The following is a 54,716-nucleotide window of genomic DNA, read 5'->3' as shown; positions in this document are numbered from 1 at the left end:
AAGGGTGACCTTGTGGGAGAGTAGGACACCGCCGGACAACCATTACACGGATGGCCACCCCCACAGGGGGTGGCCATCCGCAGTTAACCCACCATGTTAAGCGGCGGTCGTCACACCGAGGCCGCACCCGACGCGTTGCGGTGGGAGCCGTGGATGTCGATCCCTCTCGCCTCCGCGATCGCGTCGGCTGCTCGCACCAGGGCGAGGTGGGAGAGCGCCTGCGGCGTGTTGCCGGCCTGCCGGTCGTTGCCGACGTCGTACTCCTCCGAGAGCAGGCCGACGTCGTTGGCGAACCCGACGAGGCGATCCATAAGCGCTGTCGCGTCATCCACTCGCCCGGAGCGGGCATACTGCTCGACCATCCAGAAGGAGCAGGCGAGGAACGGATTCTCTCCGGGCGGCAGCCCGTCGACGCCCGATTCGGTGCGGTAGCGCATAACGAGGCCGTCCTGCAGCAGATCCTGCTCGATGGCGGCGACGGTCGCGAGCATCCGCGGGTCGTCGGGGGCACAGTAGCCGACCTGCGCGAGCTGCAGGAGCGAGGCATCCACCTCTGTCGTGCCGTAGTGCTGCACGTAGCAGCCGCGCACGGGATCGACCCCCTGGCTCTCGATCTCGTCTCGCACCTGGTCGCGCAGCTGAGCCCAGCGCTCGACGGGGCCCTCGAAGCCGTGCTCGGTGACCGCCCGTACGGCCCGGTCGAGCGCCGCCCAGATCATGGCGCGCGAGTGCGTGAAGTGCTGCACGTCGCCACGGATCTCCCAGATGCCGTGGTCGGGCAGCATCCAGGTGGCCTCGAGCTGGCCCATGAGCGCGCGTTGCAGCGGCCAGGAGAACTGGGACTCCTCGACGCCGGTCTGTCGCGCGGTGTGCAGGGCGACCATGACCTCGCCGATCACATCGCCCTGGAACTGCTGGAAGGCGCCGTTGCCGATCCGCACGGGCGAGGCGCCCTGGTATCCGGGCAGGCTCGGGAGCTCGCGCTCGGCGAGATACCTCTCGCCGGAGAGGCCGTACATGATCTGCACGTCGCCGGGGTCGCCGGCGATCGCGCGCAGCAGCCAGGCGCGCCAGTCGTTGGCCTCGCGCTCGAAGCCGTGCCCGAGCAGCACCTCGAGGGTCAGCGCCGCATCGCGCAGCCAGACGTAGCGGTAGTCCCAGTTGCGGTTGCCGCCGAAGGTCTCGGGCAGGGAGGTGGTGGCGGCCGCGACGATTCCGCCGGTCTTCTCGTGGGTGAGCGCGCGGAGCACGAGGAGGGAACGGATGACCTCGTCGTGGTACGGGCCGTCGTGCGAGCAGTTGCGCGCCCAGTCCTGCCACCAGCGCTCGGTGTGCGCCTGCACCCGATCCGCCTCGATCGGCGCCGGAACCGAGCGGTGCGAGCGGAACCAGGTGAGCACGAGATCGATCGTCTCGCCCTCGCGCACCTCGAAGTCGGCGGTGTGCCTGTGGTCGTCGGGGGAGAGCTCGGGGCCGCGGAGCACAACGGCGTCGGGCCCGGCGATCGCGACGAGGGACGACCCGCCGGGTTCGGCGACCTGCCTGACCCAGGGGACGGCGGTGGCGTAGCCGAACCGCAGGGTGAGGGCCTCGTGCATAACGACCGTGCCGCGGATGCCGCGTACCCGGCGCACGAGGTCGGCGCGTCCGTCGCCGTGCGGCATGAAGTCGACGACCTCGACCTCGCCGTCGTCGGTGGCCCAGCGGGTGGACAGCACGAAGGTGTCGCCGCGGTAGCCGCGGGTGGCGACGGCGGACGGGTCGGCGGGTGCGAGCAGCCACCGACCGTGGCTCTCGTCGCCCAGAAGAGCGGCGAAGATCGAGGAGGAATCGTAACGGGGGAGGCAGAGCCAGTCGACGCTTCCGTCTGCGCCGACGAGTGCCGCGGTGTGGCAGTCGCTGATAAGTGCGTAGTCCTCGATAGTGAGTGCCATTCACTCATCCTGACAGCTACTCTGAGAATCATGGCCTCGACTGTTGCGACTCTGCTCATCTTCGGAGCGAGCGGAGATCTCTCGTCCCGTCTGCTCCTGCCGGCCCTGGGCCAGCTCCTCACCCGCAATCCCGATCGGCGTGTTGCGCTCATGGGCTCGGGTGCCGAGGATTGGGACGCCGACACCTGGGCCGAGACGGTGCGCACCTCCTTTGCGACGGTCGATGCATCCGGCCCCGCCGTCGACGCCGTTCTCGCGTCGACGAGCTACCACAAGGCCGACGTCACCTCGCCCGAGGAGCTCACCGAGCTCTTCGCCCTGGTCGAGGGCGCCCCGGCGATCTACTTCGCGCTTCCGCCCGCGGTCACGGCGATGTCGTGCGCGGCGATGCTCACGATCGATCTTCCCGCCGGCACGACGCTGTGCCTCGAGAAGCCGTTCGGCACCGATCAGCGCAGCGCCGAGAAGCTCAACGGCGTGCTCGCCAAGCTCGTTCCCGAGGACCGCATCCACCGGGTCGATCACTTCCTGGGCCGCTCGACGGTCTTCAACCTCGTGGGCCTCCGATTCGCGAACCGGATCTTCGAGCCCCTGTGGAACAGCGAGCACATCGAGCGGATCGACATCGTCTACGACGAGCAGCTGGGCCTCGAGGACCGCGCGCGCTACTACGACGGCGCCGGCGCGCTCGTAGACATGATCCAGAGCCACCTGCTGCAGGTCATGGCCGTTCTCGCGATGGAGCCGCCGTCGACCCTGGATGCCGCGGACCTCCGCGACGCGAAGGGCATGATGCTGCGCGCCACGAGGGTGTGGCGCGGCAGCCCGGTGAAGTCGAGCCGGCGCGGGCGCTACACGAAGGGCACGGTCGACGGCCGGTCGCTCAAGTCGTACGTGGCCGAGAAGGGCGTGGACCCGGCGAGGGAGACCGAGACCCTGGCCGAGGTCACCTTCGAGGTCAACACCTGGCGCTGGGCCGGCGTGCCGTTCACACTCCGCTCGGGCAAGGCGCTCGGGGAGCGGCGTCGTGAGATCGTCGTGACCTTCAAACCGGTGCCGCACCTGCCCACGGGCCTGTGGGGCGTCGAGGCGCCCACGAAGCTGCGCATCATGCTCGCGCCCGACGAGATGTCGCTCGAGCTCAACATCAACGGCCCCGGCGACCCGAAGGAGCTGGAGAGGGTGAGTCTCGGCGCGACCTTCGGCGAGGGCCAGCTGCTGGCCTACGCCGAGGTGCTCGAGGGCATCCTGGCCGGCGACCCGTCGCTCTCGGTGCGCGGGGACACGGCGGAGGACTGCTGGCGGATCGTGGCCCCGGTGATCAAGGCGTGGCGCAAGGACAAGGTTCCGCTCGACGACTATCCCGCCGGCTCGAGCGGACCCGCATGGTGGATGCCGCTCGGCTAGACCGGGGGCTCCTGCGGCTCGGCGGACGGGGTTCTGGCGGGACGGCTCAGGCGACGAGCTTCGTGCTCCTCGCGGGGTGCTCGTCGGCGCTCTCGCTGCTCGTGCTGCCCTCTCGGATCTCGGCGCTCTCGCTGCCCTCCCGAGCGTCGGAGCGGGCGGGCTCGACCTCGGTCCAGCGGGCGATGGGCTCGGGGCTCCAGCCGAAGGCCGCGGGCTCCTGCTCCGACGGGGCGGTGACGGGCGTGGTCGCGACGGGGCCGGTCTCGACGCGCGAGAGGCCGGGGGCGGCATCCTGCCCCGTGAGCGCTTCACGTGCAGTGCTGAGCGCCTCGGTGAGCTGCACCGAGACGGATCTCGCGAGCAGGCTGTGGAAGATCCCGTCACCCGATTCCGCGGTGCGGCGCTCCACGATCCACGATCCGCGTTCGCCGATGAGCGCGGCGATCTGCGTGTGGACGATGTCGAAGATCTGCTCGTCGCTCAACGCGGGGGATGGCGCAGGCTCGATCCGGCGAGACCGTCGTCGTAAACCGAACATCTCGAAACCCCTTCCCTGCGGCATACGGTGTTCGATGCGTGTGCTGTGCGGTGTTCGATACCGACTTCAGTGTGCGCTACAATCGCCGGCCGGGTCGCCGGACACGCCGGAGAGCCGCAACCGTAATACCCAGGTGGGCGCAGGAAAGCGGGGCTAACGCCGGTCGTCTGACTCGGCTTCGAGCTCTCTGGACTCCTCGACGACGGTGCCGATGGCGACCGCGAGCGAGATGCCCGCGCCGATGATCGTGAGCACGAGCCGCCAGTCGCGCGGCCCCTTCCGGGCAGCCATGACGGTCGTGACGACGCCGATCAGCGCCCCCCAGATGTGCGCGTTCAGAACGTATTTCCTCATCGTGACCCTCCGCTCCCTTCCAACGCTATCGTGTGACTCTCAGCCCGTCACGATCCGCCCGCGAAAGGATGCCGATGCGATCAGCCCTGGTCGGCGCCATCCTGCTCGTGCTGGGGGTGATCGCTATCCCTCTGGGCGTCCTCTCGCCGTCGGATGCGGCAGAGCTCGTCGACCGGGTCTGGCCGATCCTCGTCTTCGTCGTGGCCATCACGGTCGTCGCCGAGCTGGCGTCGGAGGCCGGGGTGTTCCGCTGGCTCGCCGAGAAGGCGGCCCTCGCGGGGCGGGGGCGTGTGCTCTGGCTCTGGCTGCTCGTGGTCGCCCTGGCGACGGCGAGCACTGTCTTCCTCTCGCTCGACACGACGGCCGTTCTGCTGACGCCCGTGGTGGTCGTGCTGGCGCGACACAGCGGGATCAGCCCGATCCCGTTCGCGCTCACGACCGTGTGGCTCGCGAACACCGCGAGCCTCCTGCTGCCGGTCTCGAACCTCACGAACCTGCTCGCCGAGCACGCGCTCGGCGGCGTCGGGCCGGGGGACTTCGCACGCTTGACCTGGGCGCCGGCGATCGTCGCGGTCGTCGTTCCCGTCGCGGTCGTCGCCGTCCTCTTCCGCCGACAGCTGCGCGAGAGCTACTCCGCCCGGCCCGCCGGCCGGATCGAGGATCCGGTGCGCTTCGGCTGGAGCTGCGGTGTGCTGATCGCCCTGCTGCCCGCGCTCGTGAGCGGGATGCCGGTGTGGATCCCGGCATCGGCCGCTGCGGTGCTGCTCGTCGTCGTCGCGATCGTGCGCACGCGCGAGCTGCCGTCGTGGACCCTCGTCCCGTGGTCGCTCGTGCTCTTGGCCGCCGGGCTGTTCCTCTTCCTCGAGGCCGCCCACGCGCTCGGCCTCGGGGTGCTGCTCTCGGCCGTCTCGGGGCGCGGCGACGGGCTGGGCTCGCTGCTGCAGCTCTCGGGTGTGGGCGCGGTCGGGGCGAATGCGATCAACAACCTCCCGGCGTATCTCGCGCTGGAACCCGTCGCCGACTCGCCCGCCCGGCTCGTCGCGCTGCTGATCGGGGTGAACGCCGGGCCGCTCATCACTCCCTGGGCGTCGCTCGCGACCCTGCTCTGGCACGAGCGGCTCGTCGCCCTGGGGGTTCGGATCCCGTGGCGGCGCTACGTTCTGCTCGGCCTCGTCGTCGCACCGGTGACGGTCGTCGCCGCCACGATCGCCCTGTGGATCCTGGTGCTCGTTCCGCTCTGAGCGGTGCCGCGGTCGAGGGTCTCGACCTCGCGCAGGCTCAGGATGCGTTTGCGGGCGACCGCGATGTACGAGAGCGCGAGACCGAGGAGCGCCCAGAGCACGAGCGCACCGAGCCCCAGCCAGACGCCCGAGGTGCCGTCGACGACGCCCTGCATGGCGGTGAGCGCCGACGACATCGGCAGCCAGGAGAGCACGGTGTCGAAGATCGGCGGGACGGTGGAGATGATGCTCGCGGCGAGCGTCACGACGATGAGGATCATCGAGACGAAGCGGCCGACGCCTCCGAAGAGCGCGACGAGGCCCTGGTTGACGGCGGCGAAGGCCGCGCCCGCGAAGGCCGCGACACCCGCGTAGGCGAGCCAGTGCGCGACATCGAGCTCGAGGGCGAACTGCATAAGACCGGCGACGAGCACACCCTGCACGAGCCCGAGCACGAGCCCCGGCAGGTAGCTGCGCAGTGCGATCCGCGCCGAGGACTGGGTGGTCAGGAGCGCGCGCCGGGAGACCGCCTGCAGCACGAGATAGCTCGCGAAGGCACCCAGCCAGAGGGCGAGCACGGCGAAGAGCGGGATGCTCGAGGTGCCGAAGAGCTCGGTCGAGGCGCCCGTCGTCGTGACCGGCTCCGACACCACCGAGGCGAGGTTCTCGCGCTCGGAGTCGGTGTAGCTCGGCAGTTGGGCGACGGCCTGGTCGAGGCCCGTGGCGAGCTGGGCGGCGCCGGTGTCGAGCTGTGTCGCACCGCTGGACAGGCTCGCCGCGCCATCCGCGAGCTGGTTCGCCCCGTCGGAGGTCTGACTCACGCCGGCGGCGAGCTGCTGCGCCCCGGAGGCGGATTGCGCGATGCCGTCGGTGAGCGCGGGCATGCCGGCTGCGAGCCGGCTCGTGCCGTCGGCGAGCCCGCTGAGCCCGGTGGTGAAGTCGGAGGCCTGCGCTCCGATCGCGGCGAACTGGGCTTGGATGCCCTTCGCCGTGTCGCACGCCGGGCCGGGCGTGGCGCAGGCGTTGTCGACGACGGGCTGGAACTGGGCGGCGGCGGTCGTGAGGCCCGCGAAGGCCTGGTTCGCGCCGCTCGAGAGGGCATTCGCCCCCGCCGCGAGCTGCGCCGTCTGATCGGGCAGCCCGGCCGTCTGCTCGGAGAGCTGCGAGAGACCGGATGCGAGGCCGTCGGCCCCTGTGGAGAGCTCGCCGATGCCCGAGGCGAGCGAGGTGGTGCCCGTCGAGAGCCCGGTCGCGCCGGTGGCGAGGTTCGCCGTGCCGTCGGCCAGCTGCTGGGCGCCGGTCGCGGCCGTGCCGATCTGATCGTGCAGGCTGTTGAAGCCGAGGTAGACGTTGTCGAGGTAGGTCGTCGTGAGCTGCTGGTTGAGGATCGTGGTCGCCGTGCTCGTGATCGTCTGGCTGATCGCGTTGTCGACGAGCTTCGACGTGCCGCTCGTGGCGACGTCGATCGTCGCCTGCGTGGCGTCGGCCGCATCGCCCGAGTAGGAGGTCGCGGCGGCCGAGAAGTTCTGCGGGATCGTGACCACGGTCACGTACTCCCCGCTCGCGAGGCCGGCCTTCGCGTCATCCGCGTCGGTGAGCACCCAGTTGTAGTTCTCGCTCGCGGGCAGGGAGCTCGTGCCGGACGAGGAGTCTGCCGCGCCGCTCGATCCGCCGGCGCCGCTCGTGTCGTCGACGCCGTCGATGAGCGCTCCGGCGAGCTGGCGGCCGAGCGGCACGGTCTGACCGTTGAGGGTCACCGGCTCGTCGTCGTTGACGACCGCGGCCGTCACCTGGTCGAGCCTCTCGGTCGGATCCCACAGCGCCCAGACGAGCAGGCCGCCGATCACGAGGGGAACCAGGAGCAGGCCCGCGAGCGAGACCCAGGTCACGCGCCTGTCGGAGCGAGCGCGTTCGAAACCAAAGAGCGACATCAGAGCGCCACCTCCTGCAGGGTGAGATCGGGGTTCGCCGTCTCGGGGATCATGGTCACGACGACCGTCTCCGTGCCCGCGGGCAGGATGTCGTCGATGGTGGTCAGATCGGCGCAGCTCGCGACGATCGTGAGAGTGCACCCGGTCGCGTGCGCCGTCATGAGGGCGCCCTCGATCTCGTCGCGCACCGCCCGGCGCACGTCCGGGTCGCCGAGCCGGTCGACGTCGTCGAGCACGAGCACGGCGGGGGAGTTCGCGAGTGCGGTGCGGATGTCGCCGACGGGATCGGTCGCGAAGGCGAGCCGCACCATGGCGACGCGAGCCCGCACGGCCGCAGCCCGGGTCGGGAGCACGTAGCCGGCGACCTTGAGCACGCCGGAGTCGGATTTGACCCGGCCGGCGAGGGTCAGCAGCAGCGCCGACTTGCCGCTGCGGTGCGGACCGTGCACGACGAGCGCGCCGTCGGCGGGAACCCGCACGGTCACCGGCGGGTAGACCGGCCGGCCCTTCTTCGTGAGGCCCGCCTCGTCGGCGGCGATCGCGTACCGACCGCCGGGCTCCGGCCAGTCGGCGAGCTGGAGCTCCTTCTGCAGCCCGTCGCCCTCCACGTCGAAGGAGGGCAGCACGCGATCGAGCCAGCGCGGCATCCACCAGGCCTTGTCGCCGAGCAGGGCGAGCACGGCGGGCACGAGCGTCATGCGCACGATGAAGGCGTCGACGAAGACGCCCACCGCGAGGCCGAGCGCGATCGGCTTGATCGAGCTGTCCCCTTCGGGGATGAAGGCTGCGAAGACCGAGATCATGATGATCGCCGCAGCGGTCACGACCTTGGCCGAGCCGACGAAGCCGCTGTCGATCGCGCGCCGGGCGTTGCCGCCGTGCACGTAGTCCTCTCTCATGCGGCTGACGAGGAAGACCTCGTAGTCCATGGCGAGTCCGAAGAGCACGCCCATGAGGATGATGGGCATGAAGCTGATCACGGGGCCGAGCGTCGCGACGTTGAGGGCGTCGGCGAAAACCCCGTTCTCGAAGACGAGGGTGACCGCCCCGAAGGCCGCGCCGACCGAGAGCAGATAGCCGAGCGCCGCCTTGATGGGGACGGCGATCGAGCGGAAGACCATCGTGAGCAGCACGAGCGAGAGTCCCACGACGAGGATGCCGAAGGGCAGCAGTGCTGCCCCCAGGCGGTCGGAGATGTCGATGCCCGCCGCGGTGTAGCCGGTGACCGAGAGGTCGACCCCGAACTCCTTCTCGAAGTGGTCGTGCAGGGAGCGGATCTCGGCGACGAGGGCCTTCGTCTCCTCGGAGTTCGGGCCGCCCTCCGGGATCACCTGGATGATGCCGGTGTCGGCCGTCTCGTTGGGGGTGGCGAGCGGAATGGAGGCGACGCCGTCGAGCCCGCCGATCTCGGCTCCCAGCTCGTCCATGAGGCCCACGGGGTCGGTGCTCGAGATGATCGAGCCGGTGACGATGAGGGGTCCGTTGAAGCCGGGCCCGAAGTTGTCGGAGATGAGGTCGTAGGTCACGCGGGCCGAGTCGTGGACCGGCAGCGATCCGGCGTCCGGCAGGCCGAGCCGCAGCTGCGAGGCCGGCACGAAGGCGAGGCCGAGCACCCCGATGACGGCGATGACCGTCACGATCGGCCACTTGGTCGCCGCGCGCACCCAGCCGAGGAAGAAGCCCCGCGGGATGGCGGCGGTGGCCGAGTGGGCGAGCGAGGGGGCGGATGCCGGTGACTGAGCGTGCGCGCCGGCCCCGGCCTGCTCGCCCTCGCGGCCGTCCTCGTGACCGCCCTCGTGACCGCCCTCGTGTCCGCTTGCGCTCGCGGGCACGGGGGCCGCCGCGTGCTTGTGCGCCGTCTGCGCGCGGAGCTTGCGGGGGAGCAGGCGGTTGCCCGCGAAGCCGAGCAGGGCCGGGGTGAGCGTCACCGAGATGAGCACGGCGATCGCGACAGCGGCCGCCGCGGCGATGCCCATCGTCGTGAGGAAGGGGATCTGCGCGACGGCGAGGCCGAGCAGGGCGATGATGACGGTGAGCCCCGCGAAGACGACGGCCGAGCCCGCGGTCGCGACCGAGCGGGCCGCCGACTCCTCCGGATCGATGCCGTGCCTCAGCTGCCCCTGATGCCTCGAGATGATGAAGAGGGAGTAGTCGATGCCGACGGCGAGTCCCAGCATCAGCGCGAGCAGCGGCGTCGTCGAGGAGATCGAGCCGAACAGGGTGGCGATGAAGATGAGGCCGATCGACAGGCCCACTCCGAGGAGGGCCGTGAGCAGAGGCATCCCGGCCGCCAGGAAGGAGCCGAAGGTGAGGATGAGCACAACGAGGGCGATGAGCACGCCGATGAGCTCGGTGATGCTCACGGTCGGCAGGCTCTGCGAGAACAGCTGACCGCCGACGGCGGTCTGCGAGCCGGCGGGCAGGGCGTCGCCGAGCTCCGTGCCCGCGGCCTGGATCGCCTCCGACGTCGTCGCGGTGATCTCGCTCTGCTCGCCGTCGAGCTGCACGCCGATGATGGCGGCCCGGCCGTCGTCGCTGATGGAGCCGGTGACCATCTCGTCGTACGGGGAGGTGACCGCGGCCACCTGGTCGAGGGAGCCGAGATCGTCGATCGTGCTCTCGACGGCCGACTGGACGTCGGCGTCGCGCACGCTCTCGCCGTCGGGCGCGACGACGACGATCTGAGCGGAGGCGCCGCTGACCTGCGGGAAGGTGCGGCTGAGCGTGTCGAGGGCCTCCTGCGACTCGGTTCCCGGGATCGAGAAGGCGTTGTCGGTACCCTGGTTCAGGAGCACCGCGCCGCCGCCGACGGCGGCGAGGATCACGAGCCAGAGCACGAGCACAAGACGTCGGCTACGGTAGGCCCAACGCCCGAGCGAATAGAGCACGGAGGACACGCGTTCTCCCTTGGTGTAGAGATAAAAACAGTTTTCGATACAACGCCGTATCCGGATACTCGAATGTATCGAATACACTTGTGTATCGACAAGCCAGTTCAGGAAGGTTTCAGCTTGGATTCGTCAGCACTCAACGACGACGCCCCCGCAGACTCCGCACGTCGCCGCAGAACCCGCGACAGGCTCGTGGATGCCGCGTACGAGGTGTTCGCCGAATACGGGGTCCACGCGGCATCCGTCGAGATGATCTGCGAGCACGCGGGGTTCACCCGCGGCGCCTTCTACTCCAACTTCCAGGCGAAGGAGGAGCTCTTCTTCGCGCTCATGGAGCGGGAGAACACGATCCGCATCGGGCGCCTGCAGCAGGGCATCGCGTCGTTCCTCGACCCGATCGCCGGCGACCACCCGAGCTTCGGCGAAGAGGTGGTCGAGACGATCATCCGGCAGTTCCTCGAGCTGCAGGCCGACGACCGCCGCTGGTGCCTCGTGCAGAGCGAGTTCGCCCTGCTGGCCATGCGCGATCCCTCGGTCGCGGGGTCGTATCGGACGTTCCAGGCCGAGTTCCTCGATCAGCTCACCGCGATCATCGTTCAGGCCATCGACACCGTGGGCCTGCGCTTCTCGATCGACGCGCGCTCGGCGACCCGGCTCATCGTCGGCAGCTACGAGGACGCGATGGTCGACTCGATCCTCGACCCGGGAGGACCCGGCGCCTCCGAACGGGCGCTCGGGGAGCTGACGGCCGTCATCCTCGCGCTCACGAGCCCCAGCGAGCAGGGCCCGAAGGCGCTCGGGAAGACCGAGCCGGTCGCGGGCGTGCTCAGCAGCTGAGCGGTGTCAGCAGCTGAGCGGGATTGAGCGGCGTCAGCGGCTGAGCAGGGTTCCGAGCGCCTTGCGCGAGCGGGCGAACCGCTGCTTGCGCACGGGCTGGGCGGTGTGCGTGCGCGCGTAGGCGAGCGTCTCGACGAGGAGCTCGAGGCGCTCCTGCTCCGTGCGGGCCTTGCGGGTGTTGACCTCGGCGACCACGTGGCCGCTCCACCCGGAGGCGACGAGCATGCCGAGCACCTCGCCGATCGGCTGACTGCCGCGGCCCGGCAGCAGGTGCTCGTCGAAGACCTTGCCCTCGTCGAGCGAGCCGGAGCCGTCGCAGAGGTGGATGTGGCGCAGGCGCGTTCCGAGAGCGGTGGCCATCTCGAGGCCGTCGCGGCCCGAGAGCGCGGCGTGCGAGAAGTCGAGGGTGACCGCGTCCGCGTCCATGACCGTCGGATCCCAGCCGGGGGAGTATGCCTTGAGGCTGCGGCCGCCGACCTTCCACGGGAACATGTTCTCGACGGCGATCTCGGTGCCGTACGCGGCGCTCGTCTCGCGGACGATCTGCAGGAAGTCCTCGGCGTAACCCGACTGCCAGCGGAACGGCGGGTGCACGACGACCGTGGAGGCGCCGACATCCCGGGCCAGTGCCGCGGACCTCTCGAGCTTGACTTTCGGGTCGCGGCCCCAGACGAAGTGGGTGAGCAGCAGCACGGGTGCGTGGATCGAGAGGATCGGCATCGAGTACTTCTCGGAGAGAGCCCGCAGGGCGTCGGCGCTCTGCGTGGTCTCGTCGCGGGTGACCATCACCTCGATGCCGTCGTACCCCGCGAGCGAGGCCAGGCGGAAGGCGTGCTCGGGGGAGAGCGGGAAGACGCACGAGGTGCTCATGCCGATGGTGATCATCGCGTCGATTCTACCGTCGGGGCCTGTGAATACGGGGTGTCGATCGTGTGTCGGGGTCATGTCGGGAACGCATCCATACAGCGACGAATCCGCACACGCCGCCTGCTGATACGCTGAGGACGATCCCCATGAGGTATCGAGCCGGAGGAGTTGACAGGCGATTTCGAACACGACTGCGAAGGCAACGGAGGGGGCGGAGAACGAGGTCTACGGACTCGTCATCGTCTCCAACCGACTACCCGTCGACCACCAGACCGACGACGACGGCACCACGAGCTGGCGCACCTCGCCGGGCGGGCTCGTGACCGCGCTCGAGCCGGTCATGCGCGAGAACGACGGGGCCTGGGTCGGCTGGCCCGGTGTCGCCGACCAGGACATCGAGCCCTTCGACAACGACGGCATCCGCATCATCCCCGTGCGCCTGAGCGCGCAGGAGCTCGAGGAGTACTACGAGGGCTTCTCCAACGACACGCTGTGGCCGCTGTACCACGACGTCATCGCGCCGCCGACCTACCACCGCGAATGGTGGGAGAGCTACGTCGACGTCAACCGCCGGTTCGCCGCGGCCGCCGCCGAGATCGCGAGCCCCGGCGGAGTCGTCTGGGTGCAGGACTACCAGCTGCAGCTCGTCCCGAGGCTCCTGCGCGAGCTGCGCCCCGACCTCGTGATCGGCTTCTTCAACCACATCCCGTTCCCCGCCTACGGCATCTACTCCCAGCTGCCGTGGCGCACTCAGATCATCCAGGGGCTGCTCGGCGCCGACGTCATCGGATTCCAGAGACCAGCGGATGCCGGCAACTTCTCCCGCGCCGTGCGCAGGCTGCTCGGCTACAACACCCACGGCACCTTCATCGACGTGCCGGTCTCGAGCGACGGGCCGGACACACTGCCCTCGGGGGTCGCGGCCCGCGTCATGACGACACGACGCGGAGACGTCGTGCGCTCCGTGGTCGCCAAGCACTTCCCGATCTCGATCGACTCGCAGAGCTATGAGGAGATGGCGCGCCGCCCCGACATCCAGGCGCGCGCCCGTCAGATCCGCGAAGACCTCGGCAACCCGAAGACGATCATGCTCGGCGTCGACCGCCTCGACTACACGAAGGGCATCGGGCACCGGCTCAAGGCCTTCGGCGAGCTGCTCGCCGAGGACAGGATCTCGGTCGAGGACGTGACGCTCGTGCAGGTCGCGAGCCCCAGCCGGGAGCGGGTGGAGACCTACCGGCTGCTGCGCGACGAGATCGAGCTCACGGTCGGCCGCATCAACGGCGACTTCAGCACGATCAGCCACCAGGCGATCAACTACCTGCACCACGGCTATCCGCGCGAGGAGATGGTCGCGCTGTACCTCGCGGCCGACGTGATGCTCGTGACCGCACTGCGCGACGGCATGAACCTCGTCGCGAAGGAGTACGTGGCCGTGCGCTACGACAACGACGGGGTGCTCATCCTGAGCGAGTTCGCGGGCGCCTCCGACGAGCTCAAGCAGGCGCTGCTCATCAACCCGCACGACATCGACGGGCTCAAGGACACGATCATGCGGGCCGTCGAGATGCCGCGCGCCGAGCGTGTGCGCCGAATGCGCGCCCTGCGCAAACGGGTGCTCGAGAACGACGTCGCGAAATGGTCGGAGAGCTTCCTCGACACGCTCGTCAACGGCTCGGCGCGGTTCACGAGCTCGAACGTGCATCCCGCGACGCGCACGGCCCGTGGGGACGGCAGCTGAGGTGGGCGACAGCGCGATCCCGGCAGCACTGCGCGACGCCCTCACCGAGCTGGGCGGTGCAGAGCACGTGCTCGTGGCGCTCGACTTCGACGGCACGCTCGCGCCCGAGGTCGACACCCCCGACGAGGCCCGGGCGCTCCCGGCGAGCGCGGCAGCGCTCCGCGCGCTCGAGGCGCTTCCGCGAACATCGGTGGCGCTCGTCTCGGGGCGGTCGCTCGAGAGTCTCGAACGGGTCGCTGAGGCCCCGGCATCCGTCTTGCTCGTCGGCTCGCACGGCGTCGAGCTGAGGCTCGGCGACGCCGACCGGCACCCTCCGCTCTCCGGAGAGGAGGAAGCGACGGCCGTGCGGCTCGAGCAGACGCTCCGCGATGTCGCCGACGGCTTCGACGGGGCCTGGGTCGAGCGCAAGCCCGCGGGCTATGCGCTGCACACCCGGCTCTCCTCCGCGGACGACGCACGCGCAGCGCAGGAGCTCGCGCGCATCCGGGTCGAGGCCGCCTTCAGGGGGCTCACGCCGCGCGTCGGCAAGAACGTTCTCGAGTTCGCCGTGCGCTCGGCCACGAAAGGCGACGGGATCGCGGCGCTGCGCGAGTTCACGGGCGCGACCGCCGTGCTCTACGCGGGTGACGACGTGACCGACGAAGACGGCTTCCGGGCGCTCGGCGCGGGGGATGTCGGCATCAAGGTGGGCGAGGGCGAGACCGCCGCCGCCTTCCGCGTGACCGGCCCCGAGGCGATGGCCGAGGTGCTGCGGCTGCTCGCCGAAAGCCGCGCCCGCCTCGTGCTCCCGCGGTGAGCCCGCGACCCCTCCCGCGCTGAGCGAAGAGGGCTGTTCGAGGTTCTAGACTCGTAACATGCCGGAAATCGATCTGAAGCCACGCAGTCGCGTCGTCACCGACGGTATCGAAGCCACGACCTCACGCGGAATGCTCCGTGCGGTCGGCATGGGCGATGCCGATTGGGACAAGCCCCAAATCGGAATCGCGAGCTCGTGGAACGAGATCACCCCGTGCAACCTCTCGCTCGACCGCCTCGCGCAGGCGTCGAAGGAGGGCGTGCACTCGGGTGGCGGCTACCCCCTGCAGTTCGGCACCATCTCGGTCTCCGACGGCATCTCGATGGGGCACGAGGGCATGCACTTCTCGCTCGTCTCGCGCGAGGTCATCGCCGACTCGGTCGAGACCGTCATGATGGCCGAGCGCCTCGACGGATCCATTCTCCTCGCGGGATGCGACAAGTCGCTGCCCGGGATGCTCATGGCCGCCGCGCGCCTCGACCTCGCCTCCGTCTTCCTCTACGCGGGCTCGATCGCGCCGGGCTGGGTCAAGCTCAGCGACGGCACCGAGAAAGACGTCACGATCATCGACTCCTTCGAGGCGGTCGGCGCCGTCAAGGCCGGCCGGATGTCGACGGAGGACGCGAAGCGCATCGAGTGCGCCTTCGCCCCCGGCGAAGGTGCCTGCGGAGGCATGTACACGGCCAACACCATGGCGAGCGTCGCCGAGGCCCTGGGCATGAGCCTGCCGGGCTCGGCCTCGCCGGCGGCGGCCGACCGCCGCCGCGACTACTTCGCGCACCGCAGCGGCGAGGCCGTCGTCAACCTGCTGCGTCTCGGCATCACGACCCGCGACATCCTCACCAAGAAGGCCTTCGAGAACGCCATCGCCGTCGCGATGGCCTTCGGCGGCTCGACCAACGTCGTGCTGCACCTGCTCGCGATCGCGAACGAGGCCGAGGTCGAGCTCACCCTCGACGACTTCAACCGCATCGGCGACAAGGTTCCGCACATCGGCGACCTCAAGCCCTTCGGCAAGTACGTCATGAACGACGTCGACCGCCACGGCGGCGTGCCGGCCGTGATGAAGGCGCTGCTCGACGCGGGCCTGCTGCACGGCGACGCGCTCACCGTCACGGGCAAGACCGTCGCCGAGAACCTCGCCGAGATGACGATCGACCCGCTCGACGGCGAGGTCATCCGAACGCTCGACAACCCCATCCACAAGACCGGCGGCCTCACGATCCTCAGCGGGTCGTTCGCTCCGGACGGCGCCGTCGTGAAGACCGCGGGCTTCGACCTCGAGACCTTCACGGGCCCGGCGCGCGTCTTCGAGCGCGAGCGCGCGGCGATGGACGCCCTCACCGAGGGCGCGATCAACAAGGGCGACGTCGTCGTCATCCGCTACGAGGGCCCCAAGGGCGGCCCCGGCATGCGCGAGATGCTCGCCATCACCGCGGCCATCAAGGGCGCGGGCCTCGGCAAGGATGTACTATTATTGACCGACGGTCGATTCTCAGGCGGCACAACCGGACTGTGCATCGGCCACATAGCACCCGAAGCAGTGGACGCAGGTCCCATTGCCTTCGTGCGCGATGGTGATCTAATACGGGTCGATATCGCAGCTCGCTCGCTCGACCTACTGGTCGACCCCGCTGAGCTAGCAGCTCGCCGAGAAGGCTGGGCTCCTCTCCCACCGCGCTATACCCGTGGCGTTCTCGCAAAGTACTCGAAGCTCGTGCATTCCGCAGCGGAAGGCGCGGTCACCGGGTAGCTCTGCGCCTCCATCCACCATCACCACGTCTCAAGGGAACTCGATGTCCACGGAATCATTACCCGTGCCTCCATCCACGAAGCCCGGCCGCCCCGCGTCCGAGCCTGAAATCCTCACCGGAGCCGAGGCGGTCGTCCGCACGCTCGAGCTCCTCGGGGTCACCGACGTCTTCGGTCTCCCCGGCGGTGCGATCCTCCCCGTCTACGATCCGCTCATGGACAGCACGAAGATCCGCCACATCCTGGTGCGCCACGAGCAGGGCGCCGGTCACGCGGCCGAGGGCTACGCGGCATCCAGCGGCCGGGTCGGCGTGTGCATCGCGACCTCCGGACCCGGCGCCACCAACCTCGTCACGGCGATCGCGGACGCCTACATGGACTCCGTGCCCATGCTCGCCATCACCGGCCAGGTCTTCTCGACCCTGATGGGTACGGACGCCTTCCAGGAGGCCGACATCGTGGGCATCACGATGCCGATCACGAAGCACAGCTTCCTCGTGACCCGGCCGGAGGACATCCCGCAGGCGATCGCCGAGGCGTACCACATCGCCGGCAGCGGTCGCCCCGGCCCCGTGCTCGTCGACATCACCAAAGACGCGCAGCAGGATTCGGCGCCGTTCAACTTCAGCGTCTGGCCGCCCAAGTTCGACCTGCCCGGCTACCGGCCGGTCACGAAGGCGCACGGCAAGCAGATCCAGGCGGCGGCCCAGCTGCTCGTCGACGCGAAGAAGCCGGTGCTCTACGTGGGCGGCGGCGTCGTGCGGGCCCGGGCCTCGCAGGAGCTGCTGGAGCTCGCGAACGAGATCGGTGCGCCCGTCGTCACGACGCTCATGGCTCGCGGCGCGTTCCCCGACTCGCACGAGCTCAACCTGGGAATGCCGGGTATGCACGGCACCGTTCCCGCGGTGCTCGCCCTGCAGGAGTCCGACCTCATCGTCTCGCTCGGCGCGCGCTTCGACGACCGGGTCACCGGCAAGGCCTCGCTCTTCGCCCCCAAGGCCAAGGTCGTGCACGTCGACGTCGACCCGGCCGAGATCGGCAAGATCCGGCAGGCCGACGTGCCCATCGTGGGCGACGCGAAAGACGTCATCGCCGACCTCGTGGTGGCCTACCGCGAGACGAAGGCGCTGAGCGCCCCCGACTTCACCGAGTGGTGGGCCTACCTCGACGGGCTGCGCTCCGAGTTCCCCCTGGGCTACTCCGAGCCGAGCGACGGCCACATGGCGCCGCAGTACGTCATCCAGCGGATCGGCGAGCTCACCGGCCCCGAGGGCGTCTTCGCCGCGGGCGTCGGCCAGCACCAGATGTGGTCGGCGCAGTTCATCAAGTACGAGCGCCCCAACGCCTGGCTCAACTCGGGCGGTGCGGGAACGATGGGCTACTCGGTCCCCGCGGCCATGGGCGCGAAGGTCGCCCAGCCCGAGCGCGACGTCTGGGCGATCGACGGCGACGGATGCTTCCAGATGACCAATCAGGAGCTCGCGACCTGCACGATCAACAACATCCCGATCAAGGTCGCGATCATCAACAACTCCTCGCTCGGCATGGTGCGCCAGTGGCAGACGCTGTTCTACAACGGCCGCTACTCGAACACCGACCTCAACACGGGGCACGACACCATCCGGGTGCCCGACTTCGTCAAGCTCGCCGAGGCCTACGGAGCCCTCGGCATCCGCGTGACGAAGCCGGACGAGGTGGATGCCGCGATCAAGCTCGCCCTCGAGACGAACGACCGCCCCGTGGTGATCGACTTCGTCGTGAGCGCCGACGCCATGGTCTGGCCGATGGTGCCGCAGGGCGTGAGCAACAACTACATCCAGTACGCCATCGATCACAGCCCCGCCTGGGATGAGGAGTAGACCATGAGCCACGTTCTCTCCCTCCTCGTCGAGGACAAGCCGGGCATCCTGACCCGTGTCGCCGGGCTCTTCGCCCGTCGCGGCTTCAACATCGAGTCGCTCGCCGTGGGCACGAGCGAGATCGAGGGCCTCTCGCGCATCACCGTCGTCGTCGACGTCGAGGAGCTGCCGCTCGAGCAGGTCACCAAGCAGCTCAACAAGCTCATCAACGTGATCAAGATCGTCGAGCTCGACCCGACCCAGTCGGTGCAGCGCGAGCACCTGCTCATCAAGGTGCGCGTCGACAACACGACCAGGTCGCAGGTGCTCGAGGCCGTCAACCTGTTCCGCGCTCGGGTCGTGGATGTCGCGACCGACGCCCTCGTCATCGAGGTCACGGGCGACTCCGGCAAGACCAACGCGCTGCTCAAGGTCTTGGAGCCGTACGGCATCAAGGAGCTCGCGCAGTCCGGCCTGCTCGCGATCGGCCGCGGCTCGAAGTCGATCACCGAGCGCGTCTACAAGAACTGAGCGCCTGACACCAGACGCGCACCGCACCACCCACATCGTCGGTCCTTCGACCAGGTTCATGGACCGGAACACATAAGGAGAGAAACTAACGTGACCGAGATCTTTTACGACAGCGATGCAGACCTCGCCCTGATCCAGGGCAAGAAGGTCGCCGTCATCGGCTATGGCTCGCAGGGCCACGCGCACGCGCTCAACCTGCGTGACTCGGGCGTCGAGGTCGTCGTCGGGCTCAAGGACGACTCGAAGTCGAAGCCGAAGGCCGAGGAGCAGGGCTTCACCGTGCTGCCCGTCGCCGAGGCGTCCGCATGGGCCGACGTCATCGTCATCCTCACGCCCGACCAGGTTCAGCGTCACGTCTACGCCGACGACATCAAGCCGAACCTCGCCGAGGGCAAGGCGCTCGTCTTCGGCCACGGCTTCAACATCCGCTTCGGCTACATCGAGGCCCCCGAGGGCGTCGACGTCGTTCTCGTCGCCCCCAAGGGCCCGGGCCACACCGTGCGCCGCGAGTACGAGGCCGGCCGTGGCGTCCCCGTGATCGTGGCCGTCGAGGTCGACGCCTCGGGCTCGGCCTGGGAGCTCGCCTGGTCGTACGCGAAGGGCATCGGCGGGCTGCGCGCCGGCGGCATCAAGACGACCTTCACCGAGGAGACCGAGACCGACCTGTTCGGCGAGCAGGCCGTGCTCTGCGGCGGCACCTCGCAGCTCGTGCAGTACGGCTTCGAGGTTCTCACCGAGGCCGGCTACCAGCCGCAGATCGCCTACTTCGAGGTGCTCCACGAGCTCAAGCTCATCGTCGACCTCATGTGGGAGGGCGGCATCGCCAAGCAGCGCTGGAGCATCTCCGACACGGCCGAGTACGGCGACTACGTCTCGGGCCCGCGTGTCATCGACCCGCACGTGAAGGAGAACATGCAGGCCGTTCTCGCCGACATCCAGTCGGGTGCCTTCGCCGAGCGCTTCATCGCCGACCAGGATGCGGGAGCGCCCGAGTTCACGGCCCTGCGGGCCAAGGGCGAGCAGCACCCCATCGAGGCCACCGGCCGCGAGCTGCGCAAGCTCTTCGCGTGGAACAAGAGCGACGACGACTACGTCGAGGGCAGCGTCGCACGCTAATCCTCGCGGTACCCGTTCGCCGGCCTTCGCCGGTTCGCGTCATCGATCGAGCCCGTCGAGGTCTGCCCGGAGTTCTCCGGGTGGGCCCGGCGGGCTCGATCGTGTTTTCGCGGTCCACAGGACGACACGGGATGGCACGTGGCGGCACAGTGCGGCACGTGGCGGCACAGTGCGGCACGTGGCGATGCTGCCGTGGTCGGCTGACGCAAAGGCGGAGACGGTACCGTGGAGTGGTGAGCAACGACCGTGACGACGACGCCCTGAGCTGGGCGGGCGACGACGATCCGACGCTGGTGTCGAAGACGCGGGATGCCGCGGCGGCACCGGTCGCGCCCGGCACCGCCGGGCCTCCCGCCGAACCTGCCGCCGGTTCCCGCCTCGAGGGCCGGATCGCGGAGGGTCCCGCCGTCGAAGAGTCTGGCGTCGGGGAGTCCGCCGTCGGGGACTCTGACGTCGAAGACCGTGAGGTGGAGGACTCGGGCTTCGAGGCCCCCGACGTCGAGGGCTCCGCCCCGGATGCCGACGACGACCTTCCGCCGCAGACGAGCTCGGTGCTGCTCGTGACACTGGGGGTGCTCGGCGGCGTCTACCTGCTCTTCACCATCGGCTGGGCGGTCGCCGTGCAGAGGCTCGCCGGCGTCTTCGTCTTCTCCGACGCCGTCGCCCAGGGGATGTTCGTTCTGGGGGAGTGGCTGGCGATGGCCGCCCCCGTCGTCTGGTTCTTCGTGACGATCTGGCTCACCCGCGACTCCGTCCGCGCCCGCGTGCTGTGGCTTCTGCTGGGTGTGCCGCTGCTCGCGCCCTGGCCGTTCATCCTCGGGCTGGGGGCGGTATGACCGACGCGACGAACCCGGAGAACCCGGAGAACCCGGAGAACCTGCCCGGCATGACAGCGAGCCCGTCCGAGCACACCCCCGTGCACGAGTCGATCGAGACCGCGGCGAAAGAGCCGGCGCCCTGGCTCGTGGGCGCCGTCGCGGCGGTCTTCGGCCTGTTCTACGCCTACGACGTCTGGGAGGCCGTCGGCAACCTCGTGGGCGTCACCTCCGGTGCCGCCGGCCTCGGCACGAGCGTCAGCCCGGTCGGCTGGATCGTGCTCATCGGCGGCCTCCTGCTGCCGGTCGTCGTCTTCGTGCTCGCCGTCTGGCTGGGTCGCGGGCGCGCGACACTGCCCCGTGCCGGCATCCTGTTCGCCGGCCTGTGCCTCGTCGCCGCCCTCTCGCTCTCGCTCGTGACGATCTTCGGTTTCGGCGCGCTCATCTCCTGAGGCGCTGAGGCGCTGAGGCGCGCGAGTCGCGCCAAACCGTCGAAAACGCAGCTCTGGGGAACGGTTCGACGCGACTCGCGTGCGAGCGGATGCCGGGAGCGCCCCCGTGGCGCGGAGCGAGCGCGCGCCTCCACTAAAGTGTGAAGGGACTGCGCCCCCACGGTTGAGCGGCGCGTCATTCACCCCGTTCCGACCTGAAGGGTCCGTTCCGTGTCAAAACCGGTCGTGCTGATCGCCGAAGAATTGTCTCCCGCCACCGTCGACGCCCTCGGGCCCGACTTCGAGATCGTGTCCGTCGACGGCACGGACCGGCCCGCGCTGCTCTCCGCGCTCCAGACCGCCGACGCCATCCTCGTGCGCTCCGCGACGAAGGTCGACGCCGAGGCCCTCGCGGCGGCTCCGAACCTCAAGGTCATCGCCCGTGCCGGCGTCGGCCTCGACAACGTCGACATCAAGGCGGCCACCCAGGCCGGAGTCATGGTCGTCAACGCGCCGACCTCGAACATCATCTCGGCGGCCGAGCTGACCGTCGGCCACATCCTGAGCCTCGCCCGCCACATCCCCGCGGCCCACAACGCCCTCGCCCAGGGCCAGTGGAAGCGCTCGAAGTACACGGGTGTCGAACTCTACGAGAAGACGATCGGCATCATCGGCCTCGGCCGCATCGGCGCGCTCATCACCGCGCGTATGCAGGCCTTCGGAACGAACGTCATCGCCTACGACCCCTATGTGACCTCGGCCCGCGCCCAGCAGCTCGGGGTGACCCTCGTGACGCTCGACGAGCTGCTCGCGCAGTCGGACTTCATCACGATCCACATGCCGAAGACGCCTGAGACCACGGGCATGATCGGCGAGGCGCAGCTCGCGCTCATGAAGCCGACCGCCTTCATCGTCAACGTCGCGCGCGGCGGCCTCATCGACGAGACGGCCCTCGCCGCCGCTCTCACCGCGGGCACGATCGCGGGCGCCGGCCTCGACGTCTTCGTGAGCGAGCCGCCCACCGACTCGAGCCTGCTCGGCCTCGAGAACATCATCGTCACGCCGCACCTCGGCGCATCGACCGACGAGGCGCAGGAGAAGGCGGGTGTGTCCGTCGCGAAGTCGGTGCGTCTCGCGCTCTCCGGCGAGCTCGTGCCCGATGCCGTCAACGTCGCGGGCGGTGTCATCGACCCGAGCGTGCGCCCCGGCATCCCGCTCATCGAGAAGCTCGGCCAGGTCTTCTCGGGCCTCGCCGAGAGCCCTCTCACGAGCCTGGATGTCGAGATCCGCGGCGAGATCGTCGAGTTCGACGTGAGCGTGCTCAAGCTCGCCGCCCTCAAGGGCATCTTCACGAACGTCGTGAGCGAGACGGTCTCCTACGTCAACGCCCCGCTGCTCGCGGAGCAGCGCGGCCTCGAGGTTCGCCTCATCACCGACCCGGTCTCCGAGGAGTACCGCAACCTGCTGACCCTGCGCGGAGCGCTCAGCGACGGCTCGCAGATCTCGGTCTCCGGAACCCTCACGGGCACCAAGCAGATCGAGAAGATCGTCGAGATCAACGGCTACGACGTCGAGGTGCCGATCGCCGAGCACCTCATCGTGATGCTCTACGCCGACCGCCCGGGGATCGTCGCGATCTACGGCAAGGAGTTCGGCGAGGCCGGCATCAACATCGCGGGTATGCAGATCGCGCGCCGTGCGGCGGGCGGCCAGGCGCTGAGCGTGCTCACGGTCGACTCTCCCGCGCCGGAGGGCCTGCTCGAGAAGGTGCGCATCGCCATCGAGGCCGATGTGCTGCGCGAGATCGACATCACGGAGTCGTAGAACACGGAGTCGTCGGCGCCGAGTCCTAGAGCACGGCGTCGTAGGCACAGTGTCGTCGGGCGTCGGGACATTTTTGCGGCGGGCTGTCGATTCTCGCGGCATCCGTTCGTGGTCTTCTCAGCAGGCAGGAAGCCTGCCGAACAGGCACAGCCTCACCGGGCGACCGGCCGGCGCGCGCCGCGCCTACCGCGCGGCGATCGCGGAGGAGACGAGCGCCTCGGTGCGCCGCTTCCTCGCCCGGCGGCTCGACGAGCTCGGCTGAGGCGGGATCGGAGCTCGGCGGCGCAGTAATCTTGCTGTAAGCGCTATCGAAGGAGAACCATGACCCGCACCGTTCGTCTCGCCGTGATTCCCGGAGACGGGATCGGACCCGAGGTGGTGCAGCAAGCGGTCAGGGTGCTCGACGCGGTCGCGGCATCCGCTGATCTTCTCGTCGAGAAGACCTCGTTCTCCCTCGGAGCGGCGCGCTACCTCGAGACCGGCGACATCCTCACCGACGACGACCTCGCGGCGATCGCGGGGCACGACGCGATCCTCCTGGGCGCCGTCGGCGGCGACCCCCGCGACCCGCGGCTCGCCGGCGGCATCATCGAGCGCGGTCTGCTGCTCAAGCTGCGCTTCGCCCTCGACCACTACGTGAACCTGCGCCCGACCGTGCTCTACCCGGCGGTGCCCAGCCCGCTCGCGAACCCCGGCGAGGTCGACTTCGTCGTCGTGCGCGAGGGCACGGAGGGCCCCTACGTGGGCAACGGCGGCGCGATCCGGGTGGGTACGCCCGCCGAGATCGCCAACGAGGTGTCGGTCAACACGGCCTTCGGCGTCGAGCGCCTCGTGCGCTACGCCTTCGCGAAGGCGGCGTCGCGCCCCCGCAAGAAGCTCACGCTCGTGCACAAGACCAATGTGCTCGTCTTCGCGGGCAGCCTCTGGCAGCGCACGGTCGACCGGGTCTCCGCCGAGTTCCCGGGCGTCGCCGTCGACTACCTGCACGTCGACGCCGCGACGATCTTCCTCGTGCAGGACCCTGCTAGATTTGACGTCATCGTCACGGACAACCTCTTCGGCGATATCCTCACCGATCTCGCGGGCGCTATCAGCGGCGGGATCGGATTGGCGGCCTCCGGAAACATCAACCCAGACGGTGTGTTCCCGAGCATGTTCGAGCCCGTCCACGGTTCCGCGCCCGACATCGCCGGCAAGCAGCTGGCGGATCCCACAGCGGCGATCCTCTCCGTCAGCCTCCTCCTCGACCACCTCGGTCTGGGCGAGGCGGCGGCCCGGGTCACCGCGGCGGTCGCCGCAGACGTCGCGAGCCGCGGGGGAGCCGCCCGCACCACGGCCGAGGTCGGCGACGCGATCGTCGCCCGTCTGGCCGAAGACTAGACTTTCCGAAATTCGAAGAGGACCCGTCATGACGACACCGACCAGCACGTTCTTCCCGCTCAAGTTCCAGCTCACCCCCTCGCAGGATGCGCGGGCCGAGGCCGAGCGCGAGCTCATCCTCGCCGACCCGGGCTTCGGCCAGCACTTCACCGACCACATGGTGCAGATCGTCTGGACCGAGGGTGAAGGATGGCACGACGCGGCCGTTCTCCCCTACGGGCCCCTCGTGCTCGACCCCGCCGCCGCCGTGCTGCACTACGCTCAGGAGATCTTCGAGGGCCTCAAGGCCTACCGTCAGGCCGACGGCTCGATCTGGAGCTTCCGCCCCGACGCGAACGGCCGGCGGCTGCAGCGCTCGGCCCGGCGCCTGGCCCTGCCCGAGCTCTCCATCGACGACTTCGTCGAGTCGCTGCGCCAGCTCGTGAGCACGGATGCCGCGTGGGTGCCGTCGGCGCCCGAGACGAGCCTCTACATCCGCCCGTTTATGATCGCGACCGAGAGCTTCCTCGGCGTGCGGCCCGCGCAGGAGGTGGGCTACTACGTCATCGCGAGCCCGGCCGGCGCCTACTTCGCCAACGGCGTCTCGCCCGTGTCGATCTGGCTCTCGACCGAGTACTCGCGCGCGGGCAAGGGCGGAACGGGCGCCGCGAAGACGGGCGGCAACTACGCCTCCTCGCTGCTGCCCCAGGCCGAGGCCTACGAGCACGGCTGCGCGCAGGTGCTCTTCCTCGACTCGGTGGAGGGCAGGTACCTCGAGGAGCTCGGCGGCATGAACGTCGTGCTCGTCTACAAGGACGGCACGCTCGTGACCCCCGAGTCCGACAGCATCCTCGAGGGCATCACGCGTGACAGCATCCTGCAGCTCGCGCGCGACCGCGGCCACGCCGTTCAGGAGCGCAGGGTGACGATCGACGAGTGGCGTGAGGGTGTGGCATCCGGCGACATCGTCGAGGTGTTCGCCTGCGGCACCGCCGCCGTCGTGACGCCCATCGCGATGCTCAAGGCCGAGGGCTTCACGGTCGGCTCGGAGGACGCGCCGGCGGGAGAGCTCACGATGTCGCTGCGGCAGGAGCTCACCGACATCCAGTACGGCCGTCTGCCCGACAGGCACGGCTGGATGACGCGGCTCGTCTGACGCGGATCGCTCCGCGGCGGGCCCCGTTCGCGAACTAAGCTCGCAGTATGAAGATCGCCCGGTTCAGTCACGACAGCGCCATTTCCTTCGGGATCCTCGACGAAGACGAGGAGGAGCTCATCGTGCTCGCCGGCGACCCCATGTTCGCCGGCTTCGACACGACGGGGGAGCGGGTGTCGCTCAACTCGGCGAAGCTGCTCGCGCCGGTGATCCCGCGCTCCAAGATCGTCGGCATCGGCAAGAACTACAGCGACCACGCCGCCGAGATGGGCGGCGAGGCGCCGAGCGAGCCGCTCGTCTTCCTCAAGCCCAACACGGCCATCATCGGGCCGGACGAGCCGATCATCCTCCCGCCCGACAGCCAGCAGGTCGACTTCGAGGGCGAGCTCGCGGTCGTCATCGGCAGCGTTGCGCGCAACGTGCGAGCCGAGGATGCCGCGGAGGTGATCTTCGGGTACACGATCGCGAACGACGTGACTGCTCGCGATCTGCAGCGCTCCGACGGGCAGTGGACGCGCGCGAAGGGCTTCGATACCTTCTGCCCGATCGGCCCGGTCATCGAGACCGAGCTGCAGTGGGACGAGCTGAGCATCGAGACGCGTGTGAACGGCAAGCTCCAGCAGAGCGGCAACACGGGCGACATGGTGCACGGCGTGCCCGAGATCGTCGCCTACGTGTCGCGCATCTTCACGCTTCTGCCGGGCGACCTCATCCTCACCGGAACGCCCTCGGGCATCGGTCCGATCGCCCACGGCGACACGGTCGCGATCGACATCCAGGGCATCGGCACGCTCTTCTCGCCGGTCGCTGCGCGCTAACGCTCAGGCGACCGCCTCGAGCACGCGCTCGACGTCGTCCATCGTGTTCCAGAGGTGGAACGCGACACGGGCGCGACCGGCACGGCCCGACGCGGTGAGCCCCGCGGCGGCGAGCCGCCGCAGACCTTCGCCCGCGGCATCCGGCCAGGTGACGATCGCCTGATCCCTCGCCTCGATGCCGAGCCCCGCGCACAGGGCGTTGCCGAGGGCCGAGTTGTGCGCGCGCACGGCCTCGCCGTCGAGGCCCGCGAAGAACCGCAGGGCGGCCGCGGCCCCCACCCACACCGGCCAGGCGGGCGAGACGTCGAAACGGCGGGCGTCGGAGGCGAGCTGCATGACGGGCCCGTAGCAGGAGCCCCAGACCTCCTCGCCCGCGTACCAGCCGGCGTGAACGGGCACGAGGCGCTCGGCGAACTCCTCGCTCACCGTCAGGAAGCTGGCGCCGCGCGGCGCGCACAGCCACTTGTAGCTGTGGCAGACCGTCGTGTCGAAGAGCGAGGCGTCGATCGGCAGCCAGCCCGTCGCCTGGGTCGTGTCGCAGAGGGTCGCCGCCCCGTGCGCCCGGGCAGCGGCGACGATGCGCTCGAGGCTGGCGATCTCGCCCGTCGCCGACTGCACGGCCGAGAAGGAGACGAGGGTCGTCGTGGGGCGGATCGCGTCGGCGAGCTGTGCGAGGGGCGCATGCCGCACCGTGACCCCGCGCCCGGCCTGCGCGAGGAACGGGAAGACCGCCGAGCTGAAGTCGCCGTCGACGCAGAGCACCTCGGCGCGGTCGGGCAGGGACGCCGCGATCATGCCGATCGAGACGGAGGCCTGCGAGCCGACCGAGACGCGGCTCGCGGGCACTCCGACGAGGCGGGCGAAGCTCTCGCGGGCGGAGCGCACGGACTCGTCGTAGGCCCGGGCGTCCACCCTGCCGAGAGCCCAGGTGTCGAGATCGTCGTTCATCGCCGCACGGGTGCCGCGCGTGGGGATGCCCAGTGTGCAGGCGGCCAGATAGCCGGCACCGGCGCCGAACTGCTCGCGGGCCTCGGCGAGGTGCGCCCGGGCCTCGTCGATCCGTGCGGTGCGCGTCGCGTGCGGGGTGCCTGTCGGATGCTGGGTGCGTGCCGGGTCGTCCATGGTTCCAGGGTGCTCTCCCGCGATCCATTCGACAACCACCGGTGTTCGATCAGATCGATAACCCCTCGTTATGGATCGTTGTAGGCTGTGCCGATGACGCTCAGCCTTCCCCCGCTCGCCGCACTCGAACTCGACTCGCACACGCTGCGGATCGTGCAGGCCATCGATCGCTCCGGCTCCATCACCGCGGCGGCCCGCGCGCTCGGCTACAGCCAGCCCGCGATCAGCCAGCACCTTCGGAGGCTCGAGGGCAGGATCGGCATGCCCATCGTGCACCGGGTCGGCCGCCGGGTGCGCCTGACCGATGCGGGGCTCGTGCTCGTGCGGCACGCCCGGGCCGTCACCCTGGCGCTGGACGCCGCGGCGAACGAGCTCGCCGAGCTCTCCGGCCTGCACGCCGGCCGGGTGCGCCTCGCCGCCTTCCCCACGGCGTCGGCGACCCTCGTGCCCGGCATCGTCGGCGAGCTCGCGATCGATCACCCGGGCGTCGAGGTCTCGTACCTGGAGGCGGAGCCGCCCGAGGCGCTCCGCTCCCTGCACGCGCACGAGAGCGATCTGGCCGTGGTCTTCCGCTACCCGGGGGAGTCCGAGGCGCCGGAGGAGGGCGCCGGTGCGCTCGAGACGTGGGATCTGGGCAGGGACGAGATGCTCGTGGTGCTGGGCGAGGGCAGCGGGCTCGCGGCATCCGACGCCATCGATCTCGCCGATCTCGCCGAGGAGCGCTGGATCGCCGGTTGCCCGCAGTGCCGCGGGCGGCTGCTCGCGGTGTGCGAACGCGACGGCTTCGTTCCGCGGATCGGCTACGAGACCGACAACTTCGTCGCCGTGATGCGCATGGTGCAGGCCGGGTTGGGCGTCGCGCTGCTGCCGGGCCTCGCGCTCGAGGCCACGCCCCTGCCCGCGGGTGTCGTCGCGCGCCCGACCACACGAGGCGACTACCGCACGGTGCAGCTGGCGGCCCTGCGCTCCGAGCGGCGGTCGCCCGTGCTGTCGGCGACGATCGACCTCATCCGGGGGCGCGGTCGCCGGTAGGATCGTGGACGTATGTCTGCCATCGAATCGCACCCCTTCTCCGCCGCCACCGGCACGGACGTCCGCGTCCGCTTCTGCCCGTCGCCCACCGGAACGCCGCACGTCGGCCTCATCCGCACCGCGCTCTTCAACTGGGCCTACGCCCGGCACACGGGGGGCAAGCTCGTCTTCCGCATCGAAGACACGGATGCCGCGCGCGACAGCGAGGAGAGCTACGAGCAGCTCATCGACGCGCTCACCTGGCTGAGGCTCGACTGGGACGAGGGCGTCGTCGTCGGCGGTCCGCACGCGCCGTACCGCCAGTCGCAGCGCGGCGGGATCTACGGCGAGGTCATCGAGCGGCTGCGCGCCTCGGGCCACATCTACGAGAGCTACTCGAACGCGGAGGAGATCGACGCGCGCAACGAGGCGAACGGCCGGCCCAAGCAGCTCGGCTACGACAACTTCGACCGCGACCTCACCGAGGAGCAGCGCGCCGCCTTCCGCGCCGAGGGCCGTGAGCCCGCACTGCGCCTGCGTGTGCCCGACACCGAGCTGAGCTTCGACGACCTCGTGCGCGGCGAGATCACCTTCCCCGCCGGATCCTTCGTCGACTTCGTCGTCGTGCGCCCCAACGGCGCCCCGCTCTACACCTTCGTGAACCCGCTCGACGACGCGCTCATGGGCATCACCCACGTGCTGCGCGGCGAAGACCTGCTCTCGAGCACCCCGCGGCAGATCGCGCTCTACCACGCGCTCATCGACATCGGCGTGACGAGCTTCGTGCCGCGCTTCGGCCACCTGCCCTACGTCATGGGCGACGGCAACAAGAAGCTCTCCAAGCGCGACCCCGAGTCGAACCTCTTCCACCACCGCGACCGCGGCTTCATCCCCGAGGGGCTCGTCAACTACCTGGCGCTGCTCGGCTGGTCGCTCACCCACGACCGCGACGTCTTCTCGATCGACGAGATGATCGCCGCCTTCGACGTCGTCGATGTGAACCCCAACCCCGCGCGCTTCGACCTCAAGAAGGCCGAGTCGATCAACGGCGACCACATCCGACTGCTGGAGACGCACGATTTCGCCGAGCGCACCATCCCCTACCTCGTGGCCGCCGGAGTGGTCGCCGAGCCGCTCAGCGAGGGGCAGCGCGGCATCCTCGCCCAGGCCGCCCCGCTCGTGCAGGAGCGCATCGGGCTGCTCGGCGAGGCGCCCGGCATGCTCGGCTTCCTGTTCACGGATGCCGCGGGACTGAGCTTCGCCGACGACGCCCTCGCCTCGCTGCCCGCCAACGCGGGGGAGTACCTCGCGGCATCCGTCAACGCGCTCGAGCTCGTGCCCGAGTCGGAGTGGGCGCACGAGCAGCTGCAGAGCGTTCTGGCTTCCGCTCTCATCGAAGGCCTCGGGCTCAAACCGCGGGTCGCCTACGGCCCGCTGCGCGTCGCCGTCTCGGGCCGCAAGGTGTCGCCGCCGCTCTTCGAGTCGATGGAGATCCTCGGCAAGGCCGAGACCCTCGCCCGCATCGACAAGCTCTCGGCCCAGCTCGGCTGATGGCTGCCGAGCTGCAGCACGGGGGCGACGGCGGGGCTGCCGGGGCTGGTGATGGGTCTGCCGGGGCTGGTGGCGGGCCCGGCGGTGGCGATCGCGGTGTCGACTACGACGTCGTGGTGGTCGGCGCGGGCCCTGCCGGGCTGTCGGCGACGCTGAACCTCGTGCGCCAACGCTGGCGCACCCTCGTGGTCGACAGCAACCGTCCGCGCAACGCCGCGACGCTGCACTCGCACGGCTTCCTGACCCGCGACGGCGTCTCGCCGCTCGAGCTGCGCCGGCTCGGTCGCGAGGAGATCGAGGGGTACGCCGAGGGAGAGGTGCAGATCGGCGCTGTCGAGGCCGTGACGGTCTTCGGGGCTGTGACAGATCTCAGAGCGCTGCAGGGTCGCGATCCCGATGGCACCGACGCCGACGCTTCTGAGATTCCCGCCGGTTCCGATGCGGGCTCCCGCGCTGAGCGCGATGCGGATTCCAATGCCGGGCCCGATGCCGACTTCAGCGCTCGTTTCGGCGTTGTGGTGCGCGGCCTGCGCGGCTCGCCCGATCGCACGGTTCGTGCCCGGGTCGTCGTCGCTGCGAGCGGTCTGAGTGAGACCTTCCCCGCCATCCCGAGCCTGCGCGCCCATTACGGCACCAATCTGCACAGCTGCATCGAGTGCGACGGCTACGAGAAGTCGCACGAGCCGCTCGCGCTCATCGGGGAGTCGCGCGACCTCGCCGAACGGGCCGTGCTGCTCTCCCGTTTCTCCGACGACCTCGTGGTCTTCACGAACGGCGCGGATGTGCTGAGCGAGGCCGAGCAGACGATGCTGGCCGGTCGCGGCATCCGTGTCGAGCGTCGTGCGATCGACGACCTCGTAGGGGAGAAGGCCGCCCTGACCGGTGTGCGCCTCGCCGACGGCGACATCGTGCCGGTCACCGCCGGCTTCGTGCGCCCGGCCTGGTCGCCTGCCCTGGGCTATCTCGACGGGCTGCCCGTCGATCGTGACGCACACGGTTTCCTGGTGACGGATGCCGCGGGCCGCACCTCGCTCGCGGGCCTCTACGGTGCCGGCGAGACGAGCGCCCCCGGTGCTCAGCAGCTCATCGTCGCGGCCGGTCTGGGTGCCCGCGTGGCCACCACGGTCACCCGCGAACTGCTCGGTCTGGCCCCATCTGGCGCCGGTTTGGACGAGCCGGTTCCGTAGGCTAAAGTTGGCAGTCGGCCCGGACTTCGGTCAAGGCCAGTGGGGTATGGTGTAATTGGCAACACGGCTGATTCTGGTTCAGTTGTTCTTGGTTCGAGTCCAGGTACCCCAGCAGTGAAGGCCCGGTGATCCGGGCCTTTTTTGTTGCCCGGATTCGTGCAGACGGGAACGGTCTATTCGCTCCGATCTCGTTGTCTGGGTTTGTGCATGTGGACGGAGGGGCAAAGGCAGCCGAACCTACACGGAAGCCAAGGCTGGTTGGATCAAGCACGCTCGAGGTCGAGCCCTCCGTGAGTCCGGTTACATTACGATTCGCCGTAGTTCACGCTCGCGCGATTGGTGAGGTCCAGGGAACGAGCACATGAGAACCTGTTTCAAATGCGGCGAGCTGATGCAACTCTCCATCAAAGGCCGGGTTCACCGTCGAGCCGCAGAATACGACTCGATCCTATTTTTTCCTTGACGGAACCGAATTCAAAGCGTTGGGTAGAGATAGAGATACGAGGTATTGGGAGGTGTATTGTGCGGGGCGGATCGTGGGTGATGCTCGCGGTAATGGTGTTGATTACCGCTTTCCTGGCTTTTGCATACGCATCGGGGGGTCCAGTGCTGCTGTATGCAGTCATCGGCTTCTGGGCCGTGATAGTCGTTGGATCCGTCATTAGAGGAGTCCGCGGCTACCGGCGAAGTTCGGCGCGGAACTCGGTTGCGGCCCCTGCAGTGCCCGTGGTGAACGCGGCAAGTACGGTCCAAGACATGTATCTCGGTCGTACATACTCCGGCCCGGTCGTATATGGCGTTAACGCCGACGTGGTCGCTACGCAAATCGACAATCGTGCGGATTGGCTCAAGGACGGTCGGGTCGTTATCGAATACGACGACATCCGGGCGCAGTCCAAGCGCGACTAACCCCTTGCCCGCCGGCTACGCACAAAACTTCTTGATACTGGAGCCGAATCGGCTGAGCTCTGATTCCAGTCTCAGGTCACCGTTATCCATCGTCTCCAGCGTGCGAAAGTGGCGCCTCTGGCGCATCGATCGTCAATTGTCACGTGGATCGATGACGAAACAATATCTATCGAGCTGATAGTCCGTGCGAAGGCGTTCGGGCTAGGCAGGTAGCGCTGACGCGATCGTCGCGAGGTAGGCGCCCTGGAGGGTTTCGGCGATCTCGTCGGGGTCGCCGAGGTAGCCGCCGACCATCGCGCCATCGCGAAGCATCATGAGCTGGCGGGCGGTCTTCTCCGGATCGGCCACCCCTGCGTCGGCCGCGATGCTCGCGAACATCTCGCGGGTCCATCGGCGGTGCGCGTCGACGACGACCCGTACGGGATCGGCGGGGTCGGGGGTCTCGGCGGCGGCGTTGATGAAGGCGCATCCGCGGAAGCCGGGCATGCAGCTGGCGGCTCCAATGAACCCGGCGATGTTCTGGAGTGAGCGAAGCGGGTCGGTGTGGTCGCGGGCGGAGTCGAAGGCCTCGCGCTCCAATGCGGCCTGTCGTTCGAGGTAGGCGACGACGAGGTCGGTCTTGGTTCGGAAGTGGCGGTAGAAGGTGACCTTCGTGATCCCGGCCTGCTCGATGATCCGGTCGGCGCTCGTGCCTCGGATGCCGTTGGCGTAGATGAGCTCAGTCGCCGCGTCGAGGATGAGGGCGCGCGCGACGCCCTCCCGACCGAGGCCGCGGCCGACTTGTGCGGCGATCTTCGGCGATGACTCGCTCACAGCGCTCATGGCTGCTCCTCTCCGGTTTCACGACTTGCGCCGTGGGGCACATCAACTCTAGAGTCTTCATTGTAGACGTACTAGTTAGTCTACAATTGTAATCCTCGCGTTGACACCATTCGTCGACTCCGCCACCGTCGACACCTCGACCTGCGCTCGACCCCGACCTGACAAGGACACCACCATGACCACGATCGTTTCCCCTCCCTCCGCGCCTCTTGCGAAAACCTTGCGCCGGCTCTACTTCACCCGGTTCGGCTTCGCGGTCGTCTGGGCGCTGCTCCTGGCCCTCGTCGCCACCGATGTCGGTCCGCTCCTGACCGTCCTGCTGATTCTGTATCCGCTGGTCGACGCTGCCTCGGTCTTCATCGAGCTCCGCGCATCGACGGGCTCCTCCCGCGTCACCGAGACCGTGAACATCGTGGTCAGCGTCCTGGCCGCGATCGCGCTCGGCTGGGCGTCGGTCGTCTCCGTGGGCGCTGTGCTCGCGGTCTGGGGCGTGTGGGCCGTGCTCGCCGGCGCCACCCAGCTGCTGACGGGGCTGAGCCGCCGCAGGCTCGGAGGCCAGTGGCCCCTGATCGTCAGCGGCGGCCTCTCGGTGCTGGTCGGGTTCGCGTTCCTGGCCCAAGGGCTCGGGGGCGCCGACAGCGTGGCCTCGGTCGCCGGATACGCGACGCTGGGCGGCATCCTGTTCCTCGTCTCCGCGATCCGCCTCGCCCGATCGGCGCGCGCCTGATGGCCGGCGCGCAGGACCACCAGGACTACGACCTCATCGTGATCGGAGCCGGGCCCGTCGGAGAGAACGTCGCCGACTACGCCCGCAAGCGCGGCATCCGGGTCGCGATCGTCGAATCCGAGCTCGTCGGCGGCGAATGCTCATACTGGGCGTGTATGCCCTCCAAAGCACTGCTGCGGAGCGGCCACGCGCTACGGGCCGTCAAGCGACTCGACGGAGCCCGGCAGGCGGTGATCGGTGGACTGGACGTTCCCGCCGTTCTCGCCCGCCGCACCTCCTTCGCCAGCGAGTGGAAGGACGACGATCAGGTCGCCTGGCTGAACTCGGCCGACATCGAACTGCTCCGCGGACACGCCCGGATCATCGGTCCCGGCACGATCGACATCGATGGCCGCAGTTACAGGGCGAAAGCCATCGCGGTCGCGACCGGGTCGATTCCGGTTCTCCCCGACATCCCGGGGCTCGCCGACGCGAGGCCGTGGAGCACCCGCGAGGCGACCAGCTCCTCGAACGTTCCACCCCAACTGCTCGTGGTCGGCGGCGGTGTCGCCGGAACCGAGCTCGCCACCGCGTACGCCTCCCTCGGCTCCGAGGTGACGCTCGTGGCCCGCGGCGCTCTCCTGGATCGGGAGGAGCCCTTCGCGGGCGAGCTCGTCGCCCAGGCGCTCGGACGCATCGGCGTCGACGTGCGGATCGGGACGACTCCTGTGCGCGTCGATCGCGATGCCACCGGCATTGTCTCGACCGAGCTCGGCGACGGAACGATCGTGGTCTCGGACGAGATCCTGATCGCAACCGGCCGCCGCCCCAACACCCTCGACCTCGGCGTCCAGACCGTCGGACTGGTGCCGGGGGAGTGGCTGGCCGTCGACGACACCATGCTCGTCACGGGAATCGACTGGCTCTACGCGGTCGGCGACGTGAACGGCCGCGCGCTGCTCACGCACCAGGGCAAGTACCAGGCCCGCGCCGCAGGCGAGGCGATCGCCGCCCGGATCAACGGAGCACCCGTGCACGCCGCACCGTGGGGCGAGCACGTGGCCACGGCGGATCACGCCGCCGTTCCTCACGTGGTCTTCACCGATCCCGAAGTCGCCCGTGTCGGCCTCACCGAGGCCGAGGCCCGCGAGCGTGGGCTGAGGGTCCGTGCTGTGGACTACGAGCTCGGATGGGTCGCCGGCGCGAAACTCCACGCCGACGGCTACGAGGGGCGCGCGAAACTCGTCGTCGACGAGGATCATCGGGTCATCGTCGGCGCGACCTTCGTGGGGCAGGATGTCGCGGAGCTGCTCCACTCCGCAACCATCGCGATCGTCGGCCAGGTGCCCCTCGACCGGCTGTGGCACGCCGTCCCGTCCTATCCCACCATCAGTGAAGTGTGGCTGCGTCTCCTGGAGACGTACGGCCGCCCGTCGTGACACCCAGACCGACCCGACTGCTCATTCCGAGCGACCCCGAGAAACCACGAAAAACATAAGAAAGGAAAGAACGATGCCCACGAAGATCACCATCATCATCGACAACCCCGCCGACCCGGAGGCGTTCGAGAGCGGCTACCCGGAGATCGTCGCCCTGGCGCAGCAGCTCCCGCAGCTCCGCCGAACCGAGTCGGCCAAGGTGTGGCCGAAGGAAGACGGCACGCCGACCCCCTCCCACCGCACGCTCGACCTGTACTTCGACAGCTACGACGACGCCTCGGCGGCCGTTTCCACCCCGGCTGCGGGCGAGTTCTTCCAGCGTCTCGTCGGCACGGGGACCCCGTTCACCGGCCTGTTCTCCGACATCGAGCAGGCCTGACGCGCGGCGGCCGGCGCGGTCCTTAGCGGGGGCCGCGCCGGCGGGCGCTCATTCCCGGCTCATCCGTTCAGCTCTTCGTCCCGTCTCGTTCACCGATTGTTTGTGTGATGTCGCCAGGGTGGACGCGTGCTAAATAAAGTCTCGCGACCACTCGCCCTCACAGCCGGCTCAACCCTCGTGCTCGCCGGGCTGTTCGCTGTTCCGGCCGCCGTATCGGCAGCCGAGAACACCGGTCAGATCCGGATCACCGAATGGGAATACAACGGATCGGAGTTCGTGGAGTTCACGAACCTCGACACCGACTCGATCGACCTCGACGGATGGTCCTTCTCCGACAGTGGAGAGAACCCCGGAGACACGGACCTCAGCTCGGCGGGCATCGTCGCCCCGGGCGAGTCCTTCATCCTCAGCGAGGAATCCGCTGCCGACTTCCGATCGGAGTGGAACCTGCCGAGCTCGATCAAGGTGGTCGGCGACAACTCCAAGAACCTCGGCCGCGGTGACGCGATCAACATCTACAACAGCGCCGACACGCTCGTCGACACGCTGACGTACAGCGACGAAGACGGCAAGGGGCCGCGCACGGACACCGCGAGCGCGTGGCCGTCGACCGAGTCGGTCATCGGCACGGACCACGCCGCGAGCTGGACGCGCTCCACCGCGGGCGACGCCGAGGGCAGCTGGACGTCGAAGAGCGGCTACATCGGCTCGCCCGGCGTGAGCCGCTTCGGCACCGCGATGGACTGGCTCCGCATCAACGAGATCGAGACGGACGGCAGCCCCGACTGGGCCGAGCTCATCAACCTGAGCACCCAGCCGCTGGATGCTTCCGGCTACGTGATCACGGGCCGTGAGAACGGTGTCACGCTGACGCTGCCGAATGACACGATCATCGCCCCGGGCGCCGTGTTCGTCGCCGAGGGCGGCGACTTCAAGCTCAAGAAGAGCGACCTGCTGAGCCTGTACGCACCGGGCGGCGACACGCTGCTCGACTCGTACGGGTGGGGTGACTTCCACCTCGACACCTACGGCCGTGTTCCGAACGGCACCGGCGACTTCGTGCAGCAGGAGACGTCGTCCAAGGGCGCGCTCAACCCCGAGCCGACCGACCCGACCGATCCCGACGACACCTCGTGGCAGGCGATCAAGATCAACGAGGTCACCTCGGCGAACGACGACCCGACCCACGACGGCTACGAGCTCGTGAACACGGGCGACACGGATATCGACGTGGCCGGCTGGAAGCAGTCCGACAGCGGCAGCAACCCGGCTTCGCTCGACGCACCGAACGGCACCGTCGTTCCCGCGCACGGCTTCCTCGTGCTCCTGTCGAACCAGGGCCTGAGCTCCGACGGCGACTCGGTGAAGCTCTACCTCGCCAACGGCTCGACCATCGTCGACTCGGTCGGCTGGGGAGCGAACGACGCTCAGCCGGGCTCCTGGTCGCGCTGTGGCGACGCCACCGGCGCCTGGGCCCACACCGCCGCGTCGAGCTGGGGCGTCTCGAACGCCCAGGCGTGCGCCGGCCAGATCATCCCGCCGAGCAACCCCGACAACGGCGGCGACGTCCCCTGCCAGACCGAGGGCGCCTCGGGTGGCGGACCCGCGATCGCGGGCGGCATCGTATGGCCGGGCAGCCAGGACTGGACCGTCGCAGACAACGAGTGCCAGTTCGTCACGTCGATCTCGGGGCAGGACGTCTCGGGACTCGATATCGACCCGAGCGACCCCGACGTCATGTGGGCCGCGAAGAACAAGAGCAGCATCTACCGTCTCGTGAAGAGCGGCGACCTCTGGGTGCCCGACACCACGAACGGCTGGGCCACGGGCAAGAACATCGTCTTCCCGACCGGCGGCGGCCAGCCCGACTCCGAAGGCATCACGGTCGGACCCGACGGCTTCCTCTACGTGACGACCGAGCGCGACAACACCGCGAACGATGTGCCGCTCGAGAGCGTGCTGCGCTTCGACCCGAACGCCTCGGGAACCACCCTGCAGGCGACGAACCAGTGGGTTCTGACCGCCGACCTCGCCGACGCGATCACCTCGGGCAGCGCGGACTCCAACCTCGGCTTCGAGGGCCTCACCTGGGTGCCGGACTCCTACCTCACGACGAACGGCTTCGTCGACCAGAGCACGAGCGCAGCCTACGACCCGGCGGACTACCCGGGCCACGGCACGGGCCTGTTCTTCCTCGCACTGGAGAAGAACGGTCACCTCTACGCCTACGCGCTGAACGCCGACGGCACCTTCCACCGTATCGGCTCGATCGACAGCGGCCTGCCGATGATCCAGGAGACGCAGTGGGATCCGGATGCGCAGCGCATCTGGGCGGTCGCCGACAACACCTCGGCCGGCTCGACCACCCTGCTCAAGATCGACAGCGAGGGCGCCTTCGCGGTCGACCGCATCTACAACCGCCCGACCGGTCTGCCCGACTACAACCTCGAGGGCTTCGCCATCGCGCCGAACTCGACGTGCGCCGGCGGCGTCAAGGAGGTCATCCGCTCCGACGACGGCAACAACGGCGGTCACTCGCTGTGGTCCGGCACGATCGCCTGCGACCTCGAGCTCGGCCCGCAGGGCCCGAACCCGCCCGCCGAGATCGATCCGACCGTGACGGCGACCCCATCGACGGTGCAGGCCGGTGGCACGACCACGATCGCGGCCGACGGGCTCGCTGCGGACACGCAGTACACCGTCGTCCTGAACTCCGAGCCGGTGACGCTCGGCAGTGCCGTCGCGGATGCCGAGGGCACCCTGACGCTCGAGGACGTGGTGATCCCCGCCGACACCACTCCGGGGGCGCACACCATCACGGTCGCCGCGTCATCCGATCTCACCACGGTGATCGCGAGCGCAGAGCTCGAGGTGACGCCGGCGGCCACGGATGACCCGACTCCGACGCCGACCCCGAGCTCGTCGGCCAGCACGACGCCGACGGACAACGGCTCGAAGCCTGCCGGACTCGCCTCCACGGGTGCGGAGCCGCTGCCCTGGATCGCGATCAGCGCGCTGCTCCTGCTCCTCGGTGGCGGACTCGTGTTCAGCGGACTGCGGACTCGTCGCGGCAACGCCTGAGCTGTAGCATCATGACATCGCGGCCCTCTCGCTTCGGCGAGCAGGGCCGCGTTGTCGTTCACGCACCGATGTCGTCGTTCACGCACCGATCCGAGAGACGCTCACCGGAGCAACCGCCGCTAGAGCAGCCACTGCTGCAGCGGGTACACGAGGCGCCCCGATGGTCTGCGGTCGCAGCCAGAACTTCCCGAGAAGGAACACGCCGAGCAGTAGGAGGATGTACGCCTGCAGCTCGATGACGATCGGCAGCAGGATCGTCAGCGCACTGAGCTGCAGGGTGTTCACCGCCAGGATGACCAGAGCGAAGAGCCGGGGATTGCCGACGAGCGACAGGACCAGGTCGCCGGTTCCATCGTTCTCCAACGTCTCCGCTCGCGCAGCGGCGAGATCGGGAAAGACGAGCCCGATCGCGAATCCGTCGAGGAAGAGGCCGTATGCGACCGCGTTGAGGAGTAGATACGCGCGCAGATTCGCGCGAATGATCTGGAACGGCTTTCGGATGAACTGCATGTGTGTCTGTCCTCGGAGTGAGTGGATGAGGCGCCCGTTTGCGACCTGCAACCACCTCACACCGTGTTCTCGGCACAGGGTCAAACGCGGGTCCTCGGCATGGGCGGCGAGGAGCGACATCCGAGCGGGATCTGCCCGTGTTCTCGGCCCGGCTCGAGAAGGACGAACGCTCAGCTCCCTGATCGCCGTCAGGGGCCGGTCGGAGCGCCGCGATCGCCACCCGCGCGGCGGCGGCGATGAGGGCGTCGTCGTACTCGGCGTCTTCCGTCGTCGTGGTCGACATCACCGCGAGCACGATCGGGGAGCCCGTCGGCGGCCACAGGATGGCGATGTCGTTGCGCGTGCCGTAGCCGCCGGCTCCGCTCTTGTCGCCGACCGCCCAGTCGTCGGGGACGCCGGCCCGGATGAGGTCCGCGCCCGTTGTGCTGCCTCTGAGCCAGTCGGTGAGGAGCCCTCGCCTCTCGGGCGCCAACGCGCTTCCGAAGGCCAGCTCGCGGAGATCCGCGGCGAGGGCAGCCGGAGTGCTGGTGTCGCGGATGTCGCCGGGAACGGCCTCGTTGAGCTCGGGTTCGACGCGGTCGACGTGGGTGGTGCTGTCGCCGATCGCCCGCAGGCGGTCGCCGAGACCGCCCGGGCCGCCGAGCCGGCCGAACATGAGGTTGGCGGCGGTGTTGTCGCTGTACTGCAACGCCGCCGCGAGAACGTCGCGGAGCGGCATCCCGGTGTCGATATGCTCTTCGGTGACGGGGGAGTGGCCGACGAGCTCGTCGTCGGTGTAGCGGATGACCTCGTCGAGCTCCGGCTCGCTCGCCTCTGAGAGGATCGCCCCGGCGAGCAGCGCCTTCGAGGTGGAGGCGTAGGCGAATCGCTCGTCTGCTCGGTACGAGACGATCGCACCGGTGCCGATGTCGATGCCGGAGACGCCGAGGCGCACGTCGTACTCGTCCTCGAGCTGCGCGAAGGCCGTCGGCGCCTGTGTCGCCGACGACGCCGGCGTCGGGGATGCCGATGATGTGGCGGCCCGTGTCTCGACGGGGGCAGGGGAAGCGGCGGGTGCGAGCACGCACCCGCCGAGCATCCCGGTCAGAGCGAGCGCTCCGACGAGAACGGAGAGGGTCTTGCGGTATCGCATCGGATGACGCTCCTTTCGTATGGGCCGGTGCGGCGGGTCCGTGGCTCACAGCCGGCCGCGGTCCTGCACGGTGCGGATGCGTCGAGTACAGACCATGGCCTCAGGGCATGGTCAAGGGCTGATCACGCTCCGGGAGGCGGACTCGGCGTTCTCCCCGTTGCCCCGTCGGGGAGGATCGGGTCCGGGCGAGCCGATCCAGTGCCCGCCCGTCACGCATGCTGCTGCTCTGGTCCACCATCGTGTCATGAGCACTCTCGCCGAGACCGGTGGGAGCCGACCAGGAACGACGCTTCACCGGCCCGGCGATCGCCCGCTTCGACGTTCGGGGAATGGCGCCGGGGGACGGCCGGTTCCAGTGATAGTGACCTCTCCGCTCTCCGTTCCGAATCCGTCGAGGCCGGCTGCACGGCCTGCGCTGCGCCCGGTCGGCGCGGCGATCGGCGGTGCAGCGATCGGCGGTGCGGCTGTCGGGGGCACCGAGCTCGACGCCGCGATCGCGGGCCTCGAGTGGACTCTGCTCGATTTCCGCCGCACGGAGCTTCGCGAGCGGGTCGGCCTCCGCCTGCCTCGCGGGCTCATGCGATTCCATTGGGTGGTCTCGGGAGCGGTCGACGTCATCGGGGTGGGCGCGCCCGTCCGGCTCGCCGCCGGCGACTTCATCCTCGTCGACAGCGCCGAGCCCTACGAGATCCGTGCGCAGGAGCCGGCCCTCGTCGACTCGGGAGATCTCGCCTGCGGCCCCTACTCGAGGAACGCGCTCGCGCGGATCATGCCGGGTGTGCTCGTGGCGTGCGGGTTCACCACGCGCGAGCCCCACATGGTCTCCCTTCTCGAGGGGCTCCGCCAGGAGACGGCATCCGGCGAGCCGTCCCTCGCCGGGTCGCGTGCCATCGCCAGCCGCTTCGCATCGCTCATCACGGCGGCCGCGGTCCGCTCCTGGGTGCTGGCCGGCTGTGCGCCGGCATCCTGGTCGCTCGCCGTGCGCGATCAGCACATCGCCCGGGCGATCGGGGCGATGCGCGACGATCCGGGCGCGTCGTGGAGCCTCGACGACCTCGCCAGGATCGCGCAGTCCTCGCGCTCGGCCTTCGTCGAACGGTTCCGCGAGGTGACCGGCGATTCACCGGGCAGGTTTCTCACGACGCTCAGGATGGAACGGGCCGAACGACTGCTCCGGGTCGAGAACCTCGGGGTGGGGGAGACGGCGACCATGCTCGGATACGGCTCGAACGCCGCGTTCAGCCGTGCGTTCCGGCGGCATGTGGGCGAGAGCCCGGTGAGCTGGCTGCGCCGCACCGGCAGCCGGTAGCCACCCGTGTCCCGGGTCGCTCCGGCCCGGGCATCAGCCGCGCGGTGGAACAGAGGGCGACGTCGTCGCCCTCGTGCGGCGCCCGCTCACCCCGAGGAGCACTCCTCCGAGGATCGTCGCGACGCCGCCGACGACGAACGTCGCCTGCACCCCGGTGCCGTCGACGAGGAACCCGCCCACGGCGGCGCCCACGGCGATCGCGAGCTGGAAGCCCGCGACGACGAGCCCTCCCGCCGCCTCTTTGCGCTGGGGCTCCATCCGTGCCGACCAGGTCTGGATGAGCGTCAGCACGCCGCCGAAGGCGAAGCCCCAGAGCACCACCGCGGCGAAGGCGAGCGTCGGGATCTGCGGCACCGAGGCGAAGACGATGAGGGAGACCCCGAGAAGAGCGGGGACCGCGACGAGAGAGGTGCTCAGCCGGCGGTCGGCGAGGAAGCCCGAGACGAGATTGCCGAAGAAGCCGCCGATCCCGTACAGGGCGAGGAGCAGCGCCAGACCGCTCACGCCGAGGTGCGGGACGTTGTCGGCCCCCAGCCGGATGTAGGTGAACCCTGCGAAGTGCCCGCCGGCGACCAGCACGAGGCCGAGCAGCCCCACGATCATCACGGGCGACCGGACCGTCTCGAAGAGCGCGCGGACTCCGGCATCCTTCGCTGCGGCCACCGACGGCAGGAGCCAGAGCAGCACGACCGCGGCGATCAGGGTCAGCACGGCGATCGCGGCGAAGACCGTGCGCCAGCCCCACAGATCGCCGAGATAGGCGCCGAGCGGAACGGCCACGACGGTCGCCATCGAGACCCCCATGTTGACGATCATGAGCGCGCGGCCGAGGTAACGCGCGGGAACCAGCTGCGACGCGATCGCCGCGGCCATCGACCAGTATCCGGACAGCGCGATCCCCAGCAGCACGCGTCCCACGAGCAGCAGCCAGAAGTTCGGCGCGACGGCCACGAGCGCGTTGGACACGACGGCGAGCACGGCGAGCCCCACGAGGAGGCGCCTCCGATCCAGGCGCGGGAAGAGCAGGCCCACACCCGGTCCGGCCACGATGCCCACGAGCGCGGTGGCCGTGACCGCCTGCCCGGCCACCCCCTCGCTCACCCCCAGCCCGTGTGCCATGGGCGACAGCAGGCTGGCGGGCAGGAACTCGCTCGTCACGAGCACGAAGACGCCGAGCATGAGGGCGACCACGCCCAGCCAGTTCGGTCGTTGCTGCGGTCTGAGATCGACGGAGAGGAGCGAGGCGGTGTCAGTGGGCATTCATCCAGGCTGTCCGATCGCGAGTGCTCGCGCACGACCGAGCGGCCGGGTCTCTTGATCGAGCGTCCCGGCCGCGCGAGCCGACGCTCTCGGGCGTCCGATGCGGGTCAGCGGTCGAGGCGGGCCCGGTCATCGCCATCAGGTGGTGACGGCCTGCCTTGTCTATATAACTGTTATACAAAGAAGGCGAGGACACAGAGGGCGAGGGGCATCGTGGCGATAACAACGATCGACATCGACAAAGACAAGGTCGAGCAAGCGCGGGAGATGACCGGGGCCAAATCGGCGCGCGAGGTCGTCGACCTGGCGCTCGACGCTCTGATCTCCGCCCATCGCTTCGATCCCGAGCAGATGACGGAGAAGGCGACCGCGATCTACGGCAACACCTTCGAGCGCCTCGCCGATCGGTCATCCTGATCCCGAGCGTCGTCCAGCTGTTGGACACGTATCGATTGGTGCCGATTCTGCCGACACCGGTGGTGCGCGACATCGGCCTGATCGAGTCGGCACTGCAGCGCGGCAACCTGACCATCTTCGGCAACGAGGTGTACATCGGCATCCATGCCAAGGTGGCCGCCGTCGTCGATTCCCTCAGCCGTAATCATCCGCTTCCGGATGGGAACAAACGCCTCGCCGCCCTGGCTTCGATCATGATCTACGAGGGGAACGGGTACCGCTACGTCGGCGCCGATTCCGATGACGATCTTTTCGTCGACATCGCCCGGCACGACATGGGGTTCCGTCAGATCGCCGTCAGGTTCGCTGCGCTGTGGGAGCCGAGATCGGAGGCCCCGGGTGGGCGGGCGGCGACATAGGGCGACCGTGCGCGCTCCGACGATGAGCTAGCCGACCGCGCCCTCGCTCGACGGTCGGTCGGCCGGATGCCAGAGGGGTCGTTCGTCGAGGCCGATCGGTGCGTCGTCGTCCGCGGTCGGCTCGGGCGCGGTCGGATCGTCGTCTGCCGAGCCGGCCGCGCGCACGGCGGCGATGCCCCCGAGGATGAGCACGCCGCCGAGGAGCTGCAGGGGAGTGAGCTGTTCGCCGAGCAGCAGCCAGGCGAACAGCGAGGCGAAGACGACCTCGAGCAGCGAGACGAAGGACGCGAGCCGCGAGCCGAGCGCCTCCGCCGCGGTGATGCCGGCGACGTAGGCGACCGCGGTGCTGACGACGGCGACGATCAGGAGCGGGACCCACCAGGGCAGCTCGACTCCCGCGAGCGGCAGGTCGCCGAACTTCGCGGTGAAGGGGAGCAGACCGGTGATGCCCAGCAGTCCCAGGGTGAGGCCGCCGAGCACGAGCCCCGAGGCGGCGAACGCGACAGGGGGCAGGCCGTCGCTCGGGCGGGCGGCGACCACGAAGTAGATCGCGCAGCCGATCATGGCGAGGAACGCGAACAGCAGGCCGAGAGGGTCGGCGGCGTGGAGGGCGCCCGGGCCGATGACGAGCACCAGGCCGCCGACCGCGAGCACCGAACCGATCAGGATGAGGGGGCGGGGCAGGCGTCGTGTCATCGCCCAGGCGTAGCCCACCAGCAGCAGAGGCGCGAGCAGCTCGATGAGCAGCGCCGTGGAGACGGGGATGGTGCGAATCGCCGCGAAGTAGAAGAGCTGGGTGGCCGCGACCCCGGCAAGGGCCATCAGGATCACCCGCCACCGGGCCCGCCACAGCGCCGACCAGTGGCCTCGGAGCGAGACGAGCGCGAGGGGCAGCAGCACGAGGCCACCGACGAGAACGCGCGCGGTGACGGCGGCGGTCGGAGACCAGCCCGCATCGAGGAGGGGCTTGATGAAGCCACCGGAGGCGCCGAACGAGATCGTTCCGATGACCGCCACCACCAGGCCGCCGGAGGTCGACGAGATCGCCACGGTGTCTCCTCATCCGATTGATTGTTACGGCCTATAATCGAGTACGACCATAACAGTACGCTGAGGGTCGGTTAGGAGTCAACATGCAGTTTGCCCATGACACCGAAGAGTCTCTGGAGTTCGCCGTGGAGCTCGGCAACACCGACCCCGGGGCGTCCCGCAGCGGCACCGACGAGATCGCGACGCGCGAGCTGCTCGCCGAGCTGCTCGGCCGATACGTCTTCTCCGGGCGCATCGACGGCGACGACGAGGAGCTCCGCGACGTGCTGCGCACCCGCGACCAGATCCGCCGCGTGTGGACGCTCGACCGTGATGCCGCGGTGCTCGAGGTCAACGGCATGCTCGAGGAGGCCCAGGCGATGCCCTACCTCGCCCGGCACGACGGCTACGACTGGCACCTGCACGCGACGAAGCCCGACGCGCCCCTGGGCGAGCGCATGCGTGTCGAGGCCGCGCTCGCGCTCACCGATGTGATCCGCATGGACGAGATGCAGCGCCTGCGGATCTGCGAGGCGGATGACTGCACCGGCCTCATCCTCGACCTCTCCCGCAACGGCTCCAAGCGTTTCTGCAGCGCGCGCTGCGGCAGTCGTATGAACATGATCGCGTTCCGCAAGCGCAAGGGCGCGCAGGGCCAGGAGGGCTGAGCCTGCGCGCCGGCGGTCGAGCGTGATCGACGGCGTTCGAGGGTGGTCGCCTGCGTTCGAGGGTCGTGGGGCTCCGGGCTCAGCGGCGGCGCAGGCGGGCGTCGCCGATGGCCGGGTCGTCGGCGTTGTAGCTGTCGTCGGGGTTGAGGTCGCGGCCGGGCCTCGCGATCGCGTCGATCGCATCCAGGACCTCGTCGCTCATGTCGAGCTCGGCCGCCGACAGCAGCCCGTCGAGCTGGTCGTGCCGGCGCGGGCCGATGATGACGGAGGTGATGCCCGGATGCGCGAGCACGAACCGCAGTGCGAGCTGCGGCAGGGTCATCCCCGCCTCGGATGCCACGGCGGTGAGCTTCTGCACGGCCGCGAGTTTCGCCGCGCCGAGCGGAGTGCTCGTGTCGTACATGGCTGGGCGACCGGCCACCCGGTGGCCCGTGCCGATGTCGGCGCGACCGGAGAGCCATCCGCCGTTCAGGGGGCTGTAGCTGAGCGCGCCCATCCCGTGCCGCTGAACGGTCGGCAGCACGGCGGCCTCGATGCCCCGGGTGAGGATGGAGTACGGGGGCTGCTCGGTCAGGAAGCGTCCGAGGCCGTGCTCTCGCGACATCCACTGGGCTTCGACGATCCTCTCGGCCGGGAAGGTGGAGCTGCCGAAGGCGCGGATCTTGCCCGCCGTCCGCAGATCGGTGAGGGTGGAGAGCGTCTCGGCGAGGTCGGTGGAGTAGTCGAAGCGGTGCAGCTGGTAGAGATCGATGTAGTCGGTGCCGAGGCGACGGAGGCTGTCGTCGACGGCGCGGGTGATCCACCGGCGTGAGGCGCCGCGGTGGTTCGGATCGTCGCCCATCGGCAGGCCGAACTTCGTCGCCAGCACGATGTCGTCGCGGTGGCCTGTGATCGCCTTGCCGACGATCGTCTCCGACTCGCCCGCCGAGTAGACGTCCGCGGTATCGATGAAATTGACCCCCGCATCGATGGCGCGATGGATGATCCGGATCGAGTCGTCGTGGTCGGGGTTGCCCATCGGGCCGAACATCATGGCACCGAGAGCGAACTCGCTCACCGAGATGCCGGTTGCTCCCAGGATTCTTCTTCTCATGTGTCCATGACATCACCGGCGCGGCGTCGCGGGGTAGACCGATGGTGGCACGGTCTTGCACGATCGTGTCAGGCTTGGGAGAAAAGCGCGCCGCGCCATTGTGCGGGGCGGAGGCGCGCGCTTGGATCGGAGGATGGACGGATTGCACGAGCTCCGCGAGCTGATCCTGCGTCATGCCCGGCACGACAACGGCACAGCCCTCGACGGTGTCAGGCTCACGACCGACGCCGAGCCGATGGCGGGCCGGGCCGGGTTCTCCGAGCCGTCGCTGGCGATCGTGGCGCAAGGTGTCAAACGCACGGTGCTGAACGGCACGCCTTACGACTACCGGGCCGGGCAGTACCTGATCGTCTCGATCGGGCTCCCGGTGATCGGCAGTGTTCTCGAGGCCAGCCGGGAGCAGCCGTTCGCCGTGTTCACCCTGCGGCTGAAGCCCGCCGTGATCGCATCCCTGCTCCTGGAGACGCCCAGCCGCGGTCGTGCCCCTGCCTTCTCGGGTCTCGCGATCAGCGACGCGACGCCCGAGCTGCTGGATTCGGCGGTGCGGCTGGTGCGCTTGCTCGATAGTCCCGAGGATGCGCCGGTGCTGGCAGCGGCGTACGAGCGCGAGATCACGTGGCGGCTGCTCACGGGCGCGCAGGGGGCGATCGTGCGGCAGATCGGGCTGGCCGACGGGAGTCTCGCACAGATCGCCCGCACCATCCACTGGATCCGCGGCCACTACACGGAGACCCTGCGCATCGAGGATCTCGCGCGGCTCGCAGGCATGAGCCTCTCGACCTTCCACCGTCACTTCCGCGGCGCGACCTCGATGACGCCGCTCCAGTTCCAGAAGCAGATCCGGCTGCAGGAGGCCCGTTCCCTCCTGCTCGCCGGGTCGGACGACATCGCCGAGGTGGGCTATCTCATCGGCTACGACAGCCCGTCGCAGTTCAGCCGCGAGTACCGGCGCGCCTTCGGAGCCCCTCCCGGCCGTGACGCGCTCCTCCTCCGCGGTTCCTCCCCGGCCCCCGGCTGAGCCTCGCGGCGCAGTTTCGTCGTGGCGGCGCACGGTATTCGGTGCGCCCCGACGACGAAACTACGCCGCGACGGATGCTGCGAGGGATGACGCGTGGTCGCTGAAGTGGCGGGAACCCCTGTCGTCCGGCTCGACCAGCCCTTAGCATCTCAAGAGTCGCGGTGAACGTGACCGCCGGGTCGTAACCGGTGAAGGAGGGCAACGATGATCGACGCGTCCACGGGCTTCACGCTCGCCCGCACCTTCGACGCGAGTTCGGAGGAGATCTGGGAGGCGTGGTTGACCCCCGACTCCGCGGCGCAGTGGTGGCATCCGCGGGGGATGAGCACGCCTCGCGAGACCGTGCGGATCGACGCACGCGTGGGCGGCCGGTACACCTACACGATGGTGGACGACGTCACCGGCGACCGGTTCGTCGCGGCGGGCGTCTATCGCGAGGTCTCGCCGTTCGAGCGCCTCGTGTTCACCTGGGGCTATCCCGACGGCGACCCGGACGACAGCCCGGTGGTCACGATCACCCTCGAGCGGCTCGACGGCGGCACGCGCATGATCTTCGATCTGCGCGGCGTCGCGGGGAGGAAGGGCGACAGGAGCTTCTACGACGGCTGGCAGCAGGCGCTCGACTCGCTGGGCGAGCACCTGAGATAGCAGTTCGCCCGTGTGACGAGCTGCCCGCCTCAGTTCGCGACTGCGAGCACCGCGTCGCGGGTGTCCTCCCTCGCGAGGGCGTCGAGGATCGCGTCGGCGAGGTCGGCGCGCGTGATCCGGGCACCGGGCGGGTTGACGGTGATGCGCGAACGGTATCGGCCGCGCGGGGGCCTGTCGGTCAGCTGCGGCGGCCGCACGATCGTCCACTCGACGTCGCTCGCGCGGATGAGGGCCTCCATGGCCTTCATGTCGGTGAAGGTGTCTTTCAGGATCGCCTGCACGATCGGCTTCGTGATGTAGCGCATGAACACGCCGTCGCCGTCGGTGCTGTGGCCGCTGCCGCTCACGGCGATGAGGCGGCGCACGCCGGCGGCGTCCATCGCGGCGAGGGCCGCTCGGATGCCGTCGCGGAGGATGGTGTGATCGGCGTCCTTCCCGGGCGGGGCGCCGATGGCAGAGATCACGACATCGGAGCCGCTGAAGGCTCTGGCCTGGGCCTCGGCGTCCCGCGCATCGGCCCGCGCCACCTCGACCCGCGCGCCCGTGAGCGCGGCGAGTTTCGCGGGATCGCGCACGACGGCCGTGACCTCGTGGCCGCGCGCGACGGCACGCTCGACGATCTGGATGCCGGTGCCTCCCGTTGCCCCGATGACTGCGATCTTCATGACTGCCTCCTGCTCTACCGGCCTGTCTCGCGACTGCTCCCGATCACGACCGCCTGTGGTTAGTGTTCGCTAACCACTAGTATTGTTAGTGTTCACTAACCCGTCAAGGGGGCGCCATGGAATCCACGCTCAGCTCGCAGGAACCGACTCGCGGCGCGCGCGACCGCATCCTCGACGCCGCGGCCGCCGTCATGCGCGAGAAGGGCATCGCGGCGACGACGACCAAGCAGATCGCGCAGGTCGCGGGGTACTCCGAGCCGATGCTCTACAAGCACTTCGCCGACAAGCAGGACCTCTTCATGCGAGTGCTCGAAGAGCGGATGCCGCAGCTGCAGCTGCCCGCCGAGCTCGTCGGTGCCGCCACCGTCGCCGCCAACCTGACCCTCCTCGTCGAGCAGCTGCTCGCCTTCTACGTGCGGTCGTTCCCGATGGCCGCCTCGATCTTCGGCACCCCGGCGCTGCTCGCGGCCCACCGCTCCGGGGTGACGGCCCACGGGGGCGGGCCCGAGGCGCCGGTGCTCATCGTCCAGAGCTACCTCGACGACGAGGTCGAACTCGGCCGGCTGCCGCACGACGCCGACACGGGCTCGATCGCCCGCCTGCTCGTGGGTGCCGCGTTCCAGCAGGCCTTCTTCGCGTGCTTCCAGGGGCTCGACGCCGTGCCCCACGAGAAGGATGTCGCACGCACGCTGGTTCTCGCGGCCGTGCGCGGTCTCTAAGACCGTTCCCCGATCCAGTGTGATCGATCGGCTCAAGATGTCGACAGTGCCCGCGCGAGCCGTTCGAGGCCGAACTCGAAGGCCTCGTCGATGGAGCCGCCGAGCTGGAAGGCGCCGGCCAGCTCCATGGTGATGAAGCCGCTGGCCCAGGCGGTGATGAGTCGCGCGGCCGAGAGCGCGTCGTGCTCGCCGACGAGCTCGCCCGCGAGGCGCAGCACGGGGGCGCTCACCCGGGCGAGGGCGTCGGGGGAGGCGTCGCCGGAGAACATCACGCGGAAGGCCTCGGGCCGCTCCCTCGCGAACGCCCGGAACGTTCGCGCAAGCTCCGGGAGCCCGCCGCTCCCGGTCAGGCGTGCGGCGAGGTCGTCGACCGTGGCGTCGGCGACGAGGCGCAGCAGGGCGTTCCGGTCTTTCACGCGCTTGTAGAGAGAGGGAGCCTTGACGCCCACGCGCACGGCGACGGCCTGCATGGTGAGGCCTGCCGGCCCGTTCGACTCGAGGATGTCGCGGCCGGCGGTCACGATGGCGTCGAGCGAGGTGCGGTCTGGTGTGGGCATCCGGAACTCCTGGGGCATCGACGTGATGGCTATTGACAATAGCCATCATAGCTACGTATCGTAGCCTTGTCCACGCCCGCGAGAGGGTATGACCGCGAGAAGGAGAACCCCATGAAGCTCGGCCCGCACCTGCACCGCATCGGCAACGACATCGTCGCGGCCTACCTCGTCGAGACGGATGAGGGGGTCACCGTGATCGACGCCGGTCTCGCCGGTCACTGGAAAGACCTGAACCGCGAGCTGGCCGCGATGGGTCGCAGTCTGGACGACGTGCGCGGCGTCATCCTGACCCACGGAGACAGCGACCATCTGGGGTTCGCCGAGCGCCTGCGCCGGGAGAAGGGCGTTCCCGTCTACGTGCACGCCGCCGACTCCGACCGGGCGAAGGGCGGCGACAAGCCCAAGACGGAGATCGGGAGGATGAGGCTCGGCGCGACGCTCGCCTTCTTCGGCTACTCGCTGCGCAAGGGCGGCCTGCGCACGAGGTATCTCACCGAGGTGCGGGAGGTGGCCGACGGCGATGTGCTGCCGCTGCCGGGCTCGCCCGTTGTGATCGGGATGCCGGGCCACTCCCCGGGCAGCATCGCCGTGCACGTGCCGGTCGCCGACGCGGTCTTCGTCGGCGACGCCCTCACGACGCGCCATGTTCTCACGGGCACGACCGGACCGCAGCCGGCGCCGTTCACCGACGATCCGGCTCTCGCCCTCGACTCGCTCGGCAGGCTCGCCGGCGTGACGGCGAGCTGGGTGCTGCCCGGCCACGGCACGCCCTGGAAGATCGACCCCGCCTCCGTCGAGTCCGAGGTGCGCGGCGGCGAACGCTAGTCGGCGGGCTGCGGCAGGGGCGTGTCATCAGCCCGGCGTCGTCGGCGTGCCGGGCGAGGCTCGGCGACCCGGCGAGGTCGGCCGCGGTCGCCGGCCGTTCATCTGCTGCTGGCAGGGTCATGGACCATGACGTCCACACCGTACCAGTGTCCGCCGCCGTGGTGGGCGCGAGTGCGCCTCCAGCTGTTCCGCATCGTCGTCATCGGGGTCGTGACCGGTGCGCTCTGGCTGCCGTGGCTGCTCCACCTCCCCGACCCCGACCGTCACCTGCTCGGTTCGGCGGGTCGCCTGGTCGTCATCGTCAGCGGCGTCATCCAGATCGTCGCGCTGGTCGTCGGGCTGGTCTTCGTCGGCCTGATGCGCGAGTGGACGGACGAGGTCGGCCGCCGGGCGGCCCGAGTCTGGGGCTGGCTGGCGTTCGTGGCGGGCATTCCGTTCGTCGTGATCGCCGGGAGCACGTTCGTGGCGGGAGTGCGACCGGAGCTCCCGGCCGGGGTGAAGTGGGTCGTCTTCCTCCTGATGCTCGCGAGCGTGCTCGCGCCCGCGCTCCTCAGCCCGCGGAGGGCCGGGCTCCTCGCCATCATCGGCACCCTGCTGGCGGTTCTGGCCATCGCGCTGGCGGCGCCGATGGCGATCGGCGCCGGCTCTGTGCTCATCTTCGGGCCGGTGGTCATCGGCCCGGCGACGGCCTACGCCGTCGCTGTCTCCCTTCACGTCTCGGAGGCCGGCTTCGCAAGGATCTAGAGCTCTCAGGGATCTAGTAAACGTGCCACATTGTGGAATACAATACCGGATTATGGAACAGTTAACTCTAGAAGCAAGCGAGCGTGTGCTCGACGCAGCCCCCGATGCCCTCATCGACCCAGACGAACTGGTGCACGCGGCCATGCGCTGGCACTTCAGTCCCGAGACGGGCTCCCCCTTCTGGATCGAACGCGCGAAGACGCTCGGATTCGACCCGGTCGCCGACGTCACGAGCTGGGAACAGCTGAGGCGGTTTCCGAACGTCACCGATGAGCTGCGGGGAGTGGCGGTCGCCGATCTCATTCCGCGGGGATTCGGTTCCCGCCCCGACGTGGTCTCGGTGATCGAGAGCGGTGGCACGACGGGTGATCCCAAACGGATTCCACTTCTGCGGCAGTTCGCCGAGTTCTTCTCGCACCGCGAGGCCGCAGTGCTCGATCGCGCCGGCGTCCCGCTCGGCGCGAACTGGCTGGCGATGCTGCCGGCCGGGCCGCATGGGGCTTTCGAGCAGATCAAGCGCGCGGCCTCCGTCTACAGTCCGGGCAGCCTCGTCTTCGGCATCGATCTCGACCCGCGCTGGGTCAAGAAGCAGGCATCAGCCGGGCATGCCGATGTCGTCAACGACTACATCGAGCACATCATCGACCAGGCCGCCTTCGTCTTGCGCGGGCAGCCGGTGGCCGCGATGCGGGTGACCCCACCCGTGCTCGCACGTATGCTCGAGCGCGACGATCTGCTCGACATCATCCGGCAGGACGTGCGCTACCTCGTCTGGGGCGGTGCGTCGATGGATGCCGAGGCCCGTCATTACTACCGCACCGAGCTTGTGCCCGACACCGTGCTCTCGACCCGATACGGAACGACGATGGCTCTCGGTGCGGGCGGAGCGGAACGGCCCGGCCTCGGTGACGACGACCCCTGCATCATCGATCCCTCTGTCGCTCCGTACGTGACTCTCTCGGTCGTGGATCCCGTGACTCAGGAGCCCGTCGCCTACGGCGAGCGCGGCCAGGTCATCGTGAATCACGTGAGCAAGTCGTTCCTGCTGCCGAACAACGCCGAACGCGATACCGCCCTGCGCATCGAGCCGCTGACGGGCCAGGTCGGCGACTCGATCGCAGACATCGAACCGCTGTCCGAGTTCGGCGGAGTCTCCGTGGTCGAGGGGGTGTACTGATGCGGGCGGAGCCGAACGCCGCAGAGCTCGTGCAGGTCGACGCGCTGGGTGCGACGGGTGCCTATCGCGCACGCACGAGGGAGACGATCTCGGATGTCGCGGGCAGCCCGGTCGCTCAGATCAGCCTCGTGCCCGATGCGTTCGTCGCGCGCTCCCTGTCTGCTCTGCGCCGGGCGGTGACCCTTCCGGCCGAGCGACGCGTTGAGGCGCTGCGCCGAGCAGGCGAGCTGTTCCGTTCGGCGACCCTGCTCGGCCTCGACGTCGAGGAGTACCAGCACCTCGTGAGCCGGGTCTCGGGACTCGGCCTCTCAGTGGTCCGTGCGGCCATCGAGAAAGTCGCCGACCGCTGCGAGAACGCCTGGGAGAATGCGCAGCTCGCACGTCCGACGGTCGCCGTCGCCGATTGGCGAGACCCTGCGGCTCAGGAGGGAGCGGCGCTCTGGGCTCGTCGCGGCGACGTCTTCGGGGTTCATGTGGCCGGCAACCATCCCTCCGTGCACGCCGCCTGGATCGAGGCGCTCGCTCTCGGCTATCGTGTCGCCGTGCGCCCGTCCCGCAAAGAGCCCTTCACGCCGGCCCGTCTGGTCGCCGCTCTGAGAGAGGCCGGCTTCGGCGACGACCAGATCGTTCTGCTGCCCACCGACCACGCCGTCGCCGACACCATGCTTCGGCTGGCGGATCTCTCCATGGTCTACGGCGGCGACACCGTCATGCAGAAGTATGCGGCCGACCCGGATGTCTACCCCCAGGGTCCCGGCCGCTCGAAGATCCTCATCGCCGCCGACGCCGATTGGCGATCCTACGTCGACCTCGTCGCAGACTCGGCGAGCAGGAGCGGCGGTGCAGGCTGCACGAACACGACGGCCGTGCTCATCGAGGGGGATGCCCGCGGATTCGCGGAGGCGCTCGCAGAGAAGCTCGCGATGCTGCCGAGCGCGCGGCCGGAGCAGGAGCACGCCATCCTGCCCGTCCAGCCGGTGGAGTCGGCCCGGGCTGTCGAGGAGTTCCTCCGGAGGGTCGCGGCAGACGCGGAGCCGATCGGGGAGTCCGCTGGATCTCTCGTCGACGAGCTCGGAGACGGGAGCGCCGCTCTCCGGCCGGCCGTGCATCTGCTGCCCTCGGCCGGATCGCCGCAGGCGAGGGTGGAGCTGGGCTTCCCCTGCGTCTGGGTGGCGCCCTGGACGAGGGAGGACGGCGCCGATGCGCTTCGCGATACTCTCGTGCTGACGGTCATCACCCGCGACGGCGAGCTGATCGATGCGATTGTGTCGGAGCCGAGCATCCGCAACGTCTACGTGGGCGCGCGGCCGACCTATTGGAGTGCGCCGCAGGTGCCGCATGACGGGTTCCTCGGCGACTTCCTCATGGAGTCGCGCGGTGTCGTACGCTCAGCGTGATCGGGGCACGCCCGCTCTGTGCCACGATGAACTGTGACTGACGACCAGGGTATGCAGAGCGTGCTGCGCAGCCTGCGTGCCTTCGAGCTCGTCGCGGAGCGTCAGCCTGCGCGGCTCTCGGAGCTGGCCCCCGAGCTCGGATTCTCGAAGTCGACGGTCCAACGGATTCTGCGCACCCTCGAGAGCGCCGGCTGGATCGAAGCCGTCGACGGCGACGTCACCCGCTGGCAGGTCTCGGCACGCGCGCACTCCGCGCTCCGCGGAGAGCGGAGCGAGCTCGAGCTGCGCAAGGCGGCGGTTCCGGTCATGGAGGCCCTGCGCGACGACACCGACGAGACGGTGCATCTCTCGATTCCCCGTCCGGGCCACGTGATGGTCGTGATCGACCACGCGGAGACCCGACAGGAGCTCCGCATCGTCGCGGCGGTGGGAACCGCCTTCGCCGACACCGCCGCCGCCGGTGGGATCGCCGTGCTCGCGACGATGGATGACGACCGGGTGGGCGACGCGATCCAGGCAGCGAACGAGCAGGCCGTCGCCGCGCACGGCGGTGTCGACGCGACGACGGTCCGCGCCCTCATCGACGCCGTCCGGCGCGACGGCTACTGTGTCAAGCCGGCTGAGAGCGGGCAGACGATCGGCATCGGTGCCGCGATCACCGACGGCACGCACGAGGCGGTGGCGGCGATCGTCCTCGTAGTGCCCGTCGTGCGCTACCGTGACGAGGACCGTGCGCGCCTGGGCGTCCGGGTTCTCGCCGCGGCGACGGCCGTCTCCGCCGTGCTGG

General features: G+C 69.4%; 48 protein-coding genes, 1 tRNA gene and 1 pseudogene (1 of these 50 cut by a window edge). 35 read left to right on the top strand and 15 right to left on the bottom strand.

The features are described from left to right. Positions 1-110 precede the first annotated feature (110 nt). Positions 111-1,934: a glycoside hydrolase family 15 protein gene (locus tag CLV54_RS16810; protein WP_100346155.1), complete on the bottom strand. Its 1,824-nt coding sequence runs from the start codon at positions 1,932-1,934 to the stop codon at positions 111-113. 30 nt (positions 1,935-1,964) lie between these two features. Between CLV54_RS16810 and CLV54_RS16805 the strand changes: the two genes are divergently transcribed. Then, positions 1,965-3,341: a glucose-6-phosphate dehydrogenase gene (locus CLV54_RS16805; protein ID WP_100346154.1), complete on the top strand. Its 1,377-nt coding sequence runs from the start codon at positions 1,965-1,967 to the stop codon at positions 3,339-3,341. Between the two features lie 46 nt (positions 3,342-3,387). Here CLV54_RS16805 and CLV54_RS16800 read toward each other — a convergent pair whose 3' ends face one another. Next, complete coding sequence (locus CLV54_RS16800) at positions 3,388-3,825, bottom strand: hypothetical protein (protein ID WP_211294593.1); 438 nt, start codon at positions 3,823-3,825, stop codon at positions 3,388-3,390. Between the two features lie 207 nt (positions 3,826-4,032). After that, positions 4,033-4,233 (bottom strand): hypothetical protein, encoded by a 201-nt coding sequence (locus tag CLV54_RS16795; protein WP_100346153.1) that lies wholly within the window; start codon positions 4,231-4,233, stop codon positions 4,033-4,035. Positions 4,234-4,307: 74 nt separating this feature from the next. Between CLV54_RS16795 and CLV54_RS16790 the strand changes: the two genes are divergently transcribed. Beyond that, positions 4,308-5,474 (top strand): SLC13 family permease, encoded by a 1,167-nt coding sequence (locus CLV54_RS16790; protein WP_100346164.1) that lies wholly within the window; start codon positions 4,308-4,310, stop codon positions 5,472-5,474. Here CLV54_RS16790 and CLV54_RS18160 read toward each other — a convergent pair. Beyond that, positions 5,387-7,384: a YhgE/Pip family protein gene (locus tag CLV54_RS18160; protein ID WP_100346152.1), complete on the bottom strand. Its 1,998-nt coding sequence runs from the start codon at positions 7,382-7,384 to the stop codon at positions 5,387-5,389. The genes CLV54_RS16790 and CLV54_RS18160 overlap by 88 nt on opposite strands. Continuing rightward, positions 7,384-10,281 carry an efflux RND transporter permease subunit gene (locus tag CLV54_RS16780; RefSeq protein WP_100346151.1) on the bottom strand — a complete coding sequence of 966 codons (2,898 nt, stop codon included), beginning with the start codon at positions 10,279-10,281 and terminating at the stop codon, positions 7,384-7,386. The genes CLV54_RS18160 and CLV54_RS16780 overlap by 1 nt, the downstream gene beginning before the upstream one ends. A 114-nt stretch (positions 10,282-10,395) precedes the next feature. On the opposite strand from CLV54_RS16780, the gene CLV54_RS16775 reads away from it, so the two are divergent. After that, complete coding sequence (locus CLV54_RS16775) at positions 10,396-11,112, top strand: TetR/AcrR family transcriptional regulator (protein WP_211294592.1); 717 nt, start codon at positions 10,396-10,398, stop codon at positions 11,110-11,112. Between the two features lie 33 nt (positions 11,113-11,145). Here the strand turns inward: CLV54_RS16775 and CLV54_RS16770 are convergent, their stop codons facing one another. Continuing rightward, complete coding sequence (locus tag CLV54_RS16770; protein WP_100346149.1) at positions 11,146-11,997, bottom strand: sugar phosphate isomerase/epimerase family protein; 852 nt, start codon at positions 11,995-11,997, stop codon at positions 11,146-11,148. Between the two features lie 160 nt (positions 11,998-12,157). Between CLV54_RS16770 and otsA the strand changes: the two genes are divergently transcribed. The 12 genes from otsA to CLV54_RS16705 all read left to right on the top strand — a co-directional run bounded on the left by otsA (position 12,158) and on the right by CLV54_RS16705 (position 26,156). Further along, the gene (gene otsA, locus CLV54_RS16765) at positions 12,158-13,720 is read left to right on the top strand and encodes an alpha,alpha-trehalose-phosphate synthase (UDP-forming) (RefSeq protein ID WP_100346148.1); all 1,563 of its coding nucleotides are present in this window, start codon (positions 12,158-12,160) and stop codon (positions 13,718-13,720) included. Beyond that, positions 13,704-14,516 (top strand): trehalose-phosphatase, encoded by an 813-nt coding sequence (gene otsB / locus CLV54_RS16760; protein ID WP_100346147.1) that lies wholly within the window; start codon positions 13,704-13,706, stop codon positions 14,514-14,516. Before otsA ends, otsB begins: the two co-directional genes overlap by 17 nt. A gap of 58 nt (positions 14,517-14,574) precedes the next feature. Further along, on the top strand, positions 14,575-16,269 hold the full coding sequence (ilvD, locus tag CLV54_RS16755) for a dihydroxy-acid dehydratase (protein WP_100346146.1): 1,695 nt from the start codon (positions 14,575-14,577) through the stop codon (positions 16,267-16,269). Positions 16,270-16,312: 43 nt separating this feature from the next. Continuing rightward, entirely contained in the window at positions 16,313-18,127 is a 1,815-nt protein-coding gene (locus tag CLV54_RS16750; RefSeq protein WP_100346145.1) for an acetolactate synthase large subunit, read from the top strand. Between the two features lie 3 nt (positions 18,128-18,130). Next, on the top strand, positions 18,131-18,637 hold the full coding sequence (gene ilvN / locus CLV54_RS16745) for an acetolactate synthase small subunit (RefSeq protein WP_100346144.1): 507 nt from the start codon (positions 18,131-18,133) through the stop codon (positions 18,635-18,637). 90 nt (positions 18,638-18,727) lie between these two features. After that, a complete protein-coding gene (ilvC, locus tag CLV54_RS16740) occupies positions 18,728-19,753 on the top strand; it encodes a ketol-acid reductoisomerase (RefSeq protein WP_100346143.1) in 1,026 nt (341 codons plus the stop codon). Positions 19,754-19,986: 233 nt separating this feature from the next. Then, positions 19,987-20,589: a DNA polymerase III subunit gamma/tau gene (locus tag CLV54_RS16735; RefSeq protein WP_157803051.1), complete on the top strand. Its 603-nt coding sequence runs from the start codon at positions 19,987-19,989 to the stop codon at positions 20,587-20,589. Beyond that, on the top strand, positions 20,586-21,020 hold the full coding sequence (locus CLV54_RS16730) for a hypothetical protein (RefSeq protein ID WP_100346141.1): 435 nt from the start codon (positions 20,586-20,588) through the stop codon (positions 21,018-21,020). The genes CLV54_RS16735 and CLV54_RS16730 overlap by 4 nt, the downstream gene beginning before the upstream one ends. Before the next feature lie 210 nt (positions 21,021-21,230). Next, on the top strand, positions 21,231-22,823 hold the full coding sequence (serA, locus tag CLV54_RS16725; protein WP_100346140.1) for a phosphoglycerate dehydrogenase: 1,593 nt from the start codon (positions 21,231-21,233) through the stop codon (positions 22,821-22,823). Between the two features lie 321 nt (positions 22,824-23,144). Next, a complete protein-coding gene (locus CLV54_RS16715; RefSeq protein WP_100346138.1) occupies positions 23,145-24,203 on the top strand; it encodes a 3-isopropylmalate dehydrogenase in 1,059 nt (352 codons plus the stop codon). A gap of 28 nt (positions 24,204-24,231) precedes the next feature. After that, a complete protein-coding gene (locus tag CLV54_RS16710; protein WP_100346137.1) occupies positions 24,232-25,338 on the top strand; it encodes a branched-chain amino acid aminotransferase in 1,107 nt (368 codons plus the stop codon). Between the two features lie 47 nt (positions 25,339-25,385). Further along, positions 25,386-26,156: a fumarylacetoacetate hydrolase family protein gene (locus tag CLV54_RS16705; RefSeq protein WP_100346136.1), complete on the top strand. Its 771-nt coding sequence runs from the start codon at positions 25,386-25,388 to the stop codon at positions 26,154-26,156. Positions 26,157-26,159: 3 nt separating this feature from the next. On the opposite strand, the gene CLV54_RS16700 is transcribed toward CLV54_RS16705, so the two are convergent. Next, on the bottom strand, positions 26,160-27,278 hold the full coding sequence (locus CLV54_RS16700) for an aminotransferase class V-fold PLP-dependent enzyme (protein WP_100346135.1): 1,119 nt from the start codon (positions 27,276-27,278) through the stop codon (positions 26,160-26,162). A 93-nt stretch (positions 27,279-27,371) separates the two neighbouring features. On the opposite strand from CLV54_RS16700, the gene CLV54_RS16695 reads away from it, so the two are divergent. From CLV54_RS16695 to CLV54_RS16680, 4 genes are all read left to right on the top strand, one after another. After that, entirely contained in the window at positions 27,372-28,310 is a 939-nt protein-coding gene (locus CLV54_RS16695; RefSeq protein WP_100346134.1) for a LysR family transcriptional regulator, read from the top strand. Between the two features lie 12 nt (positions 28,311-28,322). Further along, positions 28,323-29,840, top strand: a complete 1,518-nt coding sequence (gltX, locus tag CLV54_RS16690; RefSeq protein WP_100346133.1) for a glutamate--tRNA ligase — start codon at positions 28,323-28,325, stop codon at positions 29,838-29,840. Beyond that, positions 29,840-31,027, top strand: a complete 1,188-nt coding sequence (locus CLV54_RS16685; RefSeq protein ID WP_100346132.1) for an NAD(P)/FAD-dependent oxidoreductase — start codon at positions 29,840-29,842, stop codon at positions 31,025-31,027. Before gltX ends, CLV54_RS16685 begins: the two co-directional genes overlap by 1 nt. 40 nt (positions 31,028-31,067) lie before the next feature. Beyond that, a tRNA-Gln gene (locus CLV54_RS16680) sits at positions 31,068-31,139 on the top strand. 998 nt (positions 31,140-32,137) lie between these two features. On the opposite strand, the gene CLV54_RS16670 is transcribed toward CLV54_RS16680, so the two are convergent. After that, positions 32,138-32,758 (bottom strand): TetR/AcrR family transcriptional regulator, encoded by a 621-nt coding sequence (locus CLV54_RS16670; RefSeq protein ID WP_100346130.1) that lies wholly within the window; start codon positions 32,756-32,758, stop codon positions 32,138-32,140. A 175-nt stretch (positions 32,759-32,933) separates the two neighbouring features. Here CLV54_RS16670 and CLV54_RS16665 point away from each other — a divergent pair, with 175 nt between their 5' ends. From CLV54_RS16665 to CLV54_RS16650, 4 genes are all read left to right on the top strand, one after another. Continuing rightward, complete coding sequence (locus tag CLV54_RS16665; protein ID WP_100346129.1) at positions 32,934-33,485, top strand: hypothetical protein; 552 nt, start codon at positions 32,934-32,936, stop codon at positions 33,483-33,485. Then, positions 33,485-34,903 (top strand): dihydrolipoyl dehydrogenase family protein, encoded by a 1,419-nt coding sequence (locus CLV54_RS16660; RefSeq protein WP_100346128.1) that lies wholly within the window; start codon positions 33,485-33,487, stop codon positions 34,901-34,903. The genes CLV54_RS16665 and CLV54_RS16660 overlap by 1 nt, the downstream gene beginning before the upstream one ends. Positions 34,904-34,976: 73 nt before the next feature. Continuing rightward, complete coding sequence (locus tag CLV54_RS16655) at positions 34,977-35,282, top strand: EthD family reductase (protein WP_100346127.1); 306 nt, start codon at positions 34,977-34,979, stop codon at positions 35,280-35,282. Between the two features lie 126 nt (positions 35,283-35,408). Continuing rightward, positions 35,409-38,363 (top strand): lamin tail domain-containing protein, encoded by a 2,955-nt coding sequence (locus CLV54_RS16650; RefSeq protein ID WP_100346126.1) that lies wholly within the window; start codon positions 35,409-35,411, stop codon positions 38,361-38,363. 78 nt (positions 38,364-38,441) lie between these two features. Here CLV54_RS16650 and CLV54_RS18060 read toward each other — a convergent pair whose 3' ends face one another. Beyond that, on the bottom strand, positions 38,442-38,873 hold the full coding sequence (locus CLV54_RS18060) for a hypothetical protein (RefSeq protein ID WP_245861790.1): 432 nt from the start codon (positions 38,871-38,873) through the stop codon (positions 38,442-38,444). Positions 38,874-39,138: 265 nt separating this feature from the next. Continuing rightward, positions 39,139-39,951, bottom strand: a pseudogene (gene bla / locus CLV54_RS18055) (class A beta-lactamase); the annotation flags it as partial. 415 nt (positions 39,952-40,366) lie between these two features. On the opposite strand from bla, the gene CLV54_RS16640 reads away from it, so the two are divergent. Beyond that, a complete protein-coding gene (locus CLV54_RS16640) occupies positions 40,367-41,314 on the top strand; it encodes a helix-turn-helix domain-containing protein (RefSeq protein ID WP_170062022.1) in 948 nt (315 codons plus the stop codon). Positions 41,315-41,347: 33 nt separating this feature from the next. Here the strand turns inward: CLV54_RS16640 and CLV54_RS16635 are convergent, their stop codons facing one another. Then, a complete protein-coding gene (locus CLV54_RS16635; RefSeq protein ID WP_100346123.1) occupies positions 41,348-42,574 on the bottom strand; it encodes an MFS transporter in 1,227 nt (408 codons plus the stop codon). A gap of 213 nt (positions 42,575-42,787) precedes the next feature. Between CLV54_RS16635 and CLV54_RS17630 the strand changes: the two genes are divergently transcribed. Both CLV54_RS17630 and CLV54_RS16625 read left to right on the top strand, forming a co-directional pair. Beyond that, positions 42,788-42,991: a type II toxin-antitoxin system VapB family antitoxin gene (locus CLV54_RS17630; protein ID WP_157803050.1), complete on the top strand. Its 204-nt coding sequence runs from the start codon at positions 42,788-42,790 to the stop codon at positions 42,989-42,991. A 38-nt stretch (positions 42,992-43,029) separates the two neighbouring features. Continuing rightward, positions 43,030-43,389, top strand: a complete 360-nt coding sequence (locus CLV54_RS16625) for a type II toxin-antitoxin system death-on-curing family toxin (RefSeq protein ID WP_157803049.1) — start codon at positions 43,030-43,032, stop codon at positions 43,387-43,389. Positions 43,390-43,416: 27 nt separating this feature from the next. On the opposite strand, the gene CLV54_RS16620 is transcribed toward CLV54_RS16625, so the two are convergent. Beyond that, a complete protein-coding gene (locus tag CLV54_RS16620; protein ID WP_100346121.1) occupies positions 43,417-44,439 on the bottom strand; it encodes a DMT family transporter in 1,023 nt (340 codons plus the stop codon). 83 nt (positions 44,440-44,522) lie between these two features. Here CLV54_RS16620 and CLV54_RS16615 point away from each other — a divergent pair, with 83 nt between their 5' ends. Beyond that, entirely contained in the window at positions 44,523-45,086 is a 564-nt protein-coding gene (locus CLV54_RS16615) for a CGNR zinc finger domain-containing protein (protein ID WP_100346120.1), read from the top strand. A gap of 79 nt (positions 45,087-45,165) precedes the next feature. Here CLV54_RS16615 and CLV54_RS16610 read toward each other — a convergent pair whose 3' ends face one another. Beyond that, positions 45,166-46,179, bottom strand: a complete 1,014-nt coding sequence (locus tag CLV54_RS16610) for an aldo/keto reductase (protein WP_100346119.1) — start codon at positions 46,177-46,179, stop codon at positions 45,166-45,168. 133 nt (positions 46,180-46,312) lie between these two features. On the opposite strand from CLV54_RS16610, the gene CLV54_RS16605 reads away from it, so the two are divergent. Both CLV54_RS16605 and CLV54_RS16600 read left to right on the top strand, forming a co-directional pair. Next, complete coding sequence (locus tag CLV54_RS16605) at positions 46,313-47,197, top strand: AraC family transcriptional regulator (protein WP_100346118.1); 885 nt, start codon at positions 46,313-46,315, stop codon at positions 47,195-47,197. Between the two features lie 204 nt (positions 47,198-47,401). Next, complete coding sequence (locus tag CLV54_RS16600) at positions 47,402-47,845, top strand: SRPBCC family protein (protein WP_100346117.1); 444 nt, start codon at positions 47,402-47,404, stop codon at positions 47,843-47,845. 29 nt (positions 47,846-47,874) lie between these two features. Here the strand turns inward: CLV54_RS16600 and CLV54_RS16595 are convergent, their stop codons facing one another. Continuing rightward, complete coding sequence (locus CLV54_RS16595; RefSeq protein ID WP_100346116.1) at positions 47,875-48,510, bottom strand: NAD(P)-dependent oxidoreductase; 636 nt, start codon at positions 48,508-48,510, stop codon at positions 47,875-47,877. Positions 48,511-48,626: 116 nt separating this feature from the next. Here CLV54_RS16595 and CLV54_RS16590 point away from each other — a divergent pair, with 116 nt between their 5' ends. Further along, the gene (locus CLV54_RS16590; RefSeq protein ID WP_100346115.1) at positions 48,627-49,229 is read left to right on the top strand and encodes a TetR/AcrR family transcriptional regulator; all 603 of its coding nucleotides are present in this window, start codon (positions 48,627-48,629) and stop codon (positions 49,227-49,229) included. A 32-nt stretch (positions 49,230-49,261) separates the two neighbouring features. Here the strand turns inward: CLV54_RS16590 and CLV54_RS16585 are convergent, their stop codons facing one another. After that, positions 49,262-49,786, bottom strand: coding sequence for a TetR/AcrR family transcriptional regulator (locus tag CLV54_RS16585; RefSeq protein ID WP_100346114.1), 525 nt, complete (start codon positions 49,784-49,786; stop codon positions 49,262-49,264). A gap of 111 nt (positions 49,787-49,897) precedes the next feature. On the opposite strand from CLV54_RS16585, the gene CLV54_RS16580 reads away from it, so the two are divergent. From CLV54_RS16580 to CLV54_RS16560, 5 genes are all read left to right on the top strand, one after another. Continuing rightward, on the top strand, positions 49,898-50,611 hold the full coding sequence (locus tag CLV54_RS16580; RefSeq protein ID WP_100346113.1) for an MBL fold metallo-hydrolase: 714 nt from the start codon (positions 49,898-49,900) through the stop codon (positions 50,609-50,611). Positions 50,612-50,737: 126 nt separating this feature from the next. Beyond that, a complete protein-coding gene (locus CLV54_RS16575; protein ID WP_157803048.1) occupies positions 50,738-51,355 on the top strand; it encodes a hypothetical protein in 618 nt (205 codons plus the stop codon). Between the two features lie 85 nt (positions 51,356-51,440). Beyond that, positions 51,441-52,532, top strand: coding sequence for a phenylacetate--CoA ligase family protein (locus CLV54_RS16570; protein WP_211294591.1), 1,092 nt, complete (start codon positions 51,441-51,443; stop codon positions 52,530-52,532). Beyond that, complete coding sequence (locus tag CLV54_RS16565) at positions 52,532-53,929, top strand: aldehyde dehydrogenase family protein (protein WP_100346110.1); 1,398 nt, start codon at positions 52,532-52,534, stop codon at positions 53,927-53,929. Before CLV54_RS16570 ends, CLV54_RS16565 begins: the two co-directional genes overlap by 1 nt. Before the next feature lie 33 nt (positions 53,930-53,962). Continuing rightward, positions 53,963-54,716, top strand: partial view of an IclR family transcriptional regulator gene (locus tag CLV54_RS16560; protein ID WP_157803047.1) — the 5' portion only. It continues 11 nt past the right edge of the window; 754 of the gene's 765 nt are visible here — the first part of the coding sequence; it begins with the start codon at positions 53,963-53,965; the stop codon falls past the right edge of the window.

The organism is Compostimonas suwonensis, from assembly GCF_002797855.1.
Taxonomy (GTDB): Bacteria; Actinomycetota; Actinomycetes; order Actinomycetales; family Microbacteriaceae; genus Compostimonas; species Compostimonas suwonensis.
The sequence above is the reverse complement of the archived record's forward strand: the minus strand, read 5'-3'. Positions and strand labels throughout refer to the sequence as shown.

Coding starts and splice junctions, on each gene's coding strand:
- CLV54_RS16810 (WP_100346155.1), bottom strand. CDS start 1,934: ATGGCACTCACTATCGAGGACTACGCACTTATCAGCGACTGCCACACC.
- CLV54_RS16805 (WP_100346154.1), top strand. CDS start 1,965: ATGGCCTCGACTGTTGCGACTCTGCTCATCTTCGGAGCGAGCGGAGAT.
- CLV54_RS16795 (WP_100346153.1), bottom strand. CDS start 4,233: ATGAGGAAATACGTTCTGAACGCGCACATCTGGGGGGCGCTGATCGGC.
- CLV54_RS16790 (WP_100346164.1), top strand. CDS start 4,308: ATGCGATCAGCCCTGGTCGGCGCCATCCTGCTCGTGCTGGGGGTGATC.
- CLV54_RS18160 (WP_100346152.1), bottom strand. CDS start 7,384: ATGTCGCTCTTTGGTTTCGAACGCGCTCGCTCCGACAGGCGCGTGACC.
- CLV54_RS16770 (WP_100346149.1), bottom strand. CDS start 11,997: ATGATCACCATCGGCATGAGCACCTCGTGCGTCTTCCCGCTCTCCCCC.
- ilvD (WP_100346146.1), top strand. CDS start 14,575: ATGCCGGAAATCGATCTGAAGCCACGCAGTCGCGTCGTCACCGACGGT.
- CLV54_RS16750 (WP_100346145.1), top strand. CDS start 16,313: ATGTCCACGGAATCATTACCCGTGCCTCCATCCACGAAGCCCGGCCGC.
- ilvN (WP_100346144.1), top strand. CDS start 18,131: ATGAGCCACGTTCTCTCCCTCCTCGTCGAGGACAAGCCGGGCATCCTG.
- CLV54_RS16730 (WP_100346141.1), top strand. CDS start 20,586: ATGACCGACGCGACGAACCCGGAGAACCCGGAGAACCCGGAGAACCTG.
- CLV54_RS16715 (WP_100346138.1), top strand. CDS start 23,145: ATGACCCGCACCGTTCGTCTCGCCGTGATTCCCGGAGACGGGATCGGA.
- CLV54_RS16710 (WP_100346137.1), top strand. CDS start 24,232: ATGACGACACCGACCAGCACGTTCTTCCCGCTCAAGTTCCAGCTCACC.
- CLV54_RS16705 (WP_100346136.1), top strand. CDS start 25,386: ATGAAGATCGCCCGGTTCAGTCACGACAGCGCCATTTCCTTCGGGATC.
- CLV54_RS16700 (WP_100346135.1), bottom strand. CDS start 27,278: ATGGACGACCCGGCACGCACCCAGCATCCGACAGGCACCCCGCACGCG.
- CLV54_RS16695 (WP_100346134.1), top strand. CDS start 27,372: ATGACGCTCAGCCTTCCCCCGCTCGCCGCACTCGAACTCGACTCGCAC.
- gltX (WP_100346133.1), top strand. CDS start 28,323: ATGTCTGCCATCGAATCGCACCCCTTCTCCGCCGCCACCGGCACGGAC.
- CLV54_RS16685 (WP_100346132.1), top strand. CDS start 29,840: ATGGCTGCCGAGCTGCAGCACGGGGGCGACGGCGGGGCTGCCGGGGCT.
- CLV54_RS16670 (WP_100346130.1), bottom strand. CDS start 32,758: ATGAGCGCTGTGAGCGAGTCATCGCCGAAGATCGCCGCACAAGTCGGC.
- CLV54_RS16665 (WP_100346129.1), top strand. CDS start 32,934: ATGACCACGATCGTTTCCCCTCCCTCCGCGCCTCTTGCGAAAACCTTG.
- CLV54_RS16660 (WP_100346128.1), top strand. CDS start 33,485: ATGGCCGGCGCGCAGGACCACCAGGACTACGACCTCATCGTGATCGGA.
- CLV54_RS16655 (WP_100346127.1), top strand. CDS start 34,977: ATGCCCACGAAGATCACCATCATCATCGACAACCCCGCCGACCCGGAG.
- CLV54_RS18060 (WP_245861790.1), bottom strand. CDS start 38,873: ATGCAGTTCATCCGAAAGCCGTTCCAGATCATTCGCGCGAATCTGCGC.
- CLV54_RS16635 (WP_100346123.1), bottom strand. CDS start 42,574: ATGCCCACTGACACCGCCTCGCTCCTCTCCGTCGATCTCAGACCGCAG.
- CLV54_RS16615 (WP_100346120.1), top strand. CDS start 44,523: ATGCAGTTTGCCCATGACACCGAAGAGTCTCTGGAGTTCGCCGTGGAG.
- CLV54_RS16610 (WP_100346119.1), bottom strand. CDS start 46,179: ATGAGAAGAAGAATCCTGGGAGCAACCGGCATCTCGGTGAGCGAGTTC.
- CLV54_RS16605 (WP_100346118.1), top strand. CDS start 46,313: ATGGACGGATTGCACGAGCTCCGCGAGCTGATCCTGCGTCATGCCCGG.
- CLV54_RS16600 (WP_100346117.1), top strand. CDS start 47,402: ATGATCGACGCGTCCACGGGCTTCACGCTCGCCCGCACCTTCGACGCG.
- CLV54_RS16595 (WP_100346116.1), bottom strand. CDS start 48,510: ATGAAGATCGCAGTCATCGGGGCAACGGGAGGCACCGGCATCCAGATC.
- CLV54_RS16590 (WP_100346115.1), top strand. CDS start 48,627: ATGGAATCCACGCTCAGCTCGCAGGAACCGACTCGCGGCGCGCGCGAC.
- CLV54_RS16585 (WP_100346114.1), bottom strand. CDS start 49,786: ATGCCCACACCAGACCGCACCTCGCTCGACGCCATCGTGACCGCCGGC.
- CLV54_RS16580 (WP_100346113.1), top strand. CDS start 49,898: ATGAAGCTCGGCCCGCACCTGCACCGCATCGGCAACGACATCGTCGCG.
- CLV54_RS16575 (WP_157803048.1), top strand. CDS start 50,738: ATGACGTCCACACCGTACCAGTGTCCGCCGCCGTGGTGGGCGCGAGTG.
- CLV54_RS16565 (WP_100346110.1), top strand. CDS start 52,532: ATGCGGGCGGAGCCGAACGCCGCAGAGCTCGTGCAGGTCGACGCGCTG.